Source organism: Geobacter sp. (assembly GCF_030834625.1).
Classification (GTDB): Bacteria; Desulfobacterota; Desulfuromonadia; order Geobacterales; family Geobacteraceae; genus Geobacter.
In genome coordinates, this window is the sequence record NZ_JAUQXO010000014.1 from 1 (window position 1) to 57,425 (window position 57,425).

Here is a 57,425-nt window from a genome sequence, read left to right on the forward strand (position 1 = left end):
CGCCCCTACAGGTGAACCATATGATCAAAAAAGCAATCGCCAAGGTAGTTGAGCGTATCGACCTCACCGAAGCCGAGATGATCGAGGTCATGGACCAGATCATGTCCGGGGAGGCCACCCCGGCCCAGATCGCCGCCTTCATCACCGCCCTGCGAATGAAGGGTGAAACGGTGGCGGAGATCACCGGTGCGGCCCGGGTCATGCGGGACCGTGCCACCCCCATCCGGGTCGGCAAGGGGGTCCTCGACATCGACCGGGACGACATCAATATCGACCAGGAGACGATTCTGGACGTGGTGGGCACCGGGGGGGACGGCACCAACACCTTCAATATCTCCACCACCGTCTCCTTCGTGGTGGCATCCTGCGGGGTGAAGGTGGCAAAGCACGGCAACCGGGCCGTCTCGTCTGCCTGCGGGAGTGCCGACGTCCTAGAGTCCCTCGGCGTCAACCTGGACGTTACGCCGGAGACGGTGGAGCGTTCCATCGCAACGATCGGCATCGGCTTCCTCTTCGCCCCGGCCCTCCACGGTGCCATGAAGCACGCCATCGGCCCCCGCAAGGAGATCGGCATCCGGACCATCTTCAACATCCTCGGCCCTCTCACGAACCCTGCCGGGGCCGACTGCCAGGTCCTGGGCGTCTACCGGGAGGACCTGGTGGAGCAACTGGCCCACGTCCTCCACAAGCTGGGTTGCCGGCGCGGCTTCGTGGTCCACGGCATGGACGGCATGGACGAGATCACCCTCACCCGCGAGACCCGCGTTGCCGAGGTGACCCGGGAAGGGGTGACGGTGCGGACCATCACCCCCGAGGAGTTCGGCTTTGCCTCCTGCCCCCCCGGTGAGCTTCGCGGCGGCGACGCCGCGGGCAACGCCAGCATCGTCCGGGGCATCCTGGAAGGGGCTGCGGGACCCAGGCGGGACGTGGTCCTCCTGAACGCCGCCTACGCCCTCGTGGCCGCCGGCAAGGCCACGGACCCGGCCGAAGGGGTCCGTCTCGCCGCCGAGGCCATCGACTCGGGCCGCGCCCTGGCAAAGCTGGAAGAATTGATCAGGATCACCAACCAGTAGGGGCAATTCATGAATTGCCCCTACACTCTGAAAGATAGCCCATGACCGATACCCCCGATATCCTGAAAAAAATCGTCAAGCACAAGCGCGGCGAGGTGGCCGCGGCCCGTTCCGCCACCCCCCTTGCCGAGCTGAAGTCACGCATCGCCGACCTGGAAGACCAGCCCCGGGGGTTCGAGCGTGCCCTGCGCGACTGCCATGCCTCCGGCTGGACTGCCGTCATCGCCGAGGTAAAGAAGGGATCCCCCTCCAAGGGGCTCATCCGCCCCGACTTCGATCCCCTGACGATTGCCGAAACCTATGAGAAAAACGGCGCGGCATGCCTGTCGGTCCTGACCGAGGAACGCTTTTTCCTGGGGAACCTCCGGTATCTGGCCCTCATCCGGGAACAGGTGCGGTTGCCGCTACTGCGGAAGGATTTCCTCTTCGACCCCTACCAGGTGTACGAGGCCCGGGCCGCCGGGGCCGACGCCATCCTCCTCATCGCCGCCATGCTGGATCTGGCTCACATTCAGGAACTGGCGGGGCTCGCCCGGGAGCTGTCCCTCGATGTCCTGCTGGAGGTCCACGACGAGCCGGAGCTGGAGACGGCCCTTGCTTCCGGCTGCTCACTCATCGGCATCAACAACCGCAACCTCCGCACCTTCGTTGTAGACCTGGCCACCACCGAGCAGCTCCTTCCCATGATTCCCGCCGACCGGTTCGTGGTGGCCGAAAGCGGCATCAACACCCGCGACGACATCCTCCGCCTCCAGGCAGCCGGCGCCCACGGCTTCCTCATCGGCGAGTCCCTCATGCGGGAGGGGGATATCGGGGCCAAGCTGCGGGAGTTGCTGGGATAACAAACAATCTGAAACACGGAGCAACGGAGCAACGGAGCAAAATCTGAGAATAACCGTTGAAGAACAGGGAATAACCTCCCCTTTTCCCACCAAGACAAATTTTTTGTTTTCTCCGTGTGCTCCGTTGCTCCGTGTTATTTTGATGATTATTTCCGTTGTGAGGTTGCCATGCAAACCAAAATACTGCTGGACGAGAGCCGCATCCCCACCCACTGGTACAACATCATCCCCGACATGCCGGGTCCCCTGGCGCCGGTCATCAACCCCCGGACCCTCCAGCCGGTGACTCCAGACGATCTCCTCCCCATCTTCCCCATGGCCATCATCGAGCAGGAGGTCTCGGGCGAGCGGTGGATTCCGATCCCCGATGAGGTCCGCGAGATCTACCGGCTCTGGCGGCCGTCCCCCCTCTACCGGGCCCGGCGGCTGGAGCAGGCCCTCGGCACCCCGGCGAAGATCTACTACAAATACGAAGGGGTGTCGCCCGCCGGCTCCCACAAGCCCAACTCCGCCATCCCCCAGGCCTACTACAACAAGCAGGCCGGCATCCGGCGCCTGGCCACCGAAACCGGCGCCGGCCAGTGGGGGAGCTCTCTGGCCCTGGCCTGTTCCATGTTCGGGCTCGAGTGCACCGTCTACATGGTGAAGGTGTCGTGCTTCCAGAAGCCCTACCGCAAGAGCATGATGCAGCTCTGGGGGGCCAACGTGATCCCGTCGCCGTCGGAATTCACCAATGCCGGCCGCTCCATCCTGGCCCACGACCCGGACAGCAACGGGAGCCTCGGCATCGCCATCTCCGAGGCGGTGGAGGACGCCGCCTCCCGTGCCGACACCAACTACGCCCTGGGGAGCGTCCTGAACCACGTCTGCCTCCACCAGACCGTCATCGGCCTGGAGGCCAAGGAGCAGCTTGCCATTGCCGGCGACTACCCCGATGTTGTCATCGCCTGCTGCGGCGGCGGCTCCAATTTCGCCGGAACCGCGTTCCCGTTCCTCTCCGACCGGGCCGCCGGCAAGAACGTCCGCTGCCTCGCCGTGGAGCCCGCCTCGTGCCCCACTCTCACCAAGGGGGTCTACGCCTTCGACTACGGCGACACCGCCAAGATGGCCCCCATCGCCATGATGTACACCCTGGGGCACGACTTCATGCCGCCGGGAATCCACGCCGGGGGCCTGCGCTACCACGGCGAATCGCCCTTGGTGTCGCAGCTGCACCACGCGGGGCTCATCGAGGCCAAGTCGTACCGGCAGACCGCCTGCTTCGAGGCGGCCCACCTCTTCGCCCGGAGCGAGGGGATCGTCCCGGCCCCCGAGTCGTCCCACGCGGTCCGGGCGGCAATTGACGAAGCGGTCATCGCCAAGGAGGAGGGGAAGGAAAAGACCATCCTCTTCTGTCTCTCGGGCCACGGCCAGCTGGACATGGTGGCCTACGACGCCTACCTCTCCGGCGGTCTGGAGGATTTCGAGTATCCCGAGGAGATGATCCGGGAGTCCCTGGCCCGGCTGCCGAAGGTGAATCTGTAAATTTTGTAGGGGCAGGTCTCAGACCTGCCCTTTCTGTCGATTTTGTTGGGAAGGGAAATATTCCGAAACCTGGGCGGGTCTGAGACCCGCCCCTACGGGTTCTTAATGGTTCGTGTAAAGATCTGCGGCATAACGTCCCTGGAGGACGCCCTCATGGCGGTGGAGGCCGGCGCCGACGCCCTCGGCTTTGTCTTTCACGATGAATCACCCCGCCACGTGACACCCGATGGGGCCGCCGGTATCATCGCGGCACTCCCCCCCTTCGTGCAGACGGTGGGGCTCTTCGTCAACCGCCCCCTGGCATTCGTCAACGAAACGGCCGCCCGCTGCCGCCTCGATCTGGTCCAGCTCCACGGCGACGAGCCGCCGGAGTTCTGCGACGCCGTGGAGTGCCGGGTGATCAAGGCGTTCCGGGTGCAGGACATCACCAGTCTCGACCCGATCCGCCACTACCGCGTGGCGGCCCATCTCCTGGATGCCTATTCCCCCACCGCCTACGGCGGCACCGGCCTCACCTTCAACTGGGACATCGCGAAGGCGGCAAAGGAGTTCGGCCCGATCATCCTCGCCGGCGGCCTCACCCCCGACAACGTCCGGGAGGCTGTGGAAGCGGTAAAGCCCTATGCCGTGGACGTATCGGGCGGCGTGGAGAGCGCTCCCGGCCGGAAGGATGGAGCCAGGGTGCGGGAGTTCATTCGGCGGGCCAAGGCATAGAGGACTGGAAGGGCGGGATCATTTATCGGAAAAGGGGACGGAAGTATATCCATCCCCTTTTCTTGTATGGTCGTTGAGGGGCGGTTTTGATCGGAAGAAACTGGTGTATTTGCCAGTGTGTGGACCTGAGCAGTTCAGTCACTTGCTCTTGGGAGAAATGTTCCAACGGGGTAGATCACCGGTTCACGCGCGTGCGCGCGTGAACTGCTCAATGACGAGTTGGCAAACAGCCGAGCTGACTATATATGGAGAATGGCAGATGTGGTCAAAAGAGGAAGTAGAGGGCAAGGTTTTCAACACCTTCGAATTCGTAGAAACTGTTTTGGTTGAATATTCCAAAAATCTATATGGGATGTGCCTTCATCCCAAAAAAACGATCGAAAAATTGAATAAAAGCGAAGTTGTTTCATCTCTATTGTTTTTTGTTATGAATGTTTTTTTGGCAGCAATGATACAAAGTTTTGGCAATCTACAAAAGTTTATCAATAAAGTGCTTAAATTACTTGTATTAACCGCAAAGCCATCTTTTGATGATGCCTTTATGTCAATGTTAGGGTTGTTCGTGGGAACGTTGGTATTCCTACCCCTACTTAAATTAGTAATCATCTACATCTCAAAGGTCAGGGTTGGCTATAAGGAGATTACAATAGCGGTAGCTCGTGCAAGTTTTCTATTTATACCGATTTCAGTACTCAATAATGTTATTTCATCATTCTTCCTTAGCCATTTCATTAAGAAATTAGCCCCAAATTCAACTCTATTAGTATCTCTCTTTGGGGTTTGGGTCGCCGAAGGTGTACTTTATTGGTGGTGGGCATTGATAGTGCTTATTGGCCTGAAAGGCGCGACCACAGAGGAAATCAAGATAGGTCGCAGTATCACTGTTGCAGTTTTTATCATGTTTGTCGCCAGCAGTATAATCACAAATCTAGAAAACTTTGAGAAAATATCGACCTTGCGACATTTGATTAGTTACAAATCAACAACTGACGAAGCACTAGCAAAGCAGCCCCCCGAGTACCTTAAAGCAGCTACTTCAACTATGTTTATTTCACATAGCAAAGTGTTAACTCCTTACAGAAGATACTGCGAAACTATAAGGGCTACTGCTTATTTGTCAGGACTTATTCCTGGTTTTGACACTAGCAAAGCTATATTAGCTCTTCAGGGTAATAATTTTGAAGGTGTAGAGCAATATTTCTCTAAAGCTTTTGAAATAGTATATAAGTATGAGCATACACCTGAAGAGTATAGAAATCTTAAACTGCTTAAAGTCTTTCTGGAAAATGCGGAAAGAATTAAAAAAGAAGAAACCTTCATTCGTGGGGAATATGAAAGTAGTTTTGGGTTCCAGTTTGGATACTCATCTAAAAACGAAGGCTTGAGAATTATTCCTTAGCGTCTCATTTCAGATGAGAGGCTGAAGGGTCAGCTCTCCATTTCCATTTGCACGCAATTTGTAGTGAAAAGTGAGCCCAACTTGCACTTGGACCGTGTCCGGGCGATAAGGCTGCCCGGCAGGTCAAGTGCGGTCCCGTTACACAATCACAGGACCACCCATTGACAGAAACAACCGGCAACATCTGGGACTACCTCGGAAAAGCGATCCTCTGCATCACCACCAACGGCCACCTGACAAAGAAGGGGGAGGCCGTTCTGGGGCGCGGCTGCGCCCGACAGGCCCAGGAGCGGTTCCCCGATTTGCCGGCGCGTCTCGGTGCGTTGCTGTCCGAAGGGGGGAACCACGTCCACGCCATCGGCGACGGCCTTGTCAGCTTTCCCGTGGAGGAGAGCCCGTGGGCAACTCCCGACCTGCGTCTCATCCGGCGTTCCGCGGAAGAGCTCCGGGCACTGGCAGACCGCGAGGGGTGGTCCCGCATCATCGTCCCCCGTCCCGGCTGCGGCGGTGGCGGCCTGGCGTGGCAGGATGTGCGGCCGCTCCTGGCGGATATCCTTGACGACCGGTTTACGGTGATTACTGCCCCTTGATGGGGCTTCCCCTGATGTGCGAGAATGGTCAGCCTCGGTTCCTGGATATCAGCCAATGTGACCAATAAACGAATAAATAAGAACAATGGAGGATATACATGAAATTACCCGACAAGCAGGGCCACTTCGGCCAGTTCGGCGGCCGCTACGTGCCGGAGACGCTCATGCCGGCGCTCCTGGAGCTTGAGAAGGCCTACAACCACTACAAAAACGACCGCGAATTCAAGGAGGAGTTCAACTACTACCTCCGCCAGTACGTGGGGCGCCCCAATCCCCTCTACTACGCGGAAAAGCTCACGAAGAAGCTGGGGGGCGCGAAGATATACCTCAAGCGCGAGGACCTGAACCACACCGGCGCCCACAAGGTGAACAACACCATCGGCCAGGGACTTCTGGCGAAGCGGATGGGGAAGAAGCGGGTCATTGCCGAGACCGGCGCCGGCCAGCACGGGGTGGCCACCGCCACCATCGCAGCCCTCTTCGGCATGGAGTGCGAGGTCTTCATGGGGGAGGAGGACATCCGCCGCCAGGCCCTGAACGTCTTCCGGATGAAACTCCTGGGAGCGAAGGTCACGCCGGTAACCGCCGGCACCGCCACCCTGAAGGACGCCATGAACGAGGCCCTGCGCAACTGGGTGACCTACATCCACAACACCTTCTACGTGATCGGCACCGTGGCGGGACCCCATCCCTATCCGGCCATGGTCCGGGACTTCCAGGCGATCATCGGCCGCGAGGCCAAGGCCCAGCACAAAAAGGTCGAGGGACGGCTTCCCGATGTGCTGGTGGCCTGCGTCGGCGGCGGCAGCAACGCCCTGGGGCTCTTTTACCCGTTCCTCAAGGACCGTGAGGTTCGGATGATCGGGGTGGAGGCGGCGGGCCACGGCATCGCCTCCGGCGCCCACGCGGCGCCGCTGTGCGCCGGGAGCGTCGGGGTCCTCCACGGCAACAAGACCTATCTCCTTCAGGACGAGTTCGGTCAGATCAGTAACGCCCATTCCATTTCCGCCGGACTCGACTACCCCGGTGTGGGTCCCGAACACTCCTGGCTCAAGGATGAGGGGCGGGCCGAGTACGTGTCGGTCACCGACGAGGAGGCCTTGGACGCCTTCAATCTCCTGACCCGTGAGGAGGGGATCATGCCGGCCCTGGAGTCGTCCCACGCCATCGCCCACGTGATGAAGCTGGCGCCGACGCTGCCCAGGGAGCAGACCATCGTCGTCTGTCTCTCGGGTCGGGGTGACAAGGATATCCACACGGTGGCCGACGCCATGGGGGTCCGGTTCTAACACCGTCCGGAAATGAAAAAAGCGACAGAAACCTACGTAACTAATTGTAATTACATGTAAATACTAAAAAAACGCTTGACATCTGCAACCGTTTTATCTTACTATCCAATTCGCCTGCAAAATAGAACAGGCACCGGGAAAGGACCCCATTCGGGTCCTTTTGCCGTTTGTGGAGTCTGGTGAATTCATTAAAGGCCACGACGCTTAATTATTTCCTCTAACCGGGAGACGTGTTCAGTCTCTACACCTAAGAAAGGAGTTATCGGCCGGAGCCGGTCTCGCGCATCCTGCGCGTATCCTTCCCAATCTTGTTGACCGTCCGGCAAAGCCTCGAAAACCGACAAAAAAAACAACTATGAAAAAATTGATCCTTCTATCAGCAGTCATGATGCTCACTGGTGTATCCTGCAACCAGACCGGACTGCTCAGGGACCCCGTCACGGTGGTTCTGAGCGATTCCGGGTTTGACATGGAGGTCCGCCGGCTCATGGAACAGGGCGTCGAGTTGGATGAACGCAAGCGGCAGGCCAGGGCCATTGCCACGGTTTTTGCCCGGCGCACCACCGCAGAGCGTGCCCACCGGCTCGCATCCCTCTGCTACATGAAGACCCTCGGCACTGACTTCATGCCCGTCGATCTTGCCGAGCTCGCCCTGGCTGAAACCGGCTCCATCGGATTCGATCCGAAGGCTGTTTCGTCGAAGGGGGCACTTGGTGTCTGGCAACTGATGCCCTACCGGGCCGAGAGCCACGGATTCCGTCCCAACGAGATGGCCGACGACGAAAAGTGTGCAGAGGCCGCCGTCAGGGAGTTGGCCACCAAGGTCGACATGGCCCGCGGCAATCTGGTGAGGGCAAAGAAACTGTACTGTGGAGTCGGCCCCGAAGCCGACGCCTACGAAATCAAACGGCTCCGCTATCAGCGCGAGCTCCTGAGGGAGCTCGGCACTCCCCAGCAGATGCGGGCCGACGAAACCCGCTTCTCGTCTGTCAAGGCTTCATAGGCCTGTCAGAAGGGGAGCGTGGCCGCCAGCCACGAGGGGCGGACTTCGAAAGGAGTCCGCCCTTTTTTCATGGTTAGCGTCGTCGGGTGGGGGGAATGCTTCCGGAGTGGCGTGCGGATGTGGTAAGGTGCTGATTCAGACCACGTAGTTGTCAGGAGTTTTCGATGAAAAAACTGTTCGTTCTCATGGTTGGGTTGTTCCTCTGTGCCGGCTGCTCGCTCATTCTGGACAAACCGGAGGTGAAGGTCCGGGACCTGAATGTGGTTGGGGTTGGCGCCGGGGGAGTGGACCTTGAGTTTCTCGTGACGGTCACCAACCCCAACTCGTTTCCCCTGGTACTCAAGGGGTACACCTATGATCTGAGCGTCATGGCGCTTCCCCTCACGAAGGGGGGGATGCGCGAGCGGGTCGAGTTCCCCGCCGAGAAGGCCACCGATGTGCGGCTTCCCTTCCGGATCGCCTACGGGGACCTGTGGGAAATCCTCAAGCGGAATCCCGATGCCAGTCGCATCCCCTATGCTCTCGTGGCGGGGTTCGAGGTGGAAACCCCCTTTGGGACCTCCACGGTGCCGGTGAGCAAGTCAAGCGAGTTCGCGGTGCCCGAGCGCTACCGCAACTCCGGTCTCCTCAAGGGGGTTTCCGAGCTTCTCAATGGTTTCAGACCATGAATGTCATTGACGTAATCGGACTCACCAAGAGCTTCGGTTCCCGCGCTATCCTCGACGGCGTCGCCTTTGCCATTGGCGAGGAGGAGAAGGTGGGGCTCATCGGCGTCAACGGCTGCGGCAAGTCGACCCTCATGCAGATCCTCGCCGGCCTCGAAGAGCGGGACGGCGGGACCATCATGACCCGCCGCGGCGCGTCCATCGGCTACCTCTCCCAGGAGCCTCTCCTGGACGACGGGCTCACCATCGGCGAGGAGATCGAGGGGGGACTCGTAGCGATCCGGCGGATCATGGCCGACTACGAAGGGGTGACGGCTCAGCTTGCCGAGTCGTCGCCGGACCACGAGCGACTCCTGGAGCGCCAGGGGGAGCTTTCCACCTGGATCGAGCACCACGGCGGCTGGAACACCGACCATCGGGTGGCGGAGATCATGACTCATCTGGGGATCCCGGACCGGAGCCGGCGGATCGGAGAGCTTTCCGGCGGGACGAAGCGGCGGGTGGCCCTGGGGCGGCTCCTCCTTCAGGCCCCGGACCTGCTCCTTCTGGACGAGCCCACCAACCACCTGGACGCCGACACGGTCCAATGGCTCCAGGAGCACCTCATTGCCTATCCCGGCGCGGTGCTCCTCATCACCCACGACCGCTACGTCCTCGACCAGGTGGTGAGCCGGATGCTGGATCTGGAGCGGGGACAGATCACCGCCTACGGCGGCGGCTACTCCAGTTACCTGGCCCAGCGGGAGGAGCGGCTCGCCCAGGAGGCCCGGGGGCAGGAGCGGCTCCTGAATCTGCTGCGGAACGAGACCGCCTGGATGCGGCGGGGCCCCAAGGCCCGCACCACCAAGCAGAAGGCCCGCATCGACCGGTTCCACGACCTGGAGTCACGCTCCCGGGTGGAGGCAAACCGGGAAACGACCATCGCGTTCACCCCCGGCGACTCCCTGGGGGGCACCATCATGGAACTCCAGGGGGTGCGGAAGTCCCTGGGGGGACAGCTGCTGGTGGACGATCTCACCTTTCTCATGAAGCGTGGCGACCGGGTCGGGATCATCGGCCCCAACGGCTGCGGCAAGACCACCCTCGTGCGGATGATCATGGGGGAGGAGCAACCCGACGCCGGGACGGTGGTGGTCGGCGCCAAGACCCGCATCGCCTACTTCGACCAGAACCGTGAGATCCTCGATCAGGGGGAGACCCTCTATGACTTCCTCGGCGAGGGTGACCATGTGACGGTGGGGGGTGAGCGGCGCCACAAGATCGGCTATCTGGAGGAGTTTCTCTTCTCCCCCTCGGACCGGATGCGGCGGATCTCCACCCTTTCCGGTGGCGAGAAGAGCCGTCTCATCCTGGCCCGGCTCATGATGGCCGACGCCAACCTCCTCGTTCTGGACGAGCCCACCAACGACCTGGACATTCCGACGCTGCAGCTTCTCGACGACGCCCTGACCCGCTTTTCCGGCTGCGTCCTCATGGTGACCCACGACCGCTTTTTCCTCGACAAGGTGGCGACCGGCATCCTCTCCTTCGAGGGGGAGGGGCGGGTCGTCTTCTACGAAGGGAATTACACCCTCTACCGGGAACTGAGGGCCCAGGCCCTGAAGGGGGAGGAAAAAGGGGGCGGGGGCAACGGCAAGTCCGTCGCGGCCGCTGCCGCGGTGCGCGAGCGGCCCCGCAAGCGGGGGCTCACCTTTGCCGAACGTCAGGAGCTTGAGCGGGTGGAGGCGGAGATCGCCCGTCTGGAGCTCCGTACCGCAGAGGTGGAGGCCGCCCTGGCTGACCCGGCGGCCTACGCCGGTGCACCGGGGGGGATTGCGGCCCTTTCCACCGAATTCGCCCGCCTCGGGGATGAGCTGGAGGTGCTCCTTGCACGCTGGGAAGAGCTCGAAACCAAGCGGTCGGAGGGGTAGGCCCGGATGGCCGCAAGGCCGCGCCGAAAGCCTCTTTTCGCTTGAAAAATCAGACCTTGGCTGCTATACCAAGACGGGTTGTTTTTCAACACTTTCCACGCTCAGGAGCACTCATGCTCAAAGATATGAAACTTGGCGTACGACTCATCGGTTCCTTCGTCATCATGGCCATCATCGTGGCGGTGACCGGCCTCATCGGCATCCGGAGCATCAGCATGGTTTCGAACCGTGTCGTGTCCGTTCTGCAGAGCAGGTACGATCAGCAGAAGGTTGCGCTCCAGCTCCAGGCGGCCGAGCGAACTACCCGTGCCGACCTCCTGGAAGGGATGATGGCCCATATTGACGACAAGGGGATGAAGGAACACATCGACTCATATCACAAGAGCCGCGACCTCATCCGCCGCTACAGCAAGGGGCTTCTCAAGGGGGACGACGCGCTGGGGCTGCAGGCGGCGCCCAAGGACAGCGTCATGGAGTCCCACGCAGAGGCCCTCATGGAGACGTGGGGCGAATACGAAAAGGTGGCCGAGCGGATTATCGCCTACAAGTCGGCAGTCATTTCCGGACAGCAGGCTCCGTCGGCCGTCTCCGAAGGTCGCCTCATCTCTGAATTGACTGGCGCCAGCGAGTTTGTGGCCCGGGATATTGACGATCTCATCGAAACGGTCAAGGAGATGATGCGAGAGGTGGGGAAGGAGACTGGACGGATCAAGACCTCCGTCAGCGTCACCTTCATCATTGTCATCGTGGGCGCCGCGGCCCTCGCCCTCTCCTTCGGCATCGTCGCCACCCGCAACATCATCCGCCGCGTCGACCAGATGGTCACCGCCATGAAGGGAGGCGCCGAGGGGGATCTCTCCTCCCGGGTGGCCAATCCCTCGGGAGACGAACTCGGCCGGCTCGGCGAGGACTTCAACACCATGCTGGAGAAGCTCGGCGAACTGGTGAAGAAGGTGAACCGATCCCTTGTGGAGGTGGGGCAGATCTCGGCCAACATCTTTGAGGCGTCACGGCGGGTCCTTGCCGCTGCCGAAGTCCAGGCGGATGGCGTTGCCCAGACCTCCTCCGCGGTCACGGAGATCAACGCCTCCATCAAAGAGGTTTCCACCGGGGTCGACAGCCTCTCCCTCTCGGCGTCGGAAACCTCGTCCTCCATCCTGGAGATGGCCGCCAGCATCGAGGAGGTGGCCCTGAACGCCGAGGCCCTGGCCCAATCGGTGGAGGAAGTGAGTTCCTCCGTCGTAGAGATGGTGGCCTCCATCAAGCAGATCAGCGGCAGCGTCACGAGCCTCATGGAGGTGACCGCCACCACCGCGTCGTCGGTGGCGCAGATGGACAGCTCCATCAAGCAGGTTGAAAAGAACGCTATGGATGCGGCCACCATCTCCGAGGAGGTGCGGCGCGACGCCGAGACGGGGAAAGCCTCGGTGGAGGCGACCATCGCCGGCATCAGCGAAATCAAGCGCTCGTCCCGCATCACCTCCGAGGTGATCGAGACCCTCTCCGGTCGCGTCACCGATATCGGCGCCATTCTTTCGGTCATCGACGAGGTGGCCGAGCAGACCAACCTCCTGGCCCTGAACGCCGCCATAATCGCCGCCCAGGCGGGGGAGCACGGCAAAGGCTTTGCCGTGGTGGCCGACGAGATCAAGGAGCTGGCCGAGCGGACCTCCAGTTCCACCCGGGAGATATCCCAGCTCATCAAGGGGGTTCAGGATGAAACCGCCCGGGCCGTAGAGGCGATCGAGGTTGCCGAAAAGAGCATCGCCGACGGCGAGACCCTGTCACAGCGGTCGGGCGAAGCCCTCACCAAGATCGTCACCGGGGTTCAGCAGACCACCGACCAGGTGGAAAGCATTGCCCGGGCCACCATGGAGCAGGCCAAGGGGAGCCAGATGATCCGCGAGGCCATGGAGCAGGTTTCCGACATGATCGGCCAGATCGCCAGCGCCACCCGCGAGCAGAGCAAGGGGAGCGACATGATCATGGGGGCCGCCGAGCGGATGAAGGGGCTCACTTCCCAGGTCAGGGTTTCCACCAAGGAGCAGGCCAACGTGGGGAACTTCATCGCCAGTTCCACGGAGAACATCACCACCATGATCCGGCAGATCAAGCGTGCCTGTGACGAGCAGACCCGCGGCAGCGAGCAGATTATCCGCGCCGTGGAGAATATCCAGGAATCCACCGACACCAACCTTGGTGCCGCCAAAATGATGGAGGATTCCGTTTCCCGTCTCTCCCGCCAGCTCGAGGTGCTCCAAGGGGAGATGAACAGCTTCAAGCTCGAAAATAAGTGACTGGAGACCAACCGGTCTCTACCCCGAAAGGTTTCCAATGAGCAGAATCGCCGGCGCCTTTGCCGAACTGAAACGAAACGGAAAGAAGGCGCTTGTCACCTTCATCACGGCCGGTGACCCGGATCTCGCCGCTACGGAGGAGTTGATTCCGCTCCTGGCGGAGAGCGGCGCCGACATTATCGAGCTCGGCGTTCCCTTTTCCGATCCCATGGCCGACGGTCCCACCATCCAGCTTTCCTCGGAGCGGGCCCTGGCCGCCGGCACAACGCTGCCGAAGATTTTAGCCACGGTAAAATCGGTCCGTGCCCGGACCCAGGTGCCCATTGTGCTCATGGGGTACTTCAATCCGATCCTCAGCTACGGGCTTGAGCGGTTTGCCGCCGATGCAGCCGCCGCGGGGGTAGACGGCGTCCTGCTGGTGGACCTTCCCCCCGAGGAGGCTGGCGAGTTCAAGGTGTGCGCCGACCGGCACGGGATTGATGTCATCTTTCTCCTTACCCCCACCTCCGATGCGGCGCGGATCCGCACGGTGGCCCGCCAGGCACGCGGCTTCATCTACTACGTCTCCGTTACCGGCGTGACTGGCGTCCGCAGTGGCGTCGAGGAGTCGGTGTCCGGCAACGTTGCCGCCATCAGGGAGAGGACCACGGTTCCGGTGGCGGTGGGGTTCGGCATCGCCACACCAGAACAGGCGGCGCGGGTGGCTGCCGTGGCCGACGGCGTGGTGGTCGGCAGCGCCATCGTGAAGCTCTTCGAAACATGCACGGGCGACGAGCTGAAGAAGAAATTGGCCGCGCTCGTCTCGTCGCTCAAGGGAGCGATCGAACGTTGACTTTGCAGTCGATTTCTGGTACCAGAGGGGTTCATTTTCACTAAAAAGATCCGGGGCGTTACTGACCCCGACGGAGCGAAAACATGGCGTGGTTCAAACGTGACAAGGCGCCTGGTGCGGCCGACAAGAAGGTGAATATTCCCGAGGGGCTTCTGACCAAGTGCGTGAGCTGCAAGGCAAACCTCCTCACGAAGGATCTGGAGAAAAACATCAATGTCTGCCCCCAGTGCGGACACCACTACCGGATCTCCGCGCGGCAGCGTATCGATCTTCTCATGGACCCGGGGAGCTTCACGGAGTTCGATGCCGGATTGACGTCGGTGGACGTTCTCGACTTCAAGGACTCCAAGAGTTACAAGGACCGCATCCAGCAGGCGGTTGCCAAGGGGGGCTCCCGTGACGCGGTAATCTGCGGCGCGGGGACCATCGAAACCATCCCGGTCCAGCTGGCGGTCTTCGACTTCTCCTTCATGGGGGGGAGTATGGGGAGCGTGGTGGGGGAGAAGATCACCCGCGCCATCGAGCGGGGGATCGAGAAGCGGACTCCGGTCATCATCATCTCCGCCTCCGGCGGTGCCCGGATGCAGGAGAGCATCCTCTCCCTCATGCAGATGGCCAAGACCTCCGCGGCCCTGGCGAAGCTGAAGGATCTGGGGCTCCCCTATATCTCCATCCTCACCGACCCCACCACCGGTGGCGTCACCGCCAGCTTCTCCATGCTGGGCGACATCAATATGTCCGAGCCCAAGGCCCTCATCGGCTTTGCCGGCCCCCGGGTCATCGAGCAGACCATTCGCCAGAAACTCCCAGAGGGTTTCCAGCGGGCCGAATACCTCCTGGACCACGGCATGGTGGACCTGATCGTGGAGCGGAAAGAGATGCGGGCAAAACTGGCCCAGATCCTTTCGATGCTCTACCGCGGCTGAGTCTGCGGAGACGTTGCTGACGATTGACCGGCAGGGGCGGATTTTACGGATCCGCCCCTGCCGTCTTTTCGGTCAAAGCGGTGGATTTTCCCCCTCTGTTCCCGTATAATCCCGCCCTGTCATGACCTACGAGGAGACCCTGGCACATATCTACGGCCTGCGCCGTTTCGGGATCAAACCGGGGCTCGGCCGCGTCTCCTCGCTTCTGGAGAGGGTCGGCAACCCCCACGAACGGCTTCGGGTCGTTCACGTGGCGGGGACCAACGGCAAGGGATCCACGGCGGCTTTTCTGGCCTCCATCCTGTCAGCGGGTGGGAGTCGGACCGGGCTCTTTACCTCTCCCCATCTTACCCGATTCACCGAGCGGATCCGCATCAATGGCGCCGAGATTGCCGAGGATGCGGTCTGCCGCCTTGCTGCCCAGGTTATGTCAGCCGCGCCGGAGGGAACCACCTTCTTCGAGATGGTGACCGCCATGGCGCTTCTCCACTTTGCCGAGGCGCAGGTGGACATCGCCATTCTCGAAGCGGGGATGGGGGGGGGCTCCGACGCCACCAGCGCCGCCGCCGGCATTCTTACGGTCATTACCCCGGTGGCAATCGACCACTGCGAGTGGCTCGGCGATTCGCTGGAGGCCATTGCCCGGGAGAAGAGCGGCATCATCAGGCCGGGCAGGCCGGTGGTGCTTGCGAACCAGCCAGCGGAGGTACTCGCCGTTATCACGGAGCAGGCTGCCCGTCTCAACAGTCCCCTGGTGAGCTTTGGTTCCGACTTCAGCGCCTCGTGGGGAGGCGATGGCCTCGACTACCGGGGAATGGAGCGGACCCTCTCCGGCCTCGCGCCGGGGATCGGGGGACGTTATCAGGCGGTGAACGCGGCAACTGCCCTTGCCGCTGCCGAACTTCTTTCAGCCGAGGGGCAGCCCCTGAGGGACGAGGTGCTCCGCGCCGGTATCGCCCAAGCCCGCTGGCCCGGGAGGATGGAATTTTTCGCCGGTTCTCCGGCCATCATCCTTGACGGTGCCCACAACCCGGCAGGTGCTTTGGCTCTTGCCGAATCAATAGCCCACGTGTCGCGCCGGCGCCTCATCGTCGTGGTGGGGGTCATGGGGGACAAGGATGTCGGGGGAATTCTCGCGCCGCTCCTTCCCCTGGCCCATGAGGTGGTGGCGGTTACCCCGACGGTGGAGCGGGGACTTCCGTCGGCCGAAATCGCCGCCTTCTGCCGACAGCGGGGCGTATCAGCCGTCGACGGCGGGACCGTGACCGACGGTCTCGCCCTGGCCCGGAGCCGGGCCAGGGCAGAGGATCTGATCCTCGTCTGCGGTTCCCTCTTTACGGTGGGGGAGGCCCGGTCGGCGCTCCTCGATCAGCGGTTCGAACCTTTCCGGGGATAAAAGACTGTCACCCATGGGGACTTCTGTGTCAAACAGGCAAATTATTTTCATCGCCACGCTGCTTCTCTCGGCACCGGCCGCGGTCTTCGGCCAGGGGGACGCCGGCGGTCCGGTCTACGTTGAGGCGGACACCCTGACCCACGAGGCGGCACAGGACCGCATCGAGGCCACGGGGAACGTCCGGATCAGGGGGCGGGGGATGACGCTCCTGTCCGACAGGGCGCTCCTTTTTTCTGAACGCAATGAAGCCGAGGCCCAGGGGAACGTGACCCTCATGAGCGACGGCGACACGCTGCGAGCCGACCGGCTGCTGATCAACTACCAGGACAATACGGGGGAGGTGGAGCAGGGAGATGCTTTCATCAAGAAAGGCAACTTCCATCTCCGCGCCACGCGGATGTCCAAGCTCGGCCCCGACAGCTACCGGATCGAGAAGGGAAGCTTCACTACCTGCGACGCCGAGCGCCCCAGTTGGAAGTTTTCCGCGTCAGACGTGGAGATTACCCTCGGCGAGTATGCTACCGGCAAGCACGCCCTTTTTTATCTGAGCGATGTGCCGGTCTTTTATTTTCCCTACCTGATCTTTCCGGTGACGAAGGAGCGGCAGTCGGGTTTCCTCACCCCCCGGGGCGGCAACTCCAATAAGAAGGGGCTCACCCTCAATCTTGCCTACTACTGGGTCATCAGCCCGAGCCAGGATGCCACCGTCAACCTCGACATCCAGAGCAAGCGGGGTGTGGGCCTCGGCGTCGACTACCGCTACATCCGCAAGCGGGGGAGCGAAGGGACCTTCCGGGGCTTTGTCATCTACGACACCGAACAGCAGCGCTTCCGGGGAGACATGTCCCAGAAGCATCAGGAAATTGTCTCCGATACCTTCAACATCAAGTCGGACATCAATCTGGTCACCGACCGGGATTTCTACCGCGATTTCGCCGAGCAGACCGGAGTCTACAACCGAAACCAGCTCGATTCCTCCCTTTCCCTCACCAAGCACTTCCGCCGGCAGGTGCTCACTGGTGAATTCCACTACGTGGATGATCTGCGGGAGGACCTGCCCGACAACAACAAGACCCTCCAGAAACTCCCGGTCATTCGGCTGACCGGCGTCAGGGAGCGGCTCTTCGGGACCCCCCTCTTTTTCTCCCACGAATCGAGCTTCACCAACTTCTACCGCCGGGAAGGGATCAAGGGGCAGCGTCTCGACCTTCACCCGGTCCTGACCGCCTATGCAAAGCCTTTCGGTGGTCTCGAAGCCTCGGCCTGGGCCGGGTACCGGCTGCGGCTCTACAACGCCTTCGACGTCCCGGCGGATGACGGCAACAACCTGCCGGAGGCCGACGGCTCCCACGTCATGGGGCTCGCCACGGCAGGAGGGGCTGTTTCGTCGACCCTGGCGCGGGTTTACGAGACGGAGCACGGGGCCATGCCCAGGATTCGCCACGTGCTGATCCCCGAGGTCCGCTACAGCTTTGTGCAGGAAAGGGACCAGAAGAAGCTTCCCTTCTTTGACTTCGACGACCGTCTCGTCGGCGAGAACCGGGTCGTCTACTCCCTGGCCAACTACGTGACCGGCAAGTTCGCCGGCGCGGGGGGGGATGCGGAGTACCGGGAACTCCTGTACCTCAAACTTTCCCAAGGGTACGACTTCAGCGAAACCCGGCGTGATCTCCTGACGCTGGTGGACGCGAAGCGTCCCTTTACCGACGTGATGCTCGAGGCGCGGGTCAACCCCCTGAAGCAGTTCTCCCTCTCCCTTGATACCCGGTTCAACGTCTACGACGCCAACGTCTCCACCACCGCCGTTTCCGCCGATGTCAAGGACGGAAACGGCAATGCCGCCGGGGTGATCTACCGCTTTGCCCGGGATGAAGTGGAGTACCTGGAGGGGAGGGCATCCGTCGCCCTGCTCAAGCCGTTCTATTTCAACTACGCCTCTCGTTACTCCTTTGACCGGGAGGATTTCCTGGAGTCGTTCTACTCCCTCGAATACCGGCACCAGTGCTGGAGCATCAATGTTACCTACCGGGACCGTGTCGACAACAAGGAGTTCTTCGTCAGTTTCAACCTGGGGGGGATAGGGTCGCTGGGGACGGTCAGGGTATTCTAGTAGATTACGTTTTGTGAAAAGGGAGACATGCATGGCCCAATCGTTCATTCCCCGCGCCGTCCTTGTCACCGGCGGCGCCGGTTTCATCGGCTCCAACTTCATTAACCATTTCATGGCAGCCAACCCCGGTTGCCGGGTGATCAACCTGGATCTCCTCACCTACGCGGGAAACCTGACGAACCTCGTGGGGGTGGAGAAGAATCCCGACTACCGTTTCGTCAGGGGGGACATCTGCGACGCGGAGCTGGTCCGCAGGCTCCTGGCCGAGGAGCGGATCGAGGCGGTGGTTCACTTTGCCGCCGAGTCCCATGTGGATCGCTCCATTACCGGCCCGGAGATCTTTGTCCGCACCAACGTCCTCGGCACCCAGGTGCTCCTGGAGGAGAGCCGCAAGCACGGGGACGCCAGGGCCGTGGAACGGTTCCGGTTCCTCCACGTTTCCACCGATGAAGTTTACGGCTCTCTTGGCGAGACCGGCTACTTCACCGAGGAGACGCCGCTGGCCCCCAACTCACCCTATTCGGCCAGCAAGGCGGGGTCGGATCTCCTAGTGCGGGCCTACTTTGAGACCTACGGCTTTCCGGCCCTCACCACCCGCTGCTCCAACAACTACGGCCCATACCAGTTTCCGGAGAAACTCATCCCCCTCGTGATCCACAATATCGTCGGCAAGAAACCCCTGCCGGTGTACGGCGACGGTCGTAACGTCCGGGACTGGCTCCATGTCAAGGATCATTCGACCGCCATCGAGACGGTCCTCAAGGGGGGAAAGCCGGGCGAGGTCTTCAATATCGGCGGCAACAACGAGTGGTTCAATATCGACATCGTTCAACTCCTCTGCGATCTGCTGGACGAACGTCTGGGGAGAGGAAAAGGGGAGAACCGGGGGCTCATCACCTTCGTTAAGGACCGCTTGGGCCACGACCGGCGCTACGCCATCAGCGCCGCGAAGATCAAGCGGGAACTGGGTTGGGAGCCCTCCTACACCTTCGAGCGGGGAATCGCCGAAACCGTCGACTGGTACCTGGCCAACGGGGCGTGGGTGGAGGAAGTCACTTCGGGGGCCTACCGGGAGTACTACCAGAAACAGTATGGAGAAGAGTCATGATACTCGTCGTTGGTGCCAAGGGGATGCTCGGCCAGGACCTCATGCGGGTGCTTCCGGGTGACGTGCGGGGTGTGGACATCGAGGAAATCGACATCACTTCCCCGGAGTCGGTCCGGCGGGTGCTCGTGACCCTCAAGCCGCGGGTGGTGGTGAACTGCGCCGCCTACACCGACGTGGACGGATGCGAAACCAACCGGGAACTGGCCATGGCAGTGAATGGCGAGGGGGTTGGGCACCTGGCCGCCGTGACGCGGGAGATCGGGGCGCTCCTTGTGCAGGTGAGCACCGACTACGTCTTCGACGGCACCAAGGGGAGCCCCTACGGGGAAGACGACCCGGTGAACCCCCTGAGCGTCTACGGCAAGTCGAAGCTCCTCGGCGAGGAGAAGTCCCGGCAGAACCCGGACCACCTGATTGTCCGGACCCAGTGGCTCTATGGCCTCGGCGGTAAGAATTTCGTGGAGACCATGCTGCGGCTGGCCGGCGAGCGGAAGGAAGTGGCCGTGGTGGACGACCAGATCGGCTCCCCTACCTGGACGGTTGATCTGGCGCTGGCCATCAGCCAGCTCTTGGACACCGACTGCCGCGGCACCTACCACGCGGCCAACCGGGGAACCTGCACCTGGTTCGCCTTCGCCGAGTCGATCTTCGCCGAAGCGGGGAAGGAGATGACGGTGCGCCCCCAGACCACGGAGGAACTGGGACGTCCGGCGCCACGCCCCCTCTATTCGGTCCTCGACTGCTCAAAGCTCACCCATGATGCAGGGCTGGCGTTGGAGGAGTGGCGGGAGGCGTTGAAAACCTATCTGGAGAAACGGCGAGACGCGGGAAGAAACTGACGGGAGGAAAACCCTGTGATGGAACGAGGCGAACGTCCCTGGGGCACCTATACGGTCCTTGAGGAGAACAACGGTTACAAGATCAAGCGGATCGAGGTGAATCCGGGACAGCGGCTCTCCCTCCAGATGCACCACCACCGGAGCGAGCACTGGATCGTGGTATCCGGAACCGCCCGGGTGACCTGCGGGGACGAAGAGTACGTGGTCAACGTGAACGAGTCCACCTTCATTCCCATCGGCCGGAACCACCGGCTGGAGAACCCAGGCAAGATTCCGCTGGTCATCATCGAGGTGCAGAGCGGCGAGTATCTGGGCGAGGACGACATCGTCCGCTTCGATGACGACTACCGACGGTGCGAGGCGGCGCCGGAAGCCTGCCCCGTCGAGGCAGAATAGGGGGAGTATTCCCCCTTCCTCTCTCTTTCATCGGAGAGCTTGGCGCTTGCTGCCGGGTTTTTCTGCTCACCGTGCGGCCGTCCGGCTGCATTTGATTACTATTCCCGGAATTTATAAAATACAGATAGGTCTGTCAGTGCAACGTAGGCTCAGGTAGTGAGCGACTGGGCCACCATTGCCCTGTGGTAGGCTGCGGTGATGGCACTGCGGGTCAGGAGACCAATAACCCGATTCCGTTGACCCGGATTGATCACGGGGAGCTCGTCGAGGGTAGTCCCGTCGATGATGATCAGTGCCTCAGCCAGTGAGTTGTTGCCGGCGAGGGACGGAATGTCGATGGTAGTCATTTCGCCCAGGGTAATCCGGTCGAGGAGCTCCGGTTCGAACGCGACGCCGAGAAAGTCATGGAGCGAGACGACTCCAGAAAGCCCACCATTCTCACTGATGATGGGAAATATGGTCTGGCGGGGGGAGTGGTGATTGGTCAGGAACTGGCGAATTGTCATGGCCTCCGGGAGAATTTCCGGGTCATGCATCATGACCTCCTGGACCCGTATTCTCTCCAGCACCGTCTGCTCGCGCCCCGCCCGCAGGTCGATCCCCCGGGCCGCCAGGTCGGCGGTGTCGATGCCGTCCTTGCGGAAGTGGCGGGCCACGGCGGTGCCGATGGCGCAGGCGAGCATGATCGGAACGATGACCGTGTAGGAGCCGGTCATCTCGAAGAGGAGGAAGATGCCGGTCATGGGAGCATGGGTGACCGAGGCGAGGAACGCCCCCATCCCCACCAAAGCGTAGGCACCCGGGGTCGCAGTGTGGAGCGGGAAGAGGAGGTTTGCCAGAAAGCCGAAGCTCATGCCGGTGACCGAGCCGATGAAGAGCGACGGGGCAAAGGTCCCTCCCGGAAGCCCCGAGCCGACCGTTACGCAGGTGGCGACCATCTTGCCGATGATGAGGAGCGTGACGAGGAGCCACCCCACGTCATTTCCCACGGCCATTTCGATGAATTCGTAGCCGTTCCCCTGGACCTGGGGGAGAAGGACCCCCACGCAGCCGGCGAGGAATCCGCCCAGCAGCGGCTTCCCGAGTGGATTGACCCGAAGGCGGCCGAAAAAGTCCCTGGTTTTCCCGTAGCCGGTGATGAAGAGGGCCGCGAGACAGCCGCACACCACGCCGAGCAGGGCGTAGAAGAGGAGTTCCAGGGGGTGGACGAGCTGGTATGCCGGCACATCGAAGGCCGGGATGTCTCCATACATGGCCCGGGAGACAACGGTGGCCATGCCGGAGGAGATGACGATGCTCGTGAAGGAGGAGAGCTCGAAAGTGGAGAGGAGGACGATCTCGTGGGCGAAAAACACGCCGGCGAGGGGGGCGTTGAAGGTGGCGGCCACTCCGCCGGAAACCCCGCAGCCTATCAGGACCTTGAGCCGTTCCCCCGACATGCCGAGGAGATGCCCTACTACGGAGCCGGCCGTGCCGCCGATCTGGGCGATGGGGCCCTCCTGGCCGGCGGAGCCGCCGGAACCGATGGTGAGGGCTGATGAGATTCCCCTGGTGAACATGAGCCTGAGGGGGAGGCGCCCTCCCCGCAGGTTGACCGTCTCCAGAAACCGGGGAAAGCCGAAGGCCATGTCCTCCTTGTACCTGATGAAGAGAGGGAGCATGAGGAGCGCGCCGGTGACGGGGAAGGCCAAGGCCCAGAGGCGGCTGGCGTCCCACGCGTAGGGGGAGTAGCCGGTTATCTCTGCGCCGTTGTCAATGATGAGCCACCGGAAAAAATCAATGCACGAGCGGAAGGCGTAGTTGCAGAGACCCGCCACCAGCCCGATCCCCACGGCAAGGACCGCCATGAGGGTGTTTTCGCTGATTCGCAGCCGCGAGAGGAGAGAGAAGACCATCTGCCGTATCCGGACGAACCGGCGCAGCAGGTGCAGATCCCGGATCAGGACCATCGGTGCGGTCCAGAGAGGTTGTTTCCGATAGATTTTCCGTTTCATTGGCAAGAAGCGGCCTTTTCTGGGGCGCGGAAAGTCAAACCTCCGAAGAGGCCATGTTTCGGGCCGTTATCTGGTCATTTGTATTCAAACTATATACTGCCGCATCGGGTGTTCCGCAACAGGTTTTCTCCGTTCCCGCCCATCGATTTCCTTGTGCGGGCGCTCAACCGACGCTAGGATGGAAAACCGATGCAAGAAACCTGATTCCGAGCCGGAGCTGACGATGAAACCGACTGCCGAACTTATTGCCGACGTGACCGACAACCTGCGCCGGGTCTTCCAGGTGGTGAATGAGCACTCTAAACGGGCCATGCGCGAGACCGGGCTTACCGGCCCCCAGCTCTGGGCCATCAAGGTCATTGCCGGCCACGGTCCCATCAGGGTTTCCGATCTTGCCCGGCGACTCTATCTGCACAATGCCACCGTGGTGGGGATCGTCGACCGGCTGGAGGCCCAGGGGCTCGCGCAGCGGACCCGCTCCAGCGAGGACCGCCGGGTGGTGATGGTCGACCTGACGGAACAGGGGAAGGACCTGGTGGCCCGTGCCCCCGAGGTGGCCCAAGGGCTCCTCGTCGCGGGGCTGGAGACTATTCCCCGGGAGAAGCTTGAAACCATCTCCGAAGGGTTCGAACTCATGGTCCGGATACTCGGAGCCCAGAACCTTCCCCCCCAGCTCATCCTGTCGCCGGAGGTGAACCGGGTGCGGGCGAAAGGCACACGGAAAGGGCGAACGCCCGGGGAGTGATACGGGAAATCGCAGCGAAAAAAGGAGCCGCAGCCGGCTCCTTTTTTTATTTGAATTCATGTCGCCAGCCCTGTCACTGGTACTCCCGCAGCACCGTCTCGACCCCGCGCAGGGGGAGCGAGGCCCGTCCGGGGCGGTGGACGAGGGTGTACCCCAGTTCGTAGAGGGCCTTGTCCAGGAGGAACGAGCAGAGGAGGGTCTCCAGGTCGCCGCGGTCCGCCGGGACGAGGGGGCTGGTGCCCATCCGTTCCCGGTACCCCGAGAGGTAACGGCAGCTCACGTGGTAGTAGCAGGCATCCGCCCACGGCTCCAGAAGCGCCGGCTCCCCGGGGCGGCCGTTGCCGTGCCGGGCGAGGGCGGTCAGGGTGGCGTTGTGGAAGGAGCGGATCATGGATGCCACGTCCCGCAGGGGGGAGCGCTTGATGCGGCGCTCGCCGAGGGTCCGGTCCGGTTCCCCCTCGAAGTCGATGATCATGAAGTCCTTGCCGGTGAAGAGCACTTTTCCCAGGGTAAAGTTGCCGTGGATGCGGATTTTCATGGCATCGATCCGCCGGCCGACGATGAGGCGCAGCCGGGAGAGGATCTCCTTCTCGGCGGCCAGAATCCGGTCGGCCGACTCCAGGTCTTCCCGCGACAGCTCCTTGCGGTGCTGGGTCAGGAGCTGAAGGCTGCGGCGGGCTTGGTTGCGCATGGACTGGTACACGGAACGCTGGTAGAGGGTTGAATACTCTTCCGCCCTCCAGGCGGGATCGTTCCCCCCCGTGGCCAGGGACAGGTGGAGCTCGGCGGTGCGGCGGCCCAGGAGCCCCGCCATCTCCAGGTAGAAGCCGCCGATGAGGTCGGCCACCGGTTCCGGAACGGCGCAGGCGCTGCCGTCCAGGAGGCTCGAATACCGCTCCGGCGGCGGGGGAAGCTCCCCGCGACGGGAGACGAGCCGCTCGAAGTACTGGTCCAGGAGGTGGAGGGAGAGTCGCCACCCGTCTCCCTGGTTTTGGACGTATCCCTGCAGGAGGCCGATGGTGCACGGTTCGATGCCGGGGTGCCGCAGCTCCAGGCTCCCCCGGAACGGGGCAACGTTGGGGTAGCGGGATTTCCCCGTCAGGAACCGCGCCATCTCAACCTCGGAGTTCACCCCCGGCTCCACCTTACGGTAGAGCTTGAGCACGTGGCGGTCGCCGTAGACGATGATGCTGTTGGTCCCCTCTGCCCGGGGGAGTTCGGAGACGGGGTGGTCCGTCTCCTCCACGCGTTCAATGCGGCCTCCCCCTGCATGGATCGGCACGATGAGGCTCTCCCGTTCGCCGTGAAGCTGGCGCCGGCCAAGGGCCAAGTCCAGAAGCGCATTCCGGAACTCACGGTCGTGGACTGCGTCGCAGAGGATCCCCTCCTCGTCCCCCACGGAGAGGGACGCAATGGTAGCCTGGGGTGATTCTGCGGCCACCCGCTTCGCCCCGGCTCCAGTGAGGAACGCAACGGGGATCAGGTAGATTTCCGGTGGGCCGTCCTGGTAGCGGACCTCCAGGAAGAAGAGGGGAAAGACCGTTTCCCCCTGCCGCAGGAGCACTGTGTCCCGCAAAGCGTAGCCGATGATGGCCCGGACCGCGCCCCGGAACCAGGCGCAGCGTCTCAGGTAGGCGGTGGTCACCCCCTCCAGGTGGGTGTCTCCCCGGGCATGCCGGAGGGCCTCCCACCAGGGGAGCCCCCCCCGGAGCCTGATCCGGGGGAGCTCTCCCTCGGCCGCAAGGACCGTCTCCCGGCGCCGGAGCAGGAACCAGAAATGGTCGTGGGGGCCCAGGGTGAGGGGGTAGGGGGCCTCGCGGATGACCGGAAAGCGGTTGCGGCTGAACAGGTCTTCGGGGGCGATGCCGGCGAATTCCTTGAGGTCGAGGCTCACGGCCTGGGCGAAACGGGAGAGGTTCGCCACCACGAGGATCACATCGTCGTCGTGGCGGCGGAGAAAGGCGAGAACCCGGTGGTTGGCCGGATAGAGCATCTCCATGGCGCCGCGGCTGAAGGCCCGGTGGCGGCGGCGCACGGCGATGGTGCGGCGCATCCACCAGAGGAGCGAGGTGGGGTTGCGCTCCTGGATGTCCACGTTCACCGCCTCGTAGTGGTATTCGGGGTCGATGATGACCGGCAGGAAGAGCCGCTGGGGGTTGGCGGAGGAGAAGCCGGCGTTGCGGTCGGGGCTCCACTGCATGGGGGTGCGGACCCCGTTGCGGTCCCCCAGGTAGTAGTTGTCCCCCATGCCGATCTCGTCGCCGTAGTAGATGACGGGGGTGCCGGGAAGGGAGAAGAGGAGGGCGTTCATCAGCTCGATCCTGCGCCGGTCTTTCCCCAGGAGCGGTGCGAGGCGGCGCCGGATTCCCAGGTTGATCCGGGCCTTGGGGTCGGCTGCGTAGATCCGGTACATGTAGTCCCGCTCCTCGTCGGTGACCATCTCCAGGGTCAGCTCATCGTGGTTGCGCAGGAAGATGGCCCACTGGCACCCCTCGGGGATGGCGGGGGTCTGGTCGAGGATGTCGACCACGGGGAAGCGGTCCTCCATCTCGATGGCCATGTACATGCGGGGCATGAGGGGGAAGTGGAAGAGCATGTTGCACTCGTCCCCCTCGCCGAAGTAGGCGATGGCGTCCTCGGGCCACTGGTTGGCCTCCCCTAGGAGCATCCGGTTGGGGAACGAGGCGTCCACGTGCTCCCGGAGCCTCTTCAGGAAGGCGTGGGTCTCGGGGAGGTTCTCGCAGTTGGTTCCCTCCCGCTCGAAGAGGTAGGGGACCGCGTCGAGCCGCACCCCGTCCACCCCCATCCCGAGCCAGTAGTCAATGACCCGGAGCATCTCCGCCTGGACCCTCGGGTTGTCGAAGTTGAGGTCGGGCTGGTGGGCGTAGAACCGGTGCCAGTAGTAGGCCTTGGCCACCGGGTCCCAGCTCCAGTTGGAGGTCTCGAAGTCTTGGAAGATGATGCGGGTTTCGTTGTACCGGTCGGGGGTGTCGCTCCAGACGTAGTAGTCCCGGTGGATCGACCCGGGCCGGGCCCGGCGGGCCCGCTGGAACCAGGGGTGCTGGTCCGAGGTGTGGTTGAGGACCAGTTCGGTGATAACCCGGATGCCGCGGGCGTGGGCCGCCCGGAGGAATTCCCGGAACTCCCGCAGAGTGTTGTAGCTGGGGTTCACGCTGTAGTAGTCGGCGATGTCGTACCCGTCGTCCCGCAGGGGCGAGGGGTAGAAGGGGAGAATCCAGATGGCGGTGATCCCCAGGGAGTGGAGGTAGTCGAGCTTCTCCATGAGCCCGCGGAAATCGCCGACTCCGTCGCCGTCGGAGTCGGCAAAGGCCTTCACGTGGAGCTGGTAGATGACGGCGTCCCGGTACCAGTGGGGTGTGTCGTCCGGCATCGGTACTCTGCGTTGCATGGGATACCTCCGTTCCTTTACTCCTCCTCCGCCGCCTCCAGGAGCGCCACCGGGAAATTCGCCAGCACCGCGGAGAAGGGGAGGGTCGTCTGCCCCTCCCGCAGCGCTGTCACGACCCGCTCGCCGGTGAGGATGTTGCGGTAGGCGCGGCCGGCCCCCTCGAAGGGGATGAGGAGCCGCGTATCCTTCCAGACCTCCGCCCCCAGGGGGAGCCCCCCCGAGGGAACCCCCAGCCGGGTGTAGAAGCGGGGCGCCACGGCAATGACCGTCTCGCCGTCGCGGTACCGCTCGAAGGCGCAGACGTTGTCGCTTCGCTCCCCCTGGACCTCCAGGGAGAGGTACTTGCCCTGCTCGAAGAGGGCGCGGTGCTCCCGGCGGAAGCAGAGGACCTTCCAAACCAGGTAGAGCTTCACCCGGCCGTCGACCATGGTGTCCAGAAGCTCTCGGGCCAGTGAGAGGGTCCCCCGCTCCGCTTCCGCGGTCCGCAATCCCTCCAGCATGGCCGTCCGCTTTTGGAAATCCACCGGCCGCCGGTTGTCCGGGTCCACGAGGCTGAAGTCCCAGAGCTCGGTCCCCTGGTAGAAGTCGGGGATGCCGGGGGAGGCCGCCTTGAGCAGGGTCTGGGAGAGGGAGTTCAGCAGGCCGCAGCGGACCAGGGGGGGAAGCGTCCGGCGCAGATCGGCCAGGAAGCCGTTGGCGGGAACATCCCGGAGGATGGTGTCGACGAAGTGGAGGGCCGCTTCCTCGTGGACCGGGTTCGGGTTGATCCAGCTCGTGTTCACCTTGGCCTCCCGCATGGCCTTGAGGAGATACTCCCTGATTCGGCGGACGAAGTCATCGTGTGCCCCTTCGGTGGTGAACCACTCCGCGGGCCAGGCCCCGGCGATGGTCTGGTAGAGGAGGTACTCCTCGTTGCGGTCCGGCACCTTGACCCCCTGGACCGTCACCTTGTGGCCGCGGTTCATGCGGCTCCAGCCCATGAGAGTGTCGTGCCAGGCCGCCGGGTCCTCCGACAGGACGCTGATCCGGGCCCGGACATCCTCGCTCCGCTTGGTGTCGTGGGTGGAGGTGGCCAGCATGGCGAGGGGGGTGCTGCGGGCCCGCTCGATATTCTGGCCGTGGAACGCCTCCAGGGTCATGCCGAACCGCTCGGGCATCCCCCCCACCTCGTTGAGGGCGACGAGCCGGTTGTAGACGTAGAAGGCGGTGTCCTCCAGCCCCTTGGCCATGACCGGTCCCGTGAGCTGCTGGAACTTCATGACGAAGTCGAGCCACTGCTCCTGCTCCTCCCCGCTGGTGCTGTCGTAGAAGCGGAGCAGGAGCACATCCTCGATGAAGGTGGAGATCGACGCGCTCATGGCGGGGTTGCGCCGCCTGGCCTTGGCCACGGCATACTCGATGTACTGGCGGTCCCGGTCCGCCACCTTGCGGGTGGCCGTATAGGTGCGGTAGACGGGGAAGTGGGCGATCACCTCCACCAAGGCCCTGATGAGGCTCCCCAGGGTGAAGTCGCGGGTGTGGCGGTTGCTCTCCGAAAGGGTGTTCAGGTAGTGCCCCAGGGTGTTGATCTCGCCCCCCATGGAGAACCGCATGACCTGCTTCTTCTTCAGGTAGGCGATCTCGGCGAAGTTGGGCCGCTCCTGGATGAACCGCGCGTAGATGGCGTCGAACTCCCGGCCGTGGCGTGTGTCCACCATGAGGCCGGTCACGGCGTTGGCGAATTCGTAGCCGGTGGTGCCGTGAACCGGCCAGTCCTCGGGGAGCCGCTCGTTCTTCATGAGGATTTTTTCGCCCACGATGTAGAAGGGTTTCGCCTGGGGCGAGACCTCCAGCATCTCGTCGTACCTCTGGAGGATCGTCTCGGCCCGGCTGTCCGGCCCCTGGTCCCCCTTCTCCTGCTCATCCGTGTCGCCGAGGCCGGCCAGTCTCGTCTCCAGGAAGCAGGCCCGCTGGAGCCTCCGGAAATAGTCGGTGGGGTCGTAGAGCCCGTCGGCGTGGTCGATCCGCAGCCCCGTCACCTTCCCCTCCCGCACGAGCCGCAGCACGAGCCGGTGGGCCTCCTCGAATACCCGCGGGTTCTCCATCCGGATGGCACCCAGGGCGTTGATGTCGAAGAAGCGGCGGTAGTTGATCTCGTCCGTGGCGGTGCGCCAGTGGGCCAGGCGATAGACCTGCTGGCGCAGGAGCCCGTCCAGCAGGTCGAAGCTGCGGGGGCTCCCCTTCTCGCCGTTGAAGATCCGGACGTTCTCATCGATGTGGGTCTTGATGGGCCAGCAGTCGCAGCAGAGGGCCCAGAGCCGCCGCTTGATGACCTCCTTCTCCCGGTAGCGCTCCCGGACCCGCTCCGGGTCCCGATCCGTGTAGAAGGGGAGGTGGGTGATGGCGGTCACGATGCTCAGCAGCTCCCGGTACGCCTCGTGGTCGGGGGGGAGGAGCTGCTCCAGCTCCTGGAGCCGGTGGGTGAGGACGGGGCTGTAGGTCTTGGGGATGATGGGGAAGCGGTGCTCGTAGTACCCGATGAAGAATGCCCCCTCCTCGAAGGAGAGGACCAGCTCCCCGTTATCCAGGACCGTGCCGTACTGGTCCCCCAGCACCGGAATAAGCACCTTGTCGGACAGCTCCTTCTTGACCGGCAACCAGTCCACGTCGAAAAAATCGGCGTTGACGGAGCTGGGGCCGTTTTCCAGCAGGTCGAGCCAGCGCTCGTTCTCTCCCCCTTCCACGCACATGTGGTTGGGGACGAAGTCGAGGACCTGCCCCATGCCGTGGCGTCCGAGGGTGCCGCACAGGGAGTCGAAATCGTCCCGGTCCCCCAGTTCCGGGTTCAGGCGGTTGTGGTCCACGATGTCGTAGCCGTGCATGCACCCGGACCTGGCCTTGAAGAGGGGGGCGGCGTAGAGGTCGCTTATCCCCAGGGCGTGCAGGTAGGGGACGACCCGCTCCGCGTCCCGGAAGCGGAAGCCGGCGTTGAACTGGAGGCGATAGGTTGCCGTCGGTATCCGGGCACCCGAAAGGTCGTTCTGTTCCATGTCATTCCTCCGATACGGGGGGGAGGACGGTGTGGGTGTTGAAGTTGAGCCGCTCGCCCAGGCAGCGGAACTCCTCGAACCACCAGTCGTTGCGCGCGTCGCCCCCCCGTGATCGCTCCATCAGTTCCCGCCAGCGGGGCCGGGCGATCTCCAGGTAGATGTTCTGGGCCAGCCAGAGGTTCAGGTCGATGGGGAGCCGGCCCGCCAGCTCCAGGAGGCCGGCGGCCTCCGCCAGGAGCCCCCGGTCCAGGGGGTCGTCCCGGAGTATCGCCATGGCCTTTTCCAGCCGCCGGCGGATCTGGAATTCCAGGTCGACACGGTCGATCTCCACTCCCCAGTCGGCGATTTCCCGCAGAAGCTCTTCGATTTCGGCGCCGGCGATGCCGGATTTGGCGAAGGCCCGGTCCAGCTTCAGGTTCAGGGCCACCTGGGCGGTGGTCATGAAGCGGTTGGGCACCGGCATGCCGGTCTGCCGGACGAACCCCATGAGAAGGCGGTTGTTGTCATAGAGGGCCGTGTAGCGGTCCTCGAACTCGGTCAGCACGCCCCCGATGACCATGCCGAGAATCCTGCGCTGCTCGTCCCGGAACAGGTCCCGCAGGGAGTAGTTGTGCATGCCGAAGTGGGCGTCCATGAGCCGGATGATCTCGGCGAAGTCGCTCGCCTCGAAGGCCCGGGTGATTTCGGCGGCCATGGCCCCGTAGGCCTCCTCCCCGCGGAAGCTGCGGACCCCGCCATTGAGGGCGTGGTTGCCGAAGTAGAGGACGCAGTAGGTGATCTGGTCCCGCTCGCCGGTGGTGACGGAGCTGACCAGGACGCGGCCGATGGCGAGCCGCGTCTGCCCCGCCGGGATGTGCCGGGAATCCTTGCTCCGCACCCGGTAGCTGAAGACCCGGGTTTCATCCCCGTACTCCTGGAACAGGGAGCTCACCGCGTAGTGGGCCCCCACCCTGACCAGATCGATCATGGCCGGCCGGACAAAGGCCTCGTAGATGCTCGCGCCGTCCCGGTATTCGGGGATATTGCCCCGCACCGCCGCCAGCCGCTGGAGGAATGACGCCTCGATAGCGTTACAGAACAGCTCCCGGGCCAGCTGCACGGCCCGCCCCGCGTACTGGATCACCTGCACCGTCTCGATTCCCGAGAGTTCATCGAAGAACCAGCCGCAGCTCGTGTACATGAGGAGGAGGTGACGCTGCATCTCCAGGAGCTTCAGGGCCCTGGTCCGTTCCTCGTGGGCCAGGGGGCGCAGGGCATGGCGGTGGAAAAAGGCGTCCACCTGCTCGGGGGAGCGGTCGAGCATGACCCCGATGTAGTGGTCCCGGGCCTGCCAGGGGTCCCGGAGCAGGGCCCCGGCCACCATTTCGTAGGGGCCTGCCAGTTCGTCCCGCAGCCAGTCGAAGGCGTGGCGCAGGGGGCCGCGCCACTGCTGGTTCCAGTGGGGATATCCCCCTGAGTTGCAGCGACAGTCCCCCTGCCACCGCTCGATGCCGTGGCTGCAGCTCCAGGAGCTCTGCTCCACGATCTCCACCTCGTGGCTCGGGGGATGAATTTCCAGGAACTCGCCGTAGTTGGTGAGGCGCGCCAGGCCGTTGTCCTCCAGGTACGAGAGGGCATAGGCCAGGGCCATATCGCCGTGCATGTGGTGGTGGCCGTAGGTCTCGCCGTCTGTGGCGATGGAGAGGACCTGGGGGCGGTTGCGGCGGTCGTCGAAGCCGGACAGGAGCCGCTCGGCGAAGCGCTCCCCCTGGTCCAGGAGCTTTTCGAAGGCCACGGCCCGGGAGATGGGGCCGTCGTAGAAGAAGATGACAATGGAGCGCCCCGACGGGAGACGGCAGAGGTAGGGCATGGTCGGATCGATATGCCCCCCCTCCACGGAGTGCCATTTCCGTCCGCCGCGGGGCCGAATCCGCCGGGCCTGGTGGGGGGCGAGGATGGTGAAGCGGATTCCTTCGGCGGCGAGCACGTCGAGGGTTTCCGTGTCCACGGCCGTCTCGGCCAGCCACATCCCCTCCGGGAAGCGGCCGAAGTGCCGCTCGAAATCGGCGATTCCCCACCGCACCTGGGTTTCCCTGTCCCGCCGGTTCGCCAGGGGCATGATGAGGTGGTTGTAGACCTGGGCCAGGGCGTTGCCGTGGCCCGAGCGCCAGCCGATGCTCAGGCGGTCCGCCTCCAGGATGGCCCGGTAGACCTCGGGGGAGTATTCCTCCATCCAGGCCAGAAGGGTCGGCCCGAAGTTGAAGCTGATGCGGGCGTAGTTGCTGACGATGTCCCGGATGCGCCCCTCGCCGTCGAAGAGGCGGGACGCGCCGTTGGGGGCGTAGCACTCGGCGGTGATCCGCTCGTTCCAGTCGTGGTAGGGGTGGGCCGAGTCCTGGATCTCCACCGCCTCCAGCCAGGGGTTTTCCCGGGGGGGCTGGTAGAAGTGGCCGTGTATGCAGATATGGCGGCTCATGGCAGCGGCTCCCCCTGGTAGATGAGCACCGCGAACGGCGGCACGAGCAGGAGGGCGCCTTCGTCAAGCAGTTCTGGAGTGCCGCCGCCCCCTCCTCCCCAGCAGCCCTCCGTCGAGTCGAGAATCCTCCGGTGTCTCCCTCGGATTCCGATTACGGGTACCGGCTGTTCGACACCGCTCAGGTTGAAGATGCAGATGACGTCGTCGCCATGGCCGTGTCTGTCCACCATGAGGACCTGCTCCATTCCGAAGCCGGTGACCGATGTCCCCTGCCGGGTCGGGACACTGAACGGGGGAAGGGCTTTGCGCAGGCGGATCAACTCCCGGGTGAAGGCGAAGAGGTGGCGGTGTACCCCCCGGTGGCGCTTTTCCGGGTCGATGCAGGCGGAGCGGAACGTCTCCTCTGCCTGGGGGTCCGGCACCTCCGTATCCCAGCCGAAGGCGGCGAACTCCTCCCGCCGGCCCTTCCGGACCGCCTCGACCAGGTCCGCGTCGCCGTGGCTCGTGAAGTAGGGGAACGGGGCGGTCTCGCCGTACTCCTCCCCCATGAAGAGGAGGGGGAGATAGGGGGAGAGGATGACCATGGCGGCGGCCAGCTTCAGCCGCTCCGGCGACAGGGAGGAGGAAAGCCTGTCGCCGCACGCGCGGTTTCCCACCTGGTCGTGATTCTGGATGCAGACCACGAACCGTTCGGGCGGCAGGTGGGACGAGGCGCTGCCGTGGCGCCGGCGCCGGTGGCGGGAATAGGTGCCGGCGTAGACGAAACCGTCGCGCAGGGCCGTCAGCATCTGGGAGAAGTCGCCGAAATCCTCGTAGTAGCCCCTCCTCTCGCCCGTGAGAAGTGTGTGGAGGGCGTGGTGGAAGTCGTCGCTCCACTGGGCGTCGAGGCCGTGGCCGCCATGCTCGGGATCAGTGACGATCCGTGCGTCGTTCAGATCGCTTTCGGCGATGACGTGGACCTGGCGCCCCAGGCCTCCGGCGAGGCTGTGGACCTCGTCGGCCAGTTCGGCGAGGATGTGGCGGGCACTGAAGTCGTAGATGCCGTGGACTGCGTCGAGGCGCAGCCCGTCCATGTGGTATTCGGCCACCCAGTGGAGGGCGTTGGCGATGACGTAGTGGCGGACCCCGTCGCTGTAGGGGCCGTCGTAGTTCACCGCATCGCCCCACGGTGTCCGGTAGTGGTTGGTGAAATATGGGGCGAAGCCGTGGAGGTAGTTTCCCTCAGGCCCCAGGTGGTTGTAGACCACGTCGAGAATAACCGCCAGCCCCCGCCGGTGGCAGGCGTCCACCAGGGCCTTGAGACCGTCGGGTCCGCCATGGGCGTGGTGGGGTGCAAAGGGGAAGACCCCGTCGTACCCCCAGTTGCGGCTTCCGGGGAACTCCGCCACCGGCATCAGCTCCAGGGCGGTCACCCCCAGCTCGCACAGGTAATCGAGTCGGCCGATTGCCGCGGCGAAGGTCCCCTCCGGGGTGAAGGTCCCCACGTGGAGCTCGTAGGTGATGAGCTCATCCAGCTCCACTCCCTGCCACGCGCCGTCGTTCCAGGGGAAGGCGCCCGGGTCCACCACCTGCGAGGGGCCGTGGACCCCTTCGGGCTGGCAGCGGGATACCGGGTCGGGGCTACGCAGGGCGCCGTCCAGCAGGTACCAGTAGCGCTCCCCCGGGCCCATGCCGGCGATGGTTCCCTGGAAGTACTCGCCGCTTCGGGAGAGTGGGTACGACGTCCCTTCCCCCCCGGCGCAGCGGATGACCTCAACGGATTCGGCCAGGGGCGCCCATACCCTGAAGTGAACTCCTTCGGCACGGGGCGTTGCCCCCATGTCCAGGTGCCACGGCGTCATGTCGACTCCTTTGCGGGCAGTAAGTACCCGGTAGGGTACAATTAATTTGTACACAAATCAAATATGCGGAGCAACTCACTGAAATTGCTATGATGCTGATTCCGGGCCCCAGCGGGAGTTCCCCGTCATCCCTCCCGGGGAGCTATCCCTTGGGCGGTTCCATGGTCCCCCTTCTCCGCCTGGAGCCGGTCCCCCTGCCGCCGGGACTCCTCCAGCCGGCGCCGCAGGTCGGCCAGTTCCCGGCCCCGGGCAAAGCGGCGGGGGAGAGAGGCCAGGTACATGGTGGCGGCTCCGGCCACGAAGGTCATGAGGAGAACGAGGACAAGGGCCCCCTCGAAATACCAGGCCAGGAACTGCACCTGGACCGGCTGGGCATTCTGGAGGGAGAAGGTGACCACCAGGGCCGTCAGCACGATGGCCAGAAACAGGGCGAATCTCATGGCGACTCCTTCGGTGCCTCCCGGGGCGGGAGCCGGCCGGGTGACGAACTGGCAGTGAGTGTCTGTGTGTGACACTACCGAAAGACTAACAGGCTGGGCCGAGAGTGCAAAGGGGTCGCCGCATTATCGGCACCGGGGTGTCTGTGGCCCGTGGCTGGGCGGAAACCGGCCCGGCCGCTTGTGGGAAGGGGAAAAGGCTGGTACCTTTGGGGGGAATGCTATCGCACGCGTCAGGCGCCGCACGCAGGAGGATCAACCGTGGTTACCCCTTACATTCATTACCGGTTAAAACGTCTGCGCGAGTATATCGCCGAACGGACCGCCGACATTGACCACCGCTCCATCATCAAGAATGCCGTGGTAGGGGCGGAGCTCTCGGGGAGCTACCTGTCGCTGCTCCTCCTGGCGAGCCTCATTGCGCTCCTGGGTCTTCTGACCAACAGTGTGGCCGTGGTCATCGGGGCCATGCTCATCTCTCCCCTCATGGGGCCGATCCTCTCCTTCGGCCTCGCCTTCACCATCGGCGACCTGGCCCTGGCCCGGCGGGGGCTCCGGGCCATTGCCGTGAGCGTCGGCCTCACCATCGCGGTGACCACCCTCGTCACCTTCATTTCGCCCCTAAAGGAGCCCACCGCCGAGATCCTGGCCCGGGTTCGCCCCAACATCTACGACCTCTTCGTGGCGGTCCTGGCCGGCACCGCCGGGGCCATCGCCCTCTGCACCAAGAAGAATTACATGATCACCGCCACGGGGGTGGCGGTGGCCACCGCCGTCATCCCCCCACTCTCCGTGGCGGGCTTTGGCCTGGGGAGCGGCCGCCCCCTGTTGGGGCTCGGCGGCTTTCTCCTCTTCTTCACCAACTTCGTGGCCATCGTCCTGGCGTCGGACCTAGTCTTTTTCCTCTTCAACTTCCGCAGCTCCATGGCCTCGGAGGAGCGCTACCCGGCCCGCAAGCGGCTCTTGATCCTTGGGACGGTGCTCACCTTCATCTCTATCCCCCTCGTCTATACCCTGGTGACGGATCTGCGCAAGGTGAAGCTCACCAAGCGGGTGGAGCGGGTGCTGAAAAAGCACCTGGACCGGGAGGCCCACTCCCGGGTGACCGGCTTTGCGGTGCAGGAGAAGGGTGCCGGTGTCGGGGTGAGTGTTACGGTTAACACGGTGCGGCCCTTCGAGAAGCGGGCCGAGGAGGAGATCGAGAAGGAGATCGGTTCCCTGCTGGGGCGCAAGGCCGACCTGAACCTGGAGCAGGTGGTAGTGACCGCCGGTTCCATCGAGCCGAAGGCCGAGCTTTCAACTCACCTCCCCGCCCCCCAGCCGGCACTCCCCCCGGAACAGGGTGCCGCGTCGATGCAGGCCGTCACGGCCCGGCTCCTCAGGGAGGCCCGGGTCGAGCTGGAGGCGTTCACGGCCCCCTTTGCCGTGGCGGATATCCGTCTTGGATTTGCGGAAAAGCCCGGGCCGGCCCATGTCTCGCTGTCCCTGCGGCGGGACTACCCCCTCACCGGCGACGAACGGGAGCTTCTCGCCAGGCTCCTGGAGCGACGCCTTCAGGTTCCCGTGGTCCTGGATGTGGCCCTGAAGCCGTTTCTGCCGCCGGTTGTCTTTGACGACACGGGGGAGCCGACCCGGGAGAGCATGGCCGCCCTGGCCCTGGTGAAGAGGCTTCCCGGCGGGGCGGAGGGCTTTTCCTTCCGGGTGGCTGCCGGGGGAAAGGACGGCAGGGTGCGGGCCGCCCGGCTCAGGAGCTTCCTGGTGGACGAACTTGGGGTGCCGACCGCCGGCGTTGTGGTGGCTTCCCCTTCTCGGGGGGGCGCGGAAGGTGGGACGACGGTGACGGTGGTGCGGCGGTAGCCTACGCAGCCGTCTGCGACCGGGAGGATGCCATGGCTTCGGAAAGGGTTGAAGGATGCAGAGCTGAACCGGGCACGGCGACGGCGCTCCGGCATGGACCGGTGGTTGCCCTGGCGAGCCGCATCCAGCAGCTGCTCCTGCCGCGGACCGCGCCGGTCTGCCGGTGGGGATGCATCGGGGTCATGAACCGGATGGCCAAGGCACTGGGTGGCGATTATTTCGACTTCATCCCCATGGCCGACGGCCGGGAGGTGGTGCTCATCGGTGACGTAACCGGCCACGACATCCAGTCGTCGGTGGTGATGTCCCTCGTCTACGGTTTTTTGCACCACTGCGCCCTGACTGCTGACACTCCTCTTGGCATGGTGTCGCAGTTGAACCGGTTTCTCATCCGCTTTGCCGACCGTGGCGTGGAGCTCGACCACCATTTTTCTTCGACCCTGTTTCTCGGGATCATCGACCCCGCCTCGCTTCGCATGGAGTATGTGAATGCCGGGCATGTTCCTCCGCTGGTGCAGCGGGGATCCTCCCAGTATCGTCTCTCGCCCACGGCGCCGCCGGTCGGCTTCTTCGCCGAAACGGAGATGGCTCCCGGCTCCTTCAGGTTCGAGAGGGGTGATCGTCTGCTCCTCTATACGGACGGTATCCTCGATGCGTCAAACGGGGCGGGGGAGGTCTTCGGTGCCGGAAGGCTCGAAGCGTTTCTCGCCGCGACGGGAGGAAGCTACATCCGGTTCATGGACGAGCTTGCCGCCGCGTTGCGGGCCTTCGGGGCAAACGATCCCCCCGATGACGACTGCAGTGCCATTGTGATCGACTTTTGGGAGACCGGGCCGGGAGGCTAAGTTTTCCGCTTCCTTGCAACCGCCGGCTCCACGGTTAGAATAGAGCAGATGTAATCTCCACCGTCGACGGGATTTCCCTATGATTGTTGCCGTTCTCTCAGGGTTCGGAGCCGCCCTGGCGGCCCCCTTTCTCCACCGCCGCTTACCCCGGTGGTCCGGGTGGGTTTGCGCCCTGGTACCGCTCATGCTCTTTGGCTTCTTCGCGGCGCAGGGAGGGGAGGTGGCGGCCGGGCACACGATACGTGCCGCCTATGAGTGGATACCGTCCCTGGGAGTCGACTTCTCCTTCTCGCTCGATGGCCTGAGCCTTTTGTTTGCCCTCCTCATCACCGGCATCGGCGTCCTCGTGGTGGCCTACGCCTCGTCCTACCTCCACGGCCACCACCATCTCGGGCGATTCTACGGCCTGATCCTCGCCTTCATGGCCGCCATGCTCGGGACGGTCCTGGCCGGCGACCTGATCACCCTCTTCGTCTTCTGGGAGCTGACCGGGCTCTGCTCCTACCTCCTCATCGGCTTCGACCACGGCCGGGAGGCGGCGAGAAAGGCGGCCCTCCAGGCGCTCCTGGTGACCTGCGCCGGCGGCCTGGCGCTCCTGGCGGGGTTCATACTGCTGGGGGAGGGGGCGGGAAGCTTGGATCTGGCGGCGCTCCTCACCCGGGGCGACGCGGTTCGCAGCCACCCTCTCTACGTGCCGATCCTGGCCCTTGTCCTGCTGGGCGCCTTCACCAAGTCGGCCCAGTTCCCGTTCCACTTCTGGCTCCCCGGCGCCATGGAGGCGCCGACGCCTGTCAGCGCCTATCTCCACTCGGCCACCATGGTGAAACTGGGGATCTATCTCCTGGCACGCCTCTCGCCGGTGCTGGGGGGGACCGATGCGTGGTTCTGGAGCGTGACCCTGGCGGGGGGGATCACCATGGTGGCGGGCGGGGTCATGGCCCTCATCCGGAGCGACCTGAAGCAGATCCTTGCCTATTCCACCGTGAGCGCCCTGGGGACCCTGACGCTCCTCCTGGGGCTCCACACGCCCCGTGCCGCCACGGCCGCCATGGTCTTTCTGCTGGTCCACGCCCTGTACAAGAGCGCCCTCTTCCTGGCCGCCGGAGCCGTGGACCACGGGGCCGGCACCCGGGACCTGGCGCGGATGGGGGGGCTCGCCAGGGCCATGCCGTGGGTGGCCCTGGGGGCGGGGCTTGCGGCCCTCTCCATGGCAGGGGTGGCGCCGCTGGCTGGGTTCATCGCCAAGGAGCTCCTCTACGAGGCCAAGCTCCAGGCCCCCCTGGCGGCAGAGTTTGTGACCGGGGCCGGCTTCGTCGCCAACGCCCTTACGGTGGCGGTGGCGGTCATGGTGGGGTATCTTCCCTTCCACGGGCGGGAGCGGGACACGTCTCTCCATCACCACCGGGTGGAATCGCTCCTCTGGCTCCCTCCGCTGCTTCCTGCCCTCATGGGGCTTGTCGTCGGCATTGTCCCCGGCCTGACTGGACGGTGGCTGGTGGCCCCGGCGGTGGCGGCGGTGCGGGGCGTTCCGGTGCCGGTTGATCTGGCCCTCTGGCACGGGGTGAACCCGGTCTTCCTCCTGGGAGTGGCCACGGTGGCGGCCGGGGTCGGCATCGCCTCTGTCCGGGGGGCGCTGCTCCGGCGTCTTCCCGCCGGCAGCGGGCCGGGGTGGGGGCCGGAGCGGGGGTACGGGCTCCTTATCGACGGGATGCTCGGCCTTGCCCGGTGGCAGACCCGCCTCCTCCAGAACGGCCGGCTCCGCTACTACCTGATGACGGTGGTGGGGGCCGCGGTGTTCCTTATGGGGGTCGCCATCCTCCGGAGCGGGGAGATCCCCCGGCAGCTTCCCCGACCCGACGGTGGGATCCACGAGTGGCTGGCCGCTGGTGTCATCCTGGCGGGGGCCCTGACGGCGGCGACGACCACCTCGCGGCTGGCAGCGGTGGCCGGCCTCGGCACCGTGGGGTACGGGGTTGCCCTGGTCTACATCCTCTACGGCGCCCCGGACCTGGCCATGACCCAGTTCTGCATCGAGACCCTCTCCATCGTACTGTTCGTCCTGGTTCTCTACCGGCTCCCCCGCTTTTCGCTCCTCTCCACGCCGGGAGGAAGGGTACGGGACCTCCTGGTGGCCTTCTCCGTCGGCGGCTTCATGACGGTGCTGGTGCTGCTGGCGGTCTCCCAGACCCTGGTTCCCCACATCAGCACCTATTTTCTGGAGCAGAGCCTGCCGGCGGGGCACGGCCGGAACGTGGTCAACGTGATCCTGGTGGATTTCCGGGCACTGGACACCCTGGGGGAGATCACGGTCCTGGCCGTGGCGGCCCTGGGGGTCTACGGGCTCATGAAGGGCCGGGGGGAGGGAGGGGGGTAGGCCATGCAGTCACTGCTTCTCGCAACCGCTGTCCGTCTTCTGCTGCCGCTGTTGCTCCTCTTCTCACTCTTTCTCCTTCTGCGTGGACACAACGAGCCGGGGGGCGGGTTCGTGGGGGGGCTCGTGGCGGCGGCCGCCTTTGTCCTCCATGCCTTGGCCCACGGTGTGGCCGGGGCCCGGCGGGTGCTCCGGGTGGAGCCGCGGCAGCTGGTGGCGGCGGGGCTTCTGACGGCCCTCGCAAGCGGTGTGTTGTCCCTGACTTTGGGGCTGCCGTTTCTCACCGGTCTCTGGAGTACGCTCCCGGTGCCAGTCATCGGCCACGCCGGCACCCCGCTCCTCTTCGATGCCGGGGTCTATCTGGTGGTGGCGGGGATGGCCCTCATGATCGTCTTCAGCCTCATGGAGGAATAGAGTGGAAAGCGTTCTGGCAGTGGTTATCGGCGGATTGTACGCGGCGGGGCTCTACCTCATGGTGCGGCGGAGCATCGTGAAGATGGTCTTCGGCCTGGCGCTCCTGGGTAACGCGGCCAACCTCCTCATCTTCACCGTGGGGCGCCTCACCCGGGGGCGGCCCCCCTACGTCCCTCCCGGGGGGACCGAGCCGCTTCTCCCGGTGGCCGATCCGCTCCCCCAGGCCCTGATCCTCACCGCCATCGTCATTGGCTTCGGGGTGCAGGCCTTTGCCCTGGTCCTCATCAAGCGGGTCTACCAGACCGTGGGGACCGACGACCTGGACGTGATGACCACGACGGATACCGACTCCCGGAGCAGCGGATGAAGCTTTTACTGTTCCTCCCCCTCATTATCCCCCTGGCCACGGCGGTGGCGGGGCTTCTGGCCTGGCACCGGCGGGAGCTGCAGCGTCTGCTCAGCATCGGCGGCACGGCGGCGCTCCTGGCGGCCGGGGTGGCGCTGCTCTCGGCGGTGCAGCGGCAGGGGGTGGTGAGCGCCCAGGCCGGGAACTGGCCGGCACCCTTCGGCATCACCCTGGCGGCCGACCTCTTCAGCGCCGTCATGGTGGTGGTGGCCGGCGCCATGGGGCTCGCCGTGGCGGTCTATTCCCTGGCCAGCGCCGACATCGAGCACGAGGCCCTGGGATACCATCCCCTCATGCAGGTGCTCCTCCTGGGGGTCTGCGGGTCGCTCCTGACCGGGGACCTCTTCAACCTCTACGTCTGGTTCGAGGTGATGCTCATCGCCTCCTTCGTACTCCTGGCCCTGGGGGGGCGCCGGGAGCACATGGAGGGGGCCATCAAGTACGTGGCCCTGAACCTGATCGCCTCGGCCTTTTTCCTGGCCGGGATCGGCATCCTCTACGGGGTGGCGGGAACCCTCAATATGGCCGACCTGGCGAGGCAGCTCAGGGAGGTACCCCACGGCGGCACGGTGCCGGTCATCGCCGCGCTCCTCTTTGCCGCCTTCGGGATCAAGGCGGCGGTCTTCCCGCTCTTCTTCTGGCTTCCCGCTTCCTACCACACCCCTCCCGTGGCGGTGACCACCATCTTCTCGGCCCTCCTGACCAAGGTGGGGGTCTACGTGCTGGTGCGGATATTCACCCTCATCTTCGTCCAGGAGGCCGAGGCGGGGCGGACCCTGATTCTGGCGGCGGCGGGGCTCACCATGGTGACCGGGGTTCTGGGGGCCGTGGCCCAGCACGAGATGCGGCGCCTCTTGTCGTTCCACATCGTGAGCCAGATCGGCTATCTGGTCATGGGGCTCGGGCTCCTGACCCCCCTGGCCCTGGCCGGGACCGTCTTCTTCATGGTCCACGTCATCGCGGCCAAGTCGGCCCTCTTCCTGGTGGCCGGCATCGTGAAACGGATCACCGGCACCACGGAGCTGGGTGAACTGGGGGGGCTCTACGAGGGGCGTCCCCTGGTGGCGGCACTCTTTCTGGTGCCGGCCCTGGCCCTGGCGGGGATTCCCCCCCTGTCGGGGTTCTGGGCCAAGCTGGCCCTGGTGCGGGCGGGTCTCGCGGAGGAGCGGTACGTGGTGGTGGCCGTGGCCCTGATGGTGAGCATCCTGACCCTCTTCTCCATGACCAAGATCTGGGCCGAGGCATTCTGGAAGGACCGACCCGTCCGGGAGGGTGAACCCCACGCCCACTACCATCCCCACATCCCCGGCGGGGCGCGACTCCTGCTGGGGGTGCCGGCCGTGCTCCTGGCCCTGGCGACGGTAGCCATGGGGGTGGGGGCCGAGCCCCTCTTCCGGCTGTCGCTAGCCGCCGCCGATCAGCTCCTGAATCCCGAGCTCTACATCGCCGCGGTCTTGGGGGTGAAACCGTGACCCCGTTTCTCTCCAACATCCTCCTGGCCTTGGCCTGGGTGGCCCTCACGGGGACCTACACGGCTGGGGGGTTCTTCACCGGCGCGGTGGTCGGGTTCCTCGTCCTCTGGATCGCCCGGCGGGGCAGGGGGACCACCGGCTACCTGTCGAAGATCCAGGCCGTGGCCGGGTTCATCCTCTTTTTTGTCCGGGAGCTGGTGCTGGCCAACCTGCGGGTGGCCCATGACATCCTCACCCCCCGCCATCACATGACCCCCGGCATCGTGGCTGTTCCCCTCGATGTGGAGAGCGACCTGGAAATCACGGTGCTCGCCACCATCATTACCCTCACGCCGGGAACCCTGAGCCTTCATGTGGCCGATGACCGGCGCACCCTCTATGTCCACTCCATGTACATCGACGATCCGGAGGCGCTCGTGCGGGGGATCAAGGAGGGGTTCGAGCGCCGGGTCCGGGAGGTGTTCCGATGACCCTCGATGCCTTTGTTCAGCTCGTGGTCCTCCCGCTTTTGGGGGGAGGGATCGTCCTTGCCTTTGTCCGGCTGGTGCGGGGGCCAAGCCTCCCCGACCGGGTGGTGGCCCTGGACCTCATGGCGACCCTCATCATCGCCATCTCCGCCGCCTACGCGGTGGCCACGGGCCAGCCCGCCTACCTGGACGCGGCCATCGTCCTGGCCCTCATCACCTTCCTGGGGACCGTGGCCTTCGCCTACTACCTGCACCGGAGGGGCGGCGGTGCGTGACACGATCATCGCCATACTCCTGGGCGGGGGGACCTTCTTCGCCGTGGTGGCCGCCATCGGGGTGGTGCGGTTCCCGGACCTCTACATGCGGCTCTCGGCCACCACCAAGGCCTCCACCCTGGGGGCGAGCCTGATTCTTGGCGGGGTGGCCCTCTTCTTCGACGACGCGGCGGTCACCGGGAAGATCGCCGCCATCATCGTCTTCATCGTCCTCACGGCGCCGGTGGCGGCCCACATGCTGGGCCGGGCCGCCTACTTCAGCGGAGTTCCTCTCTGGAAGGAGAGTGTGCGGGATGATCTGGGGGCTTCGGGGGAGTGGTGCAAGAGGGAGGAAGAGGGGGGAGGGACGGAGGGGTAGCGCGACCGTTTACGCTCAGTCGGGGAACGACGTACGGCTATTCGGGACGGTGGCAGAACGGCACTCCCTTCCGCTTCAGCCGCAGGGCCTGCCAGTAGACGCTGGCGAGAATCCGGAGGGTCATGGAGGGCCACCGCAGGAGCGCCAGGGCCAGATTCTCGCCGGTCAGGGGGCATCGCTCCAGGTCGAGCAGGACCGAGAGGATGATCTCCCCCTGCCGCTCGCTTTCCATTGCCACTGCCACGGTTTCGCCGGGTGTGGTGAAACCCCAGGTGTACCGAAGATCCATGGGCATGAAGGGGGAGACGTGGAACTCCTTCTCCTGCTCGAACAGGTACCACTCTCCCTCCCGGCGCGCGTTCCGGATATCCAGGGCACGCACGTACTCTTCCCCCCGGGGGTGTGTGTGGACCTCGGCGACAATGGCGTCGAGCCGCAGTCCGTCGGCACCGAAGCAGTAGTAGATGCTGATGGGGTTAAAGCAGTATCCCAGGTAGCGGAGGTGGGTCAGGAGCCGGATCGGTCCGGAGGGGCGGAAGCCGAGCTGTTCCTCGGCCACATCCCGCACCGCCGTGTCGAGGGGGCCCTCCCGGCGCAGGTGGTCGGCACGCCGGAAGCTGGCCCAGGTGGGGCCTTCCACGGACCAGAGCAGGCGGTCGGCGAAGACCAGCTCCAGTTCCGCCAGGTCCAGGTAAACCATGAAGAGGTTGTAGCGGAACTCGTTCACGACCGGGACGTTCCGCCGGTGCACCACTTGGCCGGTGTAGAGGGCGCTCTGCATGACCGTGGTCACCCCCAACGCTTTCAGCTGGGCCGCGTCCCACCGGGTGCAGATGCCGACGCCGGTCGTTCCCATCAGAGTCCCTTTCCGAAGCGGCGGCAGAACGCCAAGATGCCGACGATTACCATGATTCACCATTCTTCCGGATAGTGTCAGCTTCCCGCACGACCCTCCCGGGATCGAACCCCAACTGCCGGATCCGCTCCATGATGGCGGCATACACGGTGTCATCCATGACCGGCGTGCGGCTCAGTACCCAGAGGTATTTCCGGTTGGGTGTTCCCACCACGGCGTACTCGTACTCTGTTCCCAGGTCGATGATCCAGTAGTCCCCCCGGAAGGGCCAGAAAAAAGAAACCTTGAGCCGGGCATTGGTGGTTGTATCGACCACCCAGGCGCGACCCTTTGCCTGGCGGGTCCTCCCGTCCTCGGCGTCCCGGCAGCTGTTCACCACCTGGATGTCGCCGTCCTCACGCAGCGTGTAGCCGGCGGTGCTCCCCAGGCACCCCTTCTGGAAGCTGTTGGGGTAGCGGGCGATCTCGTACCAGGTCCCGATATACCGGTTCAGATCAACATATGCAACCGTCTGAAGCGGAGGGAGTCCCAGCGAGGCTGCCGCTGGCTGGCAGGCCAAAACCAGGACAAGTGCAGTGACAACGGCTTTTGCACCGATCATACCAACGGCCTTACTTCCACCACCCTGAACCAAGCGGCATGGGTTACCGCGTTGCCGGTACCCGGACCGACCATGGTGTCGGCGTTCTCCTTGATGAGGGTCAGCATCTCCCCCTGCTCCTCGGTCCTGATCAGTTCCAGGGCCAGCCGCACCCCACGGAAACCCGGTGTCCCCGTCTTGAACAGAAAAGAGGCGTGGGGATTGCGGGAGATGTTTCGGAACGTGCGACCGTCGGTCATCCCCCAGACCAGGGTGGTTTCGTCGATGACGTGGGGGCGGGCATAGACTGCGGTGTTGACGCTGCCGTCGGCAGCGGCGGTGGCCATTACCCCCAGGCCGGGTTGCTGGAACAGTTCGGAAAGGTTCATGGAGCGTTCTCCTTTCGGTAGAAAATTTCTCAACCCCGGGGCGGCAGGGGGAACCCGAGCCCCCAGGCCACGTGGCCAGAAACAGGCTGCGGACCCTGAGCCCCAAATCCCACAGTTCTTCCCAACGCATCTCACCGAAGGACTTGCGTTCCAGCAGCAACGGGAGCCGTTTTCTCAGTCCGGTGGCTTCCAGGTAGCGGTCGTAGGCTGTTGTGGTGATGCAGACTCCCGGCGGCACCGGCAGGCCTGACCGGGCCAGACGGCCGAGCGCAACCGCTTTGCCGCCGGCAGTGGGACGGTCGGCGTCAGTGAGTGCCGCCAGTTCGATGCAGAGATCCGTTGTCCCGTTCATGGCGGAAAGTGGTACTCCATGACGTTCTGGAAGCGGGTCACCAGATAGATGCTGGCAACCTGCACCCGGAAGAGGGCGCAGCTGGGTGCGGCGGTGAATTCGGCCAGATGGGGATGCTTGGCCAGATAGATGGCCAGTCCCGCTTCCCGTTCGTCACCACGCAACTCCTGGGCGGTGCCGAGAATGGTCGCTGCGGCCGCCCGGCTGAAGTCCGCAACCTGGTTGCTCCGGTTGTCCACAAGGAGCGCCACCTGGCGGTTCCCGGCCAGATTCGACCATTTGCGGGTGGCACGGGGTGTGGCGAAGTAGAGCTGGCGCAGGTCAGGGGTGACGGCGAAGGCCACGAGGCTGGCATAGGGGGCTGCGCCGGCGTCGGTGGCCAGCACGGCCAGGTACTGGTCCGTGCAGAGCCCCTGGAGAATTGACCAGTTCTCGGTGGTATCGTTCATGGTCCCCGGTTCTCCTCTTCCAGTATCCGCCTGATCCGCTCCCCTGCCAGCCGGCAGACCGCCAGGTAGGGGGCTGCCAGGAAAGGGACCTCGAAGACCACCCGGCAGCGGTCCGGACCCAGCGGCTCCACCCGGTGGCCGGTGGCCGGGATGCCGGCCACCTCCCAGCACCAGCGGCGGCCGGCGATATACTCTGTGATGCGAAATGGCACCCTCAGTCCTATGACGGTCCGCACCCACCCGACTGAGCCGGGGCCGATGAACCGCTCGGAACACTCCACAGCCGTGACCGATGGCCCCCACAGGTGCCAGCGCCGGGTATCGGTCAGCAGTTCCCAGGTGGCCGACGCCGGGGCACGCACCTCAATGGTGCAGATGAGTGTTTTCATGGCCGGTTCCCTTCATCCTCTTGGATTCTAGCACCTGCAACCGTCTCCGCAACATGGTCCATGAAGTTGCCGTTCCGCCATGCGGAGAGAGGTCATTCTGGTATAGTTCAGGAGGCATGTATTTTATTCTCGTAAGGTGGTGCGATGCGGTTTGGCCTCTGTTGCCTGTTTGTCAAAGAACCGGTCTCGTTCCGGACGACCACCGCAAAGGTGTTGCTGGCGCTGCCGCGGGAGCGCCAGCTCACCAAGGTTTCGGAGCTCTGTGTCACCAATGCCCGGAACCTGCTGCTGGCCCTGGCAACCGTGCGCCGGCTCGGGATCGGAGCCTTCCGGATCATGTCGCCACTCTTTCCGCGCATGACCCACCCGGAGGTGGGTTACCGGCTGGAGGATTTGCCTGATGGCGCCCTGATCCTCCACCTCCTGGAGGAAGCGCGGACATTCGCACGAAGGCACGATATCCGGCTCAGCTTTCACCCCGACCAGTTTGTCGTGCTCTCCTCGCCCCATTCGGCGGTGGTCGGAAGCTCCATCCGTGAGCTGGCGTACCAGGGAATGCTGGCCGAGGCGGTGGGGGCCGAGGTGATCAACATCCACGGCGGAGGCGTCTACGGCGACAAGGGGCAGGCCCTGGAGCGTCTGGCCGCGGTCTTCCCCGACCTGCCCGAATCTGTACGGAGCCGGTTGACGCTGGAAAACGACGATGTGAGTTACACCGTACGGGATTTGCTGCCGATCTGCGAGCGGCTGTCCCTGCCGCTGGTGTATGACGTGCACCACCACCGCTGCAACCCGGACGGTCTGTCGGTCGAAGAGGCAACGGACTTGGCGGGCGAAACCTGGCAGGCCGTCGGGCGGGAGGAGTACTGCCACCTGTCGTCGCCCCGGGCCGGCTGGGGGGGAGGGAACCCAAAGCCCCATGCCGATTACATCGACCCGGCGGATCTGCCGGAGTGCTGGCGCGGGAGGGAGATGACGGTGGATGTGGAGGCGAAGGCCAAGGAACTGGCCGTGGTAAGGCTGATGAGCGAACTGGGGAGAGGGGCGGGACCATGAAATTTCCAATGCGAAGAGTGATGCTGACGGGGATGCTGGCAGGGCTGCTGCCGGCGTGTGTCGGCGGCCGGCCCGACAACCTGGGGGCAAGGAATGGGACGCTGTCCCCCTGTCCCTCGTCACCCAACTGCGTCTCCAGCCAGGCGACAGACGAACGGCACCGGATTGCTCCGCTGGCCTTCCGCGGCGACCCGGATCGCGCCTTTACCCGCCTGAAGCAGGTCCTCGGCCGTCGCGACGATACGAAGATCATCGAGGAGCAGGCCGGCTACCTGCGGGTCGAGTTGCGCACCACCTTCTTTGTGGATGACGGCGAATTTCTGCTGGACCGGGAACAGCGGGTGATCCACGTCCGTTCGGCATCACGTGTCGGCTATTCCGACCTGGGGAAGAACCGCCGCCGGATGGAGGAGATCCGCCGCGCATTTACCCAGGCGGAGCCAAAATCATGAGCATTGTGGCCGCACTCATGGAACGGGGGATGCTCCCCGTTGGTGGCGGGAAGACCTAAGTCACTAATCCTTCTGTTGAATATGACAGTGATTTTGAGCAGAGCCCAGAGAGATGGTATGATACGAAAAATCAGATATTCGAAGAAGACTTACTCATATCCACACTGAACAAGGGAGTACTTTGATGATCAAAAACAGGTTCATTTTTATCGCTGCCGTTTTGGTGGTGATCATTCCCTTCCTTTCGTCGCTCCTCACGTTCTATACGGACTGGCTCTTTTTCGTCGAGACCGGTTTCACCTCGGTGTTCACCACGACGCTGACGGCCAAGGTCGGCGCCGGGCTCTTCTCCGGCATCCTTCTGCTCGTCTTCGCCCTCATCAACCTTCACTACGCGAACCGCGCCACGTTCTCCCCAAAGAATGTTTTCTTCGAGGGGGGGAACATCTACCGGATCCAGCGGGATGAGGCGGTGCGGCTGGCCGGGCCCCTGAGCATCCTCGCCAGCGTCGTCCTGGCACTCCTGGTCGCCCGGTGGGGTGCCGTGCAGTGGCAGAACCTCCTTCTCTTCATGAACAGCGTTACGGTCGGCACCAGTGACCCGGTCATGGGGAAGGATCTCGGCTTTTACCTGTTCAGCATGCCGCTGCTGGAGTATGCCAAGGGGTTTGCCGGCTTCATGGTACTGGCGGTCACGGCCCTGGTGGCCGGGGTCTACTATGTCCGGGGCGGCATCACCGTGACGGAGAGCGGTGCCTCCCTTGACCCGCGGGTGAGAAGGCATCTGGCGGTTCTGGTGGGGATCTTTTCCCTCACGGTGGCGGCCGGATTCTACCTGGACGGTTTCAGGCTCCTCCTTTCCGGGAGCAGCGGATTCCCGGGCGCCGGCTACGCCGACGTCAACGCCCGGCTCCTCACCTACCGGATTCTTGCGGTCGTGACCCCCGTTGCGGGGATCATGCTGGCGGCGGGCCTCTGGAAGGGTAACTGGCGCCTGGCGCTGCTGCCGCCGGTTCTGGTGGCCGCGGTCTACGGGGTCGGCATCATGGCCTATCCGGTGCTGCTGCAGAAGTTCAAGGTGGCCCCCAACGAGCTGGCCCTGGAGACCCCCTACATCGAGAACAGCATCAAGTTCACCCGTTTCGGGTACGATCTGGACAAGATCGAAACCATCCCCTTCGATGCCGACCTGAAACTGACCGCAGCGGACATCGCCAACAACGACGCCACCATCAGGAATATCAGGCTCTGGGACCACGCCCCGCTCCTCAAGACTTACAGCCAACTCCAGCAGATCAGGACCTACTACAAGTTTTTCGACGTGGACAATGACCGCTACCTGGTGAACGGCCAGTACACCCAGGTCATGCTCTCGCCCCGGGAACTTTCCTACAACGACCTCCCGAGCCGGAACTGGATCAACGAGCGGCTCATCTTCACCCACGGCAACGGCCTCACCTTCGGCCCCGTGAGCCGCATCACCAAGGAAGGGCTTCCCGAGTTCTTTGTCAAGGACATTCCCCCTGTCAGCCTGGCCGACATAAAGGTGAAGCGGCCGGAGATCTACTACGGCGAGCTTTCCAACGAGTATGTCATCGTCAAGACGAAGGTGCCGGAGTTCAGCTACCCCACCGCCACGGGGAACATCAACACCACCTACGGGGGGAAAGGCGGGGTGCCCCTGGATTCGGTGCTCCGCAAGGCCCTCTTCGCCGCCCGCTTCAGAACGGAGAAGATCCTCCTCTCCTCCGACATCACCGGCGAGAGCAGAATCCTCTACAACCGCAACATCAGCGAGCGGGTCAAGGCGGCGGCCCCCTTTCTCCGCTTCGACGGCGACCCCTACCTGGTGGTGGCCGACAACGGTACCCTCAAGTGGATCATCGACGCCTACACCTACTCGGACCGTCTCCCCTATGCAAAGCCCCTCGCCGGGGGAATCAACTACATGAGGAACCCGGTCAAGGCGGTGGTCGACGCCTATGACGGCACCCTGGACTTCTACGTGAGCGACCCCGGCGACGTCATGATCAAGGTCTACGGGCGGATTTTCCCGAAGCTCTTCAAGCCCCTGTCGGCCATGCCCGAAGACCTGCGCCGGCATATCCGCTACCCCCACCAACTCCTCCAGGTGCAGGCCGCCATGTTCGCCACCTACCATATGACCGACCCGAAGGTTTTCTACAACAAGGAGAACCTCTGGGAGGTTCCAGTCCTGGGCGAGGAGCGGATGGAGCCCTACTACACCATCATGAAGCTGCCGGGACAGAAAAAGGAGGAATACATTCTTCTTCTCCCCTTTACCCCCTCCAAGCGGGACAACCTGGCGGCCTGGCTCACGGCCCGCTGCGACGGGGAGAACTACGGCAAGCTCCTGGCCTACACCTTCCCCCGGGACCGGCTCATCTACGGGCCGAAGCAGATCGACGCGCGGATCAACCAGGATTCCCACATTTCCCAGCAGTTGACTCTCTGGAGCCAGCGCGGCTCCCAGGTCATCCGGGGGAGCATGCTGGTGATTCCCATCGAAAAATCGCTCCTCTACGTGCAGCCCCTCTTCCTGGCCGCCGCGGACAAGGCCGGGCTCCCCGAACTGCGCCGGGTCATCGTCGCCTTCGGAGACGAGGTGGTCATGGAGGAAACCCTGGAGCTGGCCCTGCAACGGGTATTCGGGGGGAGGAAGGCCACGGTCGGCGTCGCTGCGGCAGCGCCTGCGGCCCTGAAGGCCTCGTCGGCCGACCTCGCCAAGGAGGCGATGAGCATCTTCGAACGGGCCACCAACCTGCAGCGCCAGGGGGACTGGGCCGGCTACGGGGAGGAACTGCGGAAACTGCAGCAGGTGTTGAAGCAGTTGGCCCAGTAGGGTCGCTGAAATATCCAGCCGAAAGCCACAGGGAGGTGGCGATCGGCTGAAACGGCAGTATCATGTAGAGTGATTCCCAGGGAAGGGGGGCTGCCGTGACCATTGAAATGCTGCTGGTGCTGGGCCTGGTCGTATCGGCCTTGATCCTCTTTGCCACGGAACGGCTCCCGGCTGACCTGGTGGCCCTCATCATCATGGCGACCCTGCTCCTCTCCGGCCTCATCACCTCGGAGGAGGCTATCAGTGGGTTCAGCAACCCGGCCACCATCACCGTGGGGGCCATGTTCGTCCTCTCGGCGGGGCTCTATCGTACCGGCGCCGTGAACGCCGTGGGGGGAGGCCTTGCCCGCCTGGGACGGAAGAGCTACTGGCTGACCCTTGCCGCCATGATGCTCGTTATCGGGATAATCTCCGCTTTTATCAACAACACGGCTGCCGTGGCCATTTTCCTCCCCATAGTCCTCGGCGTGGCCCGCGACACCCATACCAGCGCCTCTCGCCTCCTGATGCCCCTTTCCTATTCCTCCATGTTCGGCGGGGTCTGCACCCTCATCGGCACATCCACCAATATCCTCGTCAGCTCCATTATCGAGCGCCGCGGCCTCGCTCCCATCGGGATGTTCGAGTTGACCGACATGGGGCTCATTTTTTTTGGCGCGGGGTTCCTCTACATGCTCCTGGTGGGAGTGCGGCTCATTCCCGTCCGGGTGGGCGAGGATGAAGAGGAGAGGCGGCTCGGCTCCGGCGACTATGTTACCGAAATCATCATCCAGCCCGAGGCCCGTCTGGTGGGGATGGTGCTCGCCCAGTCGCCGCTGTTGCACGAGCTGGATCTGAAGAGCGTGGAGGTCTTCCGGGACGGCCGCTTGCTCGACGACCCTCCCGAGCAGATCGAACTCCGCGAGGGGGATCACCTGAAGGTCCGGTGCGATCTGGAAAATTTCCGCAAAATCCAGCAGCGCCGAGGCATCGCCCTGAAGCAAGAGCTCGATCAGGGCGCCACAGAGGGAACGCCGGAGGAGAGCACCCTGGTGGAGGCGGTGGTCGCCCCGAACTCGACCCTCGACGGGCGGAGTCTCAAGGAGGCCCGGTTCCGCTCCCGCTACGGATTCACCGCCCTTGCCATCAGGCACCGGGGACACGTCATCATGCGGGAGAATCTGGAGACGACCGTTCTGAGGGCCGGCGATGTCCTTCTCTTTGACATGGGGCCCCGGGAGATCGAGCGGCTCCGCGTTGACCGCACCTTCGTCGTCATCTCCGAGGTGCAGGCTCCTGTCTTTCGCAAGCGCAAGACCGCCATTGCCCTTGCCGTCGTAACGGCCGTGGTGGCGGGTGCGGCTCTCGGGGTGGTTCCGATCATGACCGGCGCCATCATCGGGTGCATCGTCATGGTTCTTGCCGGCTGCCTCACGACGGAAGAGGCGTACGAAGCGATTGACTGGAAGGTCATCATGCTGATGGCCGGGGTGGTCACCCTCGGCATCGCCATGGAAAAGAGCGGAGCGGCTCTCTTCCTGTCGAAGTTCATCGTCTACGCCGTGGGGGGAGCGGGGCCCACGGCAATGGTGGCAGCCTTGTACCTCTTCTCGGCGATCATTACCGCTATTCTGTCCAACAACGCCACCGTGGCGCTGCTGATACCGATCGTTTTCGCCACCGCCGATTCCATGCGGATCGACCCGCGCCCACTCATCATGGCGGTCACCTACGCGGCGTCCCTGGACTTCATGACCCCCTTCGGCTACCAGACCAATACCCTCATCTACGGGCCGGGGCGCTACCGGTTCGCCGATTACCTCCGGGTCGGCACGCCGCTCAATATCCTTTTCTGGGTGCTGGCCACCATCTTCATTCCCCGGTTCTGGCCGTTTTAGCAAGGAGGTTCGATGGATACGCTCCGCGATGTTCTGGCACAAATCAGGGAATTCCTCGAAGTCCCCCTCGTGAAACTGGGTAAGGAGCAGGTGACCCTCTGGGCCATCATCCAGCTGGTGGTGCTGGTGGCGCTCCTCTTCTACCTGTCGGGGAAGCTCCGGACCTGGATCGCGGAGGAGTTCCTCACCCGCACGCGGATGGAGATGGGCGCCCGCCAGGCCACCGGCTCCATCATCCGCTACACCGTCATTGCCATCGGTTTCATCGTCATTCTCCAGACTGCGGGCATCGACCTCACCGCCCTCAACGTGCTGGCCGGCGCCGTCGGTATCGGCGTCGGTTTTGGCCTCCAGAACATCGTCAACAACTTCGTGAGCGGCATCATCATTCTTTTCGAACGCCCCATCAAGGTGGGGGACCGGATCGTGGTGGGAAACGTGGAGGGTGACGTGGTCTATATCGGCGGCAGGAGCACGACGGTGGTCACCAACGACAATATCACCATCATCGTTCCCAACTCGAAATTTATCACCGAGAACGTGGTGAATTGGAGCCACAATGACCGGAAGGTCCGGTTCCGGATTCCCGTGAGCGTCGCCTACGGGAGCGACGTCCATGAGGTGGAGCGGCTGCTCCTGGAGGTAGCGGCCGCAAACCCCGACGTGCTGGAGAAGCCGGCCCCGGGCGTGCGGCTCATGGAGTTCGGCGACAATGGCCTCAACTTCGAGCTGCGGGCCTGGAGCACCACCCTCATCCACCGGCGGGGGCTCCTGACGAGTAACCTCAACTATGCCATCTACAGGTCGTTCAACGAGCATGGGGTCGAGATTCCGTCCCCCCGGCGCGATATCCACATTCTGCGCGACGGGCACGGTGCGGTGCCGGCCGGTGGTGATACCGATTCGTGAGAGTTGTTGACGGGGCGGCAATGACTGTGGCCGATGACGTGGTAAACTGATTGTAGCGATGCTGGATGTACCCTTGCGAGGGTATTTCTGCATATCATCCCCCAAAAAGGAGACAGGTCATGAGCACCAGAGACGAGTATGTCAAGAAGTTGCAGGTAAAGCTGGAGGAGTGGAACGCCGATATCGACAAGCTTTCGGCAAAGGCGGGCGAAGTGAGGGCAGACCTCAAGCACGATTACGCCGAGCAGCTTGAGGCGGTGAAGGCGAAGCAGGCGGTGGCCCGCCAGAAGTTCGAGGAACTGCAGAAGTCCGGGGGAAACGCCTGGGAAGACCTGAAGGCGGGCATCGAGCTGGCCTGGAACGCGGTTGGCGAGGCCATCGATTCGGCCAAGTCCCGGTTCAAGTAAGACTGACCCCAGGGGGCTCCGTCGGCGTTCTGTAGCCCCTCACCCGGCCTTCGGCCACCCTCTCCCCCGGGGAGAGGGCCTGATTTCACCTCGCCCTGAAGGAGAGGGGCAGGGGTGAGGGGGAGAAGTGTCAACGTGACAGCACCTTGGAACAAGAAGGGCATGGCGGGGCGATCGTGCACGACGACGCCCCGTTGAGGCATGGGCGGGGTCGGACCCTTTCGGCAGGAGGCCGCAGATGTTCAAGAGGATCATGCTGTTTATCGTCACCAACCTGGCCATCATTTTTGTTCTCGGCATAGTGCTGAGCCTGCTGGGGGTCGGCCGCATCCTGGACCAGCAGGGAGTGGGGCTCGACCTCGGCAATCTCATGGTATTCGCCGCGGTCTTCGGCTTCGGCGGCTCGCTGATCTCGCTCGCCATCTCCAAGTGGACCGCGAAACGGCTCACGGGCGCCCGCGTCATCACGAGCCCCTCCAGCGAGGTGGAGGCCTGGCTGGTGCAGACCGTGGAGAGGCAGGCGAGAAACGCCGGCATCGGCATGCCCGAGGTGGCCATTTACGATGCGCCGGACGTCAACGCCTTCGCCACCGGCATGCGGCGCAACAGCGCCCTGGTGGCGGTGAGCACCGGCCTCCTGCGGGCCATGAACCGGGACGAGGCGGAAGGGGTGCTTGCCCACGAGGTGAGTCATGTGGCCAACGGCGACATGGTCACCCTGGCGCTCATCCAAGGGGTGGTCAACACCTTCGTCATCGTCGCATCCCGGGTCGTGGGGCACTTGGTGGACCGGGTGGTGTTCAGGACCGAACGGGGCCATGGCCCTGCCTTCTTCATCACTTCCATGGTTGCCCAGATGGTGTTTGGCATCCTGGCCAGCATCATCGTCTTCTGGTTCAGCCGCCAGCGGGAGTTCAGGGCTGATGCCGGCTCCGCCAGCCTTGAGGGGAGGGACAAGATGGTGGCGGCACTGGAGAAGCTTCGCCTGACCGCTGGCCAGCCCCACCTTCCCGACCAGATGGCCGCCTTCGGCATCTCCGGCACGGCCGGCGGCGGGCTGAAGCGGCTGTTCATGACCCATCCGCCCCTGGAGGAGCGGATTGCGGCCCTCAAGGGGGGGAGGTAGTCGAATTTCGATTCCGGTTGTTGCCTTCGCACGTTTGGGATGTTATGAAAAGTTGAAGAAATTTCCTTTTGGATGATCGTTGGTTGGGTCGGAGCGCGGGGGCGCCGGGCCATAATCAAGCGGATCGAAAGGCGACCAATGAAACGACTCGGCAACATCATGTTTCAAGGGCTGGTGGCGATGCTCCCGGCCCTGTTGACTCTCTACATTCTCTTCTGGCTCGTGAGCTCCGCGGAGACCGTGCTGGGCGGCATGCTCAAGGTGCTGCTTCCGGCCGGCTGGTATATTCCCGGCATGGGCATTTTGGCCGGACTCGTCGTGACCTTTCTCTTCGGCCTGGCGCTCAACGCGTTTCTGGTGCGGCGGCTGCTGGACCTGGGCGAAAAGCTGGCGGACAACATTCCGCTGATCAAAAACCTCTACGGCTCCCTCAAGGATTTCATCGGTTTTTTCGCCAAGCAGAAAGAATCCCAGTTCAACCAGGTGGTGACAATAGATCTGGAATTCGGCGGCAAGCCCATGCGCATGATCGGATTCGTCACCCGCAGCGATTTCAGCGGCCTGCCGGAAGGAATCGGCACTGACGGGGAAATCGCGGTGTACCTCCCCCTGAGCTACCAGATCGGTGGCTGTACGGTAATCGTGCCGCGCTCGTCGGTAACGCCGGTGAATATCTCAACCCACCGTGCCATGGGCTTTGTTGTCACCGGCGGCATGACTGCCGACAAGGGGCAAAACGCGAACACGTCGCCGTAGTTGGAACCCCCGGCTATCCGATTGTACGTCCTCATTTTCTCGCGGCACCTTTCGGCGTCTTTCTTGCCTTTCCATCATGTGAAATTTCACTTGCCAACCCAAAGCCAGAAATATATACTGCAAATATATATTATCGGAGGTTCAGGATGAAAACCGCAAAGATTTTTCAAAATGGACAAAGCCAGGCAGTCAGGCTTCCCAAGGAATTCCGCTTTGAAGACAGCGAAGTTTTTATTAAGAAAAGCGGCAACGTCGTTCAGTTGATCCCTCGGAGCGACTCTTGGAATTCACTCTTTTGCAGCCTCAAAAAATTTTCCCGCGATTTCATGTCCGAGCGTATACAGCCTGAAATGGACAAGCGGGAGACTTTCTGATGAAACTGCTGCTCGACACCAATATCTGCATTTACATCATCAAGCAACAGCCGCCTGCCGTGCTTGAACGCTTTCTGGAGTACCAGATTGGCGACATTGGCATTTCATCTGTAACCCTCTCGGAATTGCGCTATGGCGTTGCCAAGAGCACCCATAGAGAGAAAAACGCCAAAGCTCTCGACGAGTTCATCATTCCGCTGGAAGTGCTCCCTTATGATGAGGCGGCGGCTCACGTTTATGGCGATATTCGAGCAACTCTCGAAAAAGCAGGCACACCCATTGGTTCCATGGATCTATTGATTGCCGCTCACGCTGTATCCCTCGGAATTCCCCTCGTCACCAATAACACGCGTGAATTTTTACGGGTCCCTTCCCTCAATATCGTTGATTGGACCGTTTAATTTCCTCTGGCTAGGAATGCCCTGGGACAGGCCCTGTTCTCTCAATTAGCAGCCTCCTTGTTCGCTTCTGTCCCCTTATTCTCTTCCCTTATTCTCTTGTGTCCCACAAAGGGATTCCCCCGGCGCCCACGCTTTTAATAATATTTGACACATTCACGTTGCTTAATTTTTATCCCACGCGTACTATGGCTCGAACATATTCATGCCGGTTTGTCTGTGGCATTCCATAACAGAGGGGGGTGAATGAGAGGTTAAGCAGTATGGAGCTTAAATACCAACAAGGAGGGAATCAATGGATTTACTGCAAATTTTTTTCCTGGTTGTAGGGGCTGTGATCATGATGGTCATATGTCCTGCTCTCATGTTACTTCTAACCATCGCACTCGACTCGATCAAGCCGCGGCTAGCTTTTGACCTTGCCAAGTATACCTCGCCGGTAGTGGACCTTGCTTTCATACCGGCACTTTTCATCGGCAGGGCACTCGATATACCGCTCGGCGGGTTCAAGGCTAAATCCGAGAAAGAACAGGAAGCCTACTGGCAGGATGAATACAATAAAGCCGGCTACTGACGGCAACCAAGAGACACAATTCATTTTTTACACACTACAGGCCGGGGGTTACTCCGGCCTGTAGTGTTTTCGGTAATCCGCCGGTTCCCCGTACTCGCTCTCCACTGGAAGAGCAAAAGAAATATTAGTTGCATATAACGGGGCTGAGGCTGACCCGCCCTCGGCGGGTCTTGCCGATGGTTGGGACCGCCGAAGTTTGACACTTTGCAGGACACAACTGTCGCACAATCAGCAAGTTAGCTGATTTGGCCTCCGGTTTTTTACACTACAACGTCCTTAAGCTGGCTTGGAATCGGCTTGACTCCCAGCTTTTGCAGTAGCTCCTTCTGT

General features: G+C 63.4%; 50 protein-coding genes and 1 pseudogene. 39 read left to right on the top strand and 12 right to left on the bottom strand.

All coding sequences use genetic code 11. The annotated features are described in order from the left end of the window. Positions 1–20 precede the first annotated feature (20 nt). From trpD to RCH91_RS02885, 18 genes are all read left to right on the top strand, one after another. Entirely contained in the window at positions 21–1,073 is a 1,053-nt protein-coding gene (gene trpD / locus RCH91_RS02800; RefSeq protein WP_306533015.1) for an anthranilate phosphoribosyltransferase, read from the top strand. A gap of 41 nt (positions 1,074–1,114) precedes the next feature. Continuing rightward, the gene (gene trpC, locus RCH91_RS02805; protein WP_306533016.1) at positions 1,115–1,915 is read left to right on the top strand and encodes an indole-3-glycerol phosphate synthase TrpC; all 801 of its coding nucleotides are present in this window, start codon (positions 1,115–1,117) and stop codon (positions 1,913–1,915) included. A 168-nt stretch (positions 1,916–2,083) separates the two neighbouring features. After that, complete coding sequence (locus RCH91_RS02810) at positions 2,084–3,439, top strand: TrpB-like pyridoxal phosphate-dependent enzyme (protein ID WP_306533017.1); 1,356 nt, start codon at positions 2,084–2,086, stop codon at positions 3,437–3,439. Positions 3,440–3,544: 105 nt separating this feature from the next. Beyond that, entirely contained in the window at positions 3,545–4,153 is a 609-nt protein-coding gene (locus RCH91_RS02815) for a phosphoribosylanthranilate isomerase (RefSeq protein WP_306533018.1), read from the top strand. A gap of 103 nt (positions 4,154–4,256) precedes the next feature. Next, a complete protein-coding gene (locus RCH91_RS02820) occupies positions 4,257–5,552 on the top strand; it encodes a hypothetical protein (protein ID WP_306533019.1) in 1,296 nt (431 codons plus the stop codon). Between the two features lie 161 nt (positions 5,553–5,713). Further along, positions 5,714–6,142 (top strand): ADP-ribose-binding protein, encoded by a 429-nt coding sequence (locus tag RCH91_RS02825; RefSeq protein WP_306533020.1) that lies wholly within the window; start codon positions 5,714–5,716, stop codon positions 6,140–6,142. Between the two features lie 98 nt (positions 6,143–6,240). Then, positions 6,241–7,431 (top strand): tryptophan synthase subunit beta, encoded by a 1,191-nt coding sequence (gene trpB / locus RCH91_RS02830; protein WP_306533021.1) that lies wholly within the window; start codon positions 6,241–6,243, stop codon positions 7,429–7,431. Positions 7,432–7,786: 355 nt separating this feature from the next. Beyond that, the gene (locus RCH91_RS02835) at positions 7,787–8,434 is read left to right on the top strand and encodes a transglycosylase SLT domain-containing protein (protein ID WP_306533022.1); all 648 of its coding nucleotides are present in this window, start codon (positions 7,787–7,789) and stop codon (positions 8,432–8,434) included. A 164-nt stretch (positions 8,435–8,598) separates the two neighbouring features. Beyond that, positions 8,599–9,102 (top strand): LEA type 2 family protein, encoded by a 504-nt coding sequence (locus RCH91_RS02840; protein WP_306533023.1) that lies wholly within the window; start codon positions 8,599–8,601, stop codon positions 9,100–9,102. Further along, positions 9,099–11,009, top strand: a complete 1,911-nt coding sequence (locus tag RCH91_RS02845) for an ABC-F family ATP-binding cassette domain-containing protein (RefSeq protein WP_306533024.1) — start codon at positions 9,099–9,101, stop codon at positions 11,007–11,009. Before RCH91_RS02840 ends, RCH91_RS02845 begins: the two co-directional genes overlap by 4 nt. Before the next feature lie 113 nt (positions 11,010–11,122). Next, a complete protein-coding gene (locus tag RCH91_RS02850; RefSeq protein ID WP_306533025.1) occupies positions 11,123–13,306 on the top strand; it encodes a methyl-accepting chemotaxis protein in 2,184 nt (727 codons plus the stop codon). A gap of 37 nt (positions 13,307–13,343) precedes the next feature. Next, complete coding sequence (gene trpA / locus RCH91_RS02855; protein WP_306533026.1) at positions 13,344–14,138, top strand: tryptophan synthase subunit alpha; 795 nt, start codon at positions 13,344–13,346, stop codon at positions 14,136–14,138. Between the two features lie 83 nt (positions 14,139–14,221). Then, the gene (gene accD, locus RCH91_RS02860) at positions 14,222–15,064 is read left to right on the top strand and encodes an acetyl-CoA carboxylase, carboxyltransferase subunit beta (RefSeq protein WP_306533027.1); all 843 of its coding nucleotides are present in this window, start codon (positions 14,222–14,224) and stop codon (positions 15,062–15,064) included. Between the two features lie 121 nt (positions 15,065–15,185). Next, positions 15,186–16,460, top strand: coding sequence for a folylpolyglutamate synthase/dihydrofolate synthase family protein (locus RCH91_RS02865; RefSeq protein WP_306533028.1), 1,275 nt, complete (start codon positions 15,186–15,188; stop codon positions 16,458–16,460). A gap of 25 nt (positions 16,461–16,485) precedes the next feature. Next, positions 16,486–18,570: an LPS-assembly protein LptD gene (locus RCH91_RS02870; protein WP_306533029.1), complete on the top strand. Its 2,085-nt coding sequence runs from the start codon at positions 16,486–16,488 to the stop codon at positions 18,568–18,570. Between the two features lie 31 nt (positions 18,571–18,601). Beyond that, complete coding sequence (rfbB, locus tag RCH91_RS02875) at positions 18,602–19,678, top strand: dTDP-glucose 4,6-dehydratase (RefSeq protein ID WP_306533030.1); 1,077 nt, start codon at positions 18,602–18,604, stop codon at positions 19,676–19,678. Beyond that, complete coding sequence (gene rfbD / locus RCH91_RS02880; RefSeq protein WP_306533031.1) at positions 19,675–20,517, top strand: dTDP-4-dehydrorhamnose reductase; 843 nt, start codon at positions 19,675–19,677, stop codon at positions 20,515–20,517. The genes rfbB and rfbD overlap by 4 nt, the downstream gene beginning before the upstream one ends. Positions 20,518–20,535: 18 nt before the next feature. Beyond that, a complete protein-coding gene (locus RCH91_RS02885; protein WP_306533032.1) occupies positions 20,536–20,913 on the top strand; it encodes a phosphomannose isomerase type II C-terminal cupin domain in 378 nt (125 codons plus the stop codon). A gap of 149 nt (positions 20,914–21,062) precedes the next feature. Here the strand turns inward: RCH91_RS02885 and RCH91_RS02890 are convergent, their stop codons facing one another. Continuing rightward, positions 21,063–22,907 (bottom strand): chloride channel protein, encoded by a 1,845-nt coding sequence (locus RCH91_RS02890; protein WP_306533033.1) that lies wholly within the window; start codon positions 22,905–22,907, stop codon positions 21,063–21,065. 223 nt (positions 22,908–23,130) lie between these two features. Between RCH91_RS02890 and RCH91_RS02895 the strand changes: the two genes are divergently transcribed. After that, a complete protein-coding gene (locus tag RCH91_RS02895) occupies positions 23,131–23,652 on the top strand; it encodes a MarR family winged helix-turn-helix transcriptional regulator (protein ID WP_306533034.1) in 522 nt (173 codons plus the stop codon). 73 nt (positions 23,653–23,725) lie between these two features. Here the strand turns inward: RCH91_RS02895 and treS are convergent, their stop codons facing one another. From treS to RCH91_RS02920, 5 genes are all read right to left on the bottom strand, one after another. Continuing rightward, entirely contained in the window at positions 23,726–27,061 is a 3,336-nt protein-coding gene (treS, locus tag RCH91_RS02900) for a maltose alpha-D-glucosyltransferase (RefSeq protein WP_306533035.1), read from the bottom strand. Positions 27,062–27,078: 17 nt separating this feature from the next. Further along, positions 27,079–30,090: a malto-oligosyltrehalose synthase gene (locus RCH91_RS02905; RefSeq protein WP_306533036.1), complete on the bottom strand. Its 3,012-nt coding sequence runs from the start codon at positions 30,088–30,090 to the stop codon at positions 27,079–27,081. Position 30,091: 1 nt separating this feature from the next. Beyond that, positions 30,092–32,545, bottom strand: a complete 2,454-nt coding sequence (locus RCH91_RS02910; RefSeq protein ID WP_306533037.1) for a DUF3536 domain-containing protein — start codon at positions 32,543–32,545, stop codon at positions 30,092–30,094. Beyond that, complete coding sequence (gene treZ, locus RCH91_RS02915) at positions 32,542–34,386, bottom strand: malto-oligosyltrehalose trehalohydrolase (RefSeq protein WP_306533038.1); 1,845 nt, start codon at positions 34,384–34,386, stop codon at positions 32,542–32,544. Before treZ ends, RCH91_RS02910 begins: the two co-directional genes overlap by 4 nt. A gap of 125 nt (positions 34,387–34,511) precedes the next feature. Continuing rightward, positions 34,512–34,826, bottom strand: a complete 315-nt coding sequence (locus RCH91_RS02920) for a lipopolysaccharide assembly LapA domain-containing protein (protein WP_306533039.1) — start codon at positions 34,824–34,826, stop codon at positions 34,512–34,514. A 258-nt stretch (positions 34,827–35,084) separates the two neighbouring features. Here RCH91_RS02920 and RCH91_RS02925 point away from each other — a divergent pair, with 258 nt between their 5' ends. The 9 genes from RCH91_RS02925 (at position 35,085) to mnhG (ending at position 43,288) form a co-directional block, all read left to right on the top strand. Further along, positions 35,085–36,680 carry a TIGR00341 family protein gene (locus tag RCH91_RS02925; RefSeq protein ID WP_306533040.1) on the top strand — a complete coding sequence of 532 codons (1,596 nt, stop codon included), beginning with the start codon at positions 35,085–35,087 and terminating at the stop codon, positions 36,678–36,680. A gap of 32 nt (positions 36,681–36,712) precedes the next feature. Beyond that, entirely contained in the window at positions 36,713–37,525 is an 813-nt protein-coding gene (locus RCH91_RS02930) for a PP2C family protein-serine/threonine phosphatase (RefSeq protein ID WP_306533041.1), read from the top strand. A gap of 79 nt (positions 37,526–37,604) precedes the next feature. Continuing rightward, the gene (locus RCH91_RS02935; protein ID WP_306533042.1) at positions 37,605–39,899 is read left to right on the top strand and encodes a putative monovalent cation/H+ antiporter subunit A; all 2,295 of its coding nucleotides are present in this window, start codon (positions 37,605–37,607) and stop codon (positions 39,897–39,899) included. 3 nt (positions 39,900–39,902) lie between these two features. Continuing rightward, complete coding sequence (locus tag RCH91_RS02940) at positions 39,903–40,310, top strand: Na+/H+ antiporter subunit B (RefSeq protein ID WP_306533043.1); 408 nt, start codon at positions 39,903–39,905, stop codon at positions 40,308–40,310. A 1-nt stretch (position 40,311) separates the two neighbouring features. After that, the gene (locus RCH91_RS02945) at positions 40,312–40,677 is read left to right on the top strand and encodes a Na+/H+ antiporter subunit C (protein ID WP_306533044.1); all 366 of its coding nucleotides are present in this window, start codon (positions 40,312–40,314) and stop codon (positions 40,675–40,677) included. After that, the gene (locus tag RCH91_RS02950; protein ID WP_306533045.1) at positions 40,674–42,188 is read left to right on the top strand and encodes a Na+/H+ antiporter subunit D; all 1,515 of its coding nucleotides are present in this window, start codon (positions 40,674–40,676) and stop codon (positions 42,186–42,188) included. Before RCH91_RS02945 ends, RCH91_RS02950 begins: the two co-directional genes overlap by 4 nt. Further along, entirely contained in the window at positions 42,185–42,658 is a 474-nt protein-coding gene (locus tag RCH91_RS02955) for a Na+/H+ antiporter subunit E (protein ID WP_306533046.1), read from the top strand. Before RCH91_RS02950 ends, RCH91_RS02955 begins: the two co-directional genes overlap by 4 nt. Continuing rightward, on the top strand, positions 42,655–42,930 hold the full coding sequence (locus RCH91_RS02960) for a cation:proton antiporter (protein ID WP_306533047.1): 276 nt from the start codon (positions 42,655–42,657) through the stop codon (positions 42,928–42,930). The genes RCH91_RS02955 and RCH91_RS02960 overlap by 4 nt, the downstream gene beginning before the upstream one ends. Further along, on the top strand, positions 42,923–43,288 hold the full coding sequence (mnhG, locus tag RCH91_RS02965; RefSeq protein WP_306533048.1) for a monovalent cation/H(+) antiporter subunit G: 366 nt from the start codon (positions 42,923–42,925) through the stop codon (positions 43,286–43,288). The genes RCH91_RS02960 and mnhG overlap by 8 nt, the downstream gene beginning before the upstream one ends. 37 nt (positions 43,289–43,325) lie before the next feature. Here mnhG and RCH91_RS02970 read toward each other — a convergent pair whose 3' ends face one another. The 6 genes and pseudogenes from RCH91_RS02970 to RCH91_RS02990 form a co-directional block, all read right to left on the bottom strand. Continuing rightward, complete coding sequence (locus RCH91_RS02970) at positions 43,326–44,144, bottom strand: DUF1365 domain-containing protein (RefSeq protein WP_306533049.1); 819 nt, start codon at positions 44,142–44,144, stop codon at positions 43,326–43,328. A 46-nt stretch (positions 44,145–44,190) separates the two neighbouring features. Continuing rightward, positions 44,191–44,745 carry a lipocalin family protein gene (locus tag RCH91_RS02975; protein WP_306533050.1) on the bottom strand — a complete coding sequence of 185 codons (555 nt, stop codon included), beginning with the start codon at positions 44,743–44,745 and terminating at the stop codon, positions 44,191–44,193. Beyond that, a complete protein-coding gene (locus RCH91_RS02980) occupies positions 44,742–45,113 on the bottom strand; it encodes a pyridoxamine 5'-phosphate oxidase family protein (protein ID WP_306533051.1) in 372 nt (123 codons plus the stop codon). The genes RCH91_RS02975 and RCH91_RS02980 overlap by 4 nt, the downstream gene beginning before the upstream one ends. An 88-nt stretch (positions 45,114–45,201) precedes the next feature. Then, a pseudogene (locus tag RCH91_RS21400) lies at positions 45,202–45,465 on the bottom strand (PEP/pyruvate-binding domain-containing protein); the annotation flags it as partial. Then, positions 45,462–45,914 (bottom strand): pyridoxamine 5'-phosphate oxidase family protein, encoded by a 453-nt coding sequence (locus tag RCH91_RS02985; RefSeq protein ID WP_306533052.1) that lies wholly within the window; start codon positions 45,912–45,914, stop codon positions 45,462–45,464. The pseudogene RCH91_RS21400 and the gene RCH91_RS02985, both read right to left, overlap by 4 nt. Beyond that, entirely contained in the window at positions 45,911–46,303 is a 393-nt protein-coding gene (locus RCH91_RS02990; RefSeq protein ID WP_306533053.1) for an SRPBCC family protein, read from the bottom strand. Before RCH91_RS02990 ends, RCH91_RS02985 begins: the two co-directional genes overlap by 4 nt. A gap of 144 nt (positions 46,304–46,447) precedes the next feature. Between RCH91_RS02990 and uvsE the strand changes: the two genes are divergently transcribed. The 11 genes from uvsE to RCH91_RS03045 all read left to right on the top strand — a co-directional run bounded on the left by uvsE (position 46,448) and on the right by RCH91_RS03045 (position 57,095). Further along, on the top strand, positions 46,448–47,359 hold the full coding sequence (uvsE, locus tag RCH91_RS02995) for a UV DNA damage repair endonuclease UvsE (RefSeq protein WP_306533054.1): 912 nt from the start codon (positions 46,448–46,450) through the stop codon (positions 47,357–47,359). Further along, positions 47,356–47,811 carry a DUF1499 domain-containing protein gene (locus tag RCH91_RS03000; protein WP_306533055.1) on the top strand — a complete coding sequence of 152 codons (456 nt, stop codon included), beginning with the start codon at positions 47,356–47,358 and terminating at the stop codon, positions 47,809–47,811. The genes uvsE and RCH91_RS03000 overlap by 4 nt, the downstream gene beginning before the upstream one ends. 184 nt (positions 47,812–47,995) lie before the next feature. After that, positions 47,996–50,674, top strand: a complete 2,679-nt coding sequence (locus RCH91_RS03005; RefSeq protein ID WP_306533057.1) for a UPF0182 family protein — start codon at positions 47,996–47,998, stop codon at positions 50,672–50,674. A gap of 95 nt (positions 50,675–50,769) precedes the next feature. Then, entirely contained in the window at positions 50,770–52,551 is a 1,782-nt protein-coding gene (locus RCH91_RS03010; RefSeq protein WP_306533058.1) for an SLC13 family permease, read from the top strand. A gap of 12 nt (positions 52,552–52,563) precedes the next feature. After that, the gene (locus RCH91_RS03015) at positions 52,564–53,460 is read left to right on the top strand and encodes a mechanosensitive ion channel family protein (RefSeq protein WP_306533059.1); all 897 of its coding nucleotides are present in this window, start codon (positions 52,564–52,566) and stop codon (positions 53,458–53,460) included. Positions 53,461–53,579: 119 nt separating this feature from the next. Beyond that, on the top strand, positions 53,580–53,867 hold the full coding sequence (locus tag RCH91_RS03020) for a hypothetical protein (protein ID WP_306533060.1): 288 nt from the start codon (positions 53,580–53,582) through the stop codon (positions 53,865–53,867). 238 nt (positions 53,868–54,105) lie between these two features. Then, on the top strand, positions 54,106–54,993 hold the full coding sequence (gene htpX / locus RCH91_RS03025) for a protease HtpX (RefSeq protein ID WP_306533061.1): 888 nt from the start codon (positions 54,106–54,108) through the stop codon (positions 54,991–54,993). Positions 54,994–55,131: 138 nt separating this feature from the next. Continuing rightward, positions 55,132–55,749 carry a DUF502 domain-containing protein gene (locus RCH91_RS03030; protein ID WP_306533062.1) on the top strand — a complete coding sequence of 206 codons (618 nt, stop codon included), beginning with the start codon at positions 55,132–55,134 and terminating at the stop codon, positions 55,747–55,749. Positions 55,750–55,895: 146 nt separating this feature from the next. Next, entirely contained in the window at positions 55,896–56,123 is a 228-nt protein-coding gene (locus RCH91_RS03035) for an antitoxin (protein WP_306533063.1), read from the top strand. After that, the gene (locus tag RCH91_RS03040; RefSeq protein WP_306533064.1) at positions 56,123–56,524 is read left to right on the top strand and encodes a type II toxin-antitoxin system VapC family toxin; all 402 of its coding nucleotides are present in this window, start codon (positions 56,123–56,125) and stop codon (positions 56,522–56,524) included. Before RCH91_RS03035 ends, RCH91_RS03040 begins: the two co-directional genes overlap by 1 nt. 292 nt (positions 56,525–56,816) lie before the next feature. Further along, positions 56,817–57,095, top strand: coding sequence for a hypothetical protein (locus RCH91_RS03045; protein ID WP_306533065.1), 279 nt, complete (start codon positions 56,817–56,819; stop codon positions 57,093–57,095). Positions 57,096–57,425: the final 330 nt, after the last annotated feature.

Coding starts and splice junctions, on each gene's coding strand:
- trpD (WP_306533015.1), top strand. CDS start 21: ATGATCAAAAAAGCAATCGCCAAGGTAGTTGAGCGTATCGACCTCACC.
- trpC (WP_306533016.1), top strand. CDS start 1,115: ATGACCGATACCCCCGATATCCTGAAAAAAATCGTCAAGCACAAGCGC.
- RCH91_RS02810 (WP_306533017.1), top strand. CDS start 2,084: ATGCAAACCAAAATACTGCTGGACGAGAGCCGCATCCCCACCCACTGG.
- RCH91_RS02815 (WP_306533018.1), top strand. CDS start 3,545: ATGGTTCGTGTAAAGATCTGCGGCATAACGTCCCTGGAGGACGCCCTC.
- trpB (WP_306533021.1), top strand. CDS start 6,241: ATGAAATTACCCGACAAGCAGGGCCACTTCGGCCAGTTCGGCGGCCGC.
- RCH91_RS02835 (WP_306533022.1), top strand. CDS start 7,787: ATGAAAAAATTGATCCTTCTATCAGCAGTCATGATGCTCACTGGTGTA.
- RCH91_RS02840 (WP_306533023.1), top strand. CDS start 8,599: ATGAAAAAACTGTTCGTTCTCATGGTTGGGTTGTTCCTCTGTGCCGGC.
- RCH91_RS02845 (WP_306533024.1), top strand. CDS start 9,099: ATGAATGTCATTGACGTAATCGGACTCACCAAGAGCTTCGGTTCCCGC.
- RCH91_RS02850 (WP_306533025.1), top strand. CDS start 11,123: ATGCTCAAAGATATGAAACTTGGCGTACGACTCATCGGTTCCTTCGTC.
- trpA (WP_306533026.1), top strand. CDS start 13,344: ATGAGCAGAATCGCCGGCGCCTTTGCCGAACTGAAACGAAACGGAAAG.
- accD (WP_306533027.1), top strand. CDS start 14,222: ATGGCGTGGTTCAAACGTGACAAGGCGCCTGGTGCGGCCGACAAGAAG.
- RCH91_RS02865 (WP_306533028.1), top strand. CDS start 15,186: ATGACCTACGAGGAGACCCTGGCACATATCTACGGCCTGCGCCGTTTC.
- rfbB (WP_306533030.1), top strand. CDS start 18,602: ATGGCCCAATCGTTCATTCCCCGCGCCGTCCTTGTCACCGGCGGCGCC.
- rfbD (WP_306533031.1), top strand. CDS start 19,675: ATGATACTCGTCGTTGGTGCCAAGGGGATGCTCGGCCAGGACCTCATG.
- RCH91_RS02885 (WP_306533032.1), top strand. CDS start 20,536: ATGGAACGAGGCGAACGTCCCTGGGGCACCTATACGGTCCTTGAGGAG.
- RCH91_RS02890 (WP_306533033.1), bottom strand. CDS start 22,907: ATGAAACGGAAAATCTATCGGAAACAACCTCTCTGGACCGCACCGATG.
- RCH91_RS02895 (WP_306533034.1), top strand. CDS start 23,131: ATGAAACCGACTGCCGAACTTATTGCCGACGTGACCGACAACCTGCGC.
- treS (WP_306533035.1), bottom strand. CDS start 27,061: ATGCAACGCAGAGTACCGATGCCGGACGACACACCCCACTGGTACCGG.
- RCH91_RS02905 (WP_306533036.1), bottom strand. CDS start 30,090: ATGGAACAGAACGACCTTTCGGGTGCCCGGATACCGACGGCAACCTAT.
- RCH91_RS02910 (WP_306533037.1), bottom strand. CDS start 32,545: ATGAGCCGCCATATCTGCATACACGGCCACTTCTACCAGCCCCCCCGG.
- treZ (WP_306533038.1), bottom strand. CDS start 34,386: ATGACGCCGTGGCACCTGGACATGGGGGCAACGCCCCGTGCCGAAGGA.
- RCH91_RS02920 (WP_306533039.1), bottom strand. CDS start 34,826: ATGAGATTCGCCCTGTTTCTGGCCATCGTGCTGACGGCCCTGGTGGTC.
- RCH91_RS02930 (WP_306533041.1), top strand. CDS start 36,713: ATGGCTTCGGAAAGGGTTGAAGGATGCAGAGCTGAACCGGGCACGGCG.
- RCH91_RS02935 (WP_306533042.1), top strand. CDS start 37,605: ATGATTGTTGCCGTTCTCTCAGGGTTCGGAGCCGCCCTGGCGGCCCCC.
- RCH91_RS02940 (WP_306533043.1), top strand. CDS start 39,903: ATGCAGTCACTGCTTCTCGCAACCGCTGTCCGTCTTCTGCTGCCGCTG.
- RCH91_RS02950 (WP_306533045.1), top strand. CDS start 40,674: ATGAAGCTTTTACTGTTCCTCCCCCTCATTATCCCCCTGGCCACGGCG.
- RCH91_RS02960 (WP_306533047.1), top strand. CDS start 42,655: ATGACCCTCGATGCCTTTGTTCAGCTCGTGGTCCTCCCGCTTTTGGGG.
- RCH91_RS02970 (WP_306533049.1), bottom strand. CDS start 44,144: ATGGGAACGACCGGCGTCGGCATCTGCACCCGGTGGGACGCGGCCCAG.
- RCH91_RS02975 (WP_306533050.1), bottom strand. CDS start 44,745: ATGATCGGTGCAAAAGCCGTTGTCACTGCACTTGTCCTGGTTTTGGCC.
- RCH91_RS02980 (WP_306533051.1), bottom strand. CDS start 45,113: ATGAACCTTTCCGAACTGTTCCAGCAACCCGGCCTGGGGGTAATGGCC.
- RCH91_RS02985 (WP_306533052.1), bottom strand. CDS start 45,914: ATGAACGATACCACCGAGAACTGGTCAATTCTCCAGGGGCTCTGCACG.
- RCH91_RS02990 (WP_306533053.1), bottom strand. CDS start 46,303: ATGAAAACACTCATCTGCACCATTGAGGTGCGTGCCCCGGCGTCGGCC.
- uvsE (WP_306533054.1), top strand. CDS start 46,448: ATGCGGTTTGGCCTCTGTTGCCTGTTTGTCAAAGAACCGGTCTCGTTC.
- RCH91_RS03000 (WP_306533055.1), top strand. CDS start 47,356: ATGAAATTTCCAATGCGAAGAGTGATGCTGACGGGGATGCTGGCAGGG.
- RCH91_RS03005 (WP_306533057.1), top strand. CDS start 47,996: ATGATCAAAAACAGGTTCATTTTTATCGCTGCCGTTTTGGTGGTGATC.
- RCH91_RS03015 (WP_306533059.1), top strand. CDS start 52,564: ATGGATACGCTCCGCGATGTTCTGGCACAAATCAGGGAATTCCTCGAA.
- RCH91_RS03020 (WP_306533060.1), top strand. CDS start 53,580: ATGAGCACCAGAGACGAGTATGTCAAGAAGTTGCAGGTAAAGCTGGAG.
- htpX (WP_306533061.1), top strand. CDS start 54,106: ATGTTCAAGAGGATCATGCTGTTTATCGTCACCAACCTGGCCATCATT.
- RCH91_RS03030 (WP_306533062.1), top strand. CDS start 55,132: ATGAAACGACTCGGCAACATCATGTTTCAAGGGCTGGTGGCGATGCTC.
- RCH91_RS03035 (WP_306533063.1), top strand. CDS start 55,896: ATGAAAACCGCAAAGATTTTTCAAAATGGACAAAGCCAGGCAGTCAGG.
- RCH91_RS03040 (WP_306533064.1), top strand. CDS start 56,123: ATGAAACTGCTGCTCGACACCAATATCTGCATTTACATCATCAAGCAA.
- RCH91_RS03045 (WP_306533065.1), top strand. CDS start 56,817: ATGGATTTACTGCAAATTTTTTTCCTGGTTGTAGGGGCTGTGATCATG.